This window comes from Tumebacillus lipolyticus, assembly GCF_042682745.1.
Classification (GTDB): Bacteria; Bacillota; Bacilli; order Tumebacillales; family Tumebacillaceae; genus Tumebacillus_A; species Tumebacillus_A lipolyticus.
The window spans coordinates 385,440-440,034 of the sequence record NZ_JBHUIO010000009.1; the positions used below are offsets into that span (position 1 = coordinate 385,440).

The 54,595-nt window shown below is 55.3% G+C and carries 51 protein-coding genes and 2 tRNA genes (1 of these 53 running past the window's edge); 11 read left to right on the plus strand and 42 right to left on the minus strand.

Features of this window, described 5'->3' with window-relative positions; genetic code table 11:
* The 10 genes from fmt to ACFSOY_RS15955 all read right to left on the minus strand — a co-directional run.
* Positions 1-526, minus strand: the 5' portion of a protein-coding gene (fmt, locus tag ACFSOY_RS15910; RefSeq protein WP_386048249.1) for a methionyl-tRNA formyltransferase. It extends 422 nt beyond the left edge of the window; the window shows 526 of its 948 coding nt (coding positions 1-526); it begins with the start codon at positions 524-526; the stop codon falls past the left edge of the window.
* Between the two features lie 14 nt (positions 527-540).
* Positions 541-1,023, minus strand: a complete 483-nt coding sequence (def, locus tag ACFSOY_RS15915; RefSeq protein ID WP_386048250.1) for a peptide deformylase — start codon at positions 1,021-1,023, stop codon at positions 541-543.
* 88 nt (positions 1,024-1,111) lie between these two features.
* Entirely contained in the window at positions 1,112-3,559 is a 2,448-nt protein-coding gene (gene priA, locus ACFSOY_RS15920; RefSeq protein WP_386048252.1) for a primosomal protein N', read from the minus strand.
* Positions 3,556-4,773 (minus strand): bifunctional phosphopantothenoylcysteine decarboxylase/phosphopantothenate--cysteine ligase CoaBC, encoded by a 1,218-nt coding sequence (gene coaBC / locus ACFSOY_RS15925; protein ID WP_386048254.1) that lies wholly within the window; start codon positions 4,771-4,773, stop codon positions 3,556-3,558. The genes priA and coaBC overlap by 4 nt, the downstream gene beginning before the upstream one ends.
* A 68-nt stretch (positions 4,774-4,841) precedes the next feature.
* A complete protein-coding gene (gene rpoZ, locus ACFSOY_RS15930; RefSeq protein ID WP_386048256.1) occupies positions 4,842-5,048 on the minus strand; it encodes a DNA-directed RNA polymerase subunit omega in 207 nt (68 codons plus the stop codon).
* A complete protein-coding gene (gene gmk / locus ACFSOY_RS15935; RefSeq protein ID WP_386048258.1) occupies positions 5,049-5,666 on the minus strand; it encodes a guanylate kinase in 618 nt (205 codons plus the stop codon).
* Between the two features lie 28 nt (positions 5,667-5,694).
* Positions 5,695-5,961: an extracellular matrix/biofilm regulator RemA gene (remA, locus tag ACFSOY_RS15940; protein ID WP_087457736.1), complete on the minus strand. Its 267-nt coding sequence runs from the start codon at positions 5,959-5,961 to the stop codon at positions 5,695-5,697.
* Between the two features lie 78 nt (positions 5,962-6,039).
* Positions 6,040-6,921: a YicC/YloC family endoribonuclease gene (locus ACFSOY_RS15945; RefSeq protein WP_386048261.1), complete on the minus strand. Its 882-nt coding sequence runs from the start codon at positions 6,919-6,921 to the stop codon at positions 6,040-6,042.
* A gap of 170 nt (positions 6,922-7,091) precedes the next feature.
* Positions 7,092-7,919, minus strand: coding sequence for a diaminopimelate epimerase (dapF, locus tag ACFSOY_RS15950; protein ID WP_386048263.1), 828 nt, complete (start codon positions 7,917-7,919; stop codon positions 7,092-7,094).
* Positions 7,920-7,923: 4 nt separating this feature from the next.
* On the minus strand, positions 7,924-10,653 hold the full coding sequence (locus tag ACFSOY_RS15955) for a calcium-transporting P-type ATPase, PMR1-type (RefSeq protein ID WP_386048265.1): 2,730 nt from the start codon (positions 10,651-10,653) through the stop codon (positions 7,924-7,926).
* Between the two features lie 218 nt (positions 10,654-10,871).
* Between ACFSOY_RS15955 and ACFSOY_RS15960 the strand changes: the two genes are divergently transcribed.
* The 5 genes from ACFSOY_RS15960 (at position 10,872) to ACFSOY_RS15980 (ending at position 16,630) form a co-directional block, all read left to right on the plus strand.
* The gene (locus tag ACFSOY_RS15960) at positions 10,872-12,602 is read left to right on the plus strand and encodes an Rqc2 family fibronectin-binding protein (RefSeq protein ID WP_386048267.1); all 1,731 of its coding nucleotides are present in this window, start codon (positions 10,872-10,874) and stop codon (positions 12,600-12,602) included.
* Between the two features lie 185 nt (positions 12,603-12,787).
* Positions 12,788-13,819, plus strand: coding sequence for an ABC transporter ATP-binding protein (locus ACFSOY_RS15965; RefSeq protein ID WP_386048269.1), 1,032 nt, complete (start codon positions 12,788-12,790; stop codon positions 13,817-13,819).
* Positions 13,797-14,594, plus strand: a complete 798-nt coding sequence (locus ACFSOY_RS15970) for an ABC transporter permease (RefSeq protein ID WP_386048271.1) — start codon at positions 13,797-13,799, stop codon at positions 14,592-14,594. The genes ACFSOY_RS15965 and ACFSOY_RS15970 overlap by 23 nt, the downstream gene beginning before the upstream one ends.
* 5 nt (positions 14,595-14,599) lie before the next feature.
* The gene (locus tag ACFSOY_RS15975) at positions 14,600-15,403 is read left to right on the plus strand and encodes an ABC transporter permease (protein ID WP_386048273.1); all 804 of its coding nucleotides are present in this window, start codon (positions 14,600-14,602) and stop codon (positions 15,401-15,403) included.
* Between the two features lie 63 nt (positions 15,404-15,466).
* The gene (locus ACFSOY_RS15980) at positions 15,467-16,630 is read left to right on the plus strand and encodes a glycosyltransferase family 4 protein (RefSeq protein WP_386048275.1); all 1,164 of its coding nucleotides are present in this window, start codon (positions 15,467-15,469) and stop codon (positions 16,628-16,630) included.
* Between the two features lie 15 nt (positions 16,631-16,645).
* On the opposite strand, the gene ACFSOY_RS15985 is transcribed toward ACFSOY_RS15980, so the two are convergent.
* Together ACFSOY_RS15985 and ACFSOY_RS15990 are read right to left on the minus strand one after the other, a co-directional pair.
* Entirely contained in the window at positions 16,646-17,437 is a 792-nt protein-coding gene (locus ACFSOY_RS15985) for a YheC/YheD family protein (protein WP_386048277.1), read from the minus strand.
* Between the two features lie 102 nt (positions 17,438-17,539).
* Complete coding sequence (locus ACFSOY_RS15990; RefSeq protein ID WP_386048278.1) at positions 17,540-19,162, minus strand: hypothetical protein; 1,623 nt, start codon at positions 19,160-19,162, stop codon at positions 17,540-17,542.
* Positions 19,163-19,304: 142 nt separating this feature from the next.
* On the opposite strand from ACFSOY_RS15990, the gene ACFSOY_RS15995 reads away from it, so the two are divergent.
* Positions 19,305-20,051, plus strand: a complete 747-nt coding sequence (locus ACFSOY_RS15995) for an alpha/beta hydrolase (protein WP_386048280.1) — start codon at positions 19,305-19,307, stop codon at positions 20,049-20,051.
* Positions 20,052-20,251: 200 nt separating this feature from the next.
* On the opposite strand, the gene ACFSOY_RS16000 is transcribed toward ACFSOY_RS15995, so the two are convergent.
* Positions 20,252-20,461, minus strand: coding sequence for a hypothetical protein (locus ACFSOY_RS16000; RefSeq protein ID WP_386048282.1), 210 nt, complete (start codon positions 20,459-20,461; stop codon positions 20,252-20,254).
* 97 nt (positions 20,462-20,558) lie between these two features.
* Positions 20,559-22,223, minus strand: a complete 1,665-nt coding sequence (locus tag ACFSOY_RS16005) for a DUF2254 family protein (RefSeq protein ID WP_386048284.1) — start codon at positions 22,221-22,223, stop codon at positions 20,559-20,561.
* A 124-nt stretch (positions 22,224-22,347) separates the two neighbouring features.
* On the opposite strand from ACFSOY_RS16005, the gene ACFSOY_RS16010 reads away from it, so the two are divergent.
* The 3 genes from ACFSOY_RS16010 (at position 22,348) to ACFSOY_RS16020 (ending at position 24,732) form a co-directional block, all read left to right on the plus strand.
* Positions 22,348-24,276, plus strand: a complete 1,929-nt coding sequence (locus ACFSOY_RS16010) for a S8 family peptidase (protein WP_386048286.1) — start codon at positions 22,348-22,350, stop codon at positions 24,274-24,276.
* Between the two features lie 91 nt (positions 24,277-24,367).
* Positions 24,368-24,544, plus strand: coding sequence for a hypothetical protein (locus ACFSOY_RS16015; protein WP_386048288.1), 177 nt, complete (start codon positions 24,368-24,370; stop codon positions 24,542-24,544).
* A 65-nt stretch (positions 24,545-24,609) separates the two neighbouring features.
* On the plus strand, positions 24,610-24,732 hold the full coding sequence (locus tag ACFSOY_RS16020; RefSeq protein ID WP_386048290.1) for a hypothetical protein: 123 nt from the start codon (positions 24,610-24,612) through the stop codon (positions 24,730-24,732).
* Between the two features lie 31 nt (positions 24,733-24,763).
* Here ACFSOY_RS16020 and ACFSOY_RS16025 read toward each other — a convergent pair whose 3' ends face one another.
* From ACFSOY_RS16025 to ACFSOY_RS16050, 6 genes are all read right to left on the minus strand, one after another.
* On the minus strand, positions 24,764-24,943 hold the full coding sequence (locus ACFSOY_RS16025; protein ID WP_386048292.1) for a hypothetical protein: 180 nt from the start codon (positions 24,941-24,943) through the stop codon (positions 24,764-24,766).
* Positions 24,944-24,955: 12 nt separating this feature from the next.
* A complete protein-coding gene (locus ACFSOY_RS16030; protein ID WP_386048294.1) occupies positions 24,956-26,239 on the minus strand; it encodes a Ger(x)C family spore germination protein in 1,284 nt (427 codons plus the stop codon).
* A complete protein-coding gene (locus ACFSOY_RS16035; RefSeq protein ID WP_386048296.1) occupies positions 26,214-27,332 on the minus strand; it encodes a GerAB/ArcD/ProY family transporter in 1,119 nt (372 codons plus the stop codon). The genes ACFSOY_RS16030 and ACFSOY_RS16035 overlap by 26 nt, the downstream gene beginning before the upstream one ends.
* The gene (locus tag ACFSOY_RS16040; RefSeq protein WP_386048298.1) at positions 27,325-29,790 is read right to left on the minus strand and encodes a spore germination protein; all 2,466 of its coding nucleotides are present in this window, start codon (positions 29,788-29,790) and stop codon (positions 27,325-27,327) included. The genes ACFSOY_RS16035 and ACFSOY_RS16040 overlap by 8 nt, the downstream gene beginning before the upstream one ends.
* Positions 29,791-29,946: 156 nt before the next feature.
* Complete coding sequence (gene abc-f, locus ACFSOY_RS16045) at positions 29,947-31,779, minus strand: ribosomal protection-like ABC-F family protein (protein ID WP_386048300.1); 1,833 nt, start codon at positions 31,777-31,779, stop codon at positions 29,947-29,949.
* Between the two features lie 373 nt (positions 31,780-32,152).
* The gene (locus ACFSOY_RS16050; protein WP_386048302.1) at positions 32,153-32,962 is read right to left on the minus strand and encodes an alpha/beta hydrolase; all 810 of its coding nucleotides are present in this window, start codon (positions 32,960-32,962) and stop codon (positions 32,153-32,155) included.
* A 98-nt stretch (positions 32,963-33,060) separates the two neighbouring features.
* Between ACFSOY_RS16050 and ACFSOY_RS16055 the strand changes: the two genes are divergently transcribed.
* Positions 33,061-33,258 (plus strand): hypothetical protein, encoded by a 198-nt coding sequence (locus tag ACFSOY_RS16055; RefSeq protein ID WP_386048304.1) that lies wholly within the window; start codon positions 33,061-33,063, stop codon positions 33,256-33,258.
* A gap of 31 nt (positions 33,259-33,289) precedes the next feature.
* Here the strand turns inward: ACFSOY_RS16055 and ACFSOY_RS16060 are convergent, their stop codons facing one another.
* The 20 genes from ACFSOY_RS16060 to ACFSOY_RS16155 all read right to left on the minus strand — a co-directional run bounded on the left by ACFSOY_RS16060 (position 33,290) and on the right by ACFSOY_RS16155 (position 53,803).
* Positions 33,290-33,973, minus strand: a complete 684-nt coding sequence (locus tag ACFSOY_RS16060; protein WP_386048305.1) for a Crp/Fnr family transcriptional regulator — start codon at positions 33,971-33,973, stop codon at positions 33,290-33,292.
* Between the two features lie 296 nt (positions 33,974-34,269).
* A complete protein-coding gene (locus ACFSOY_RS16065) occupies positions 34,270-34,536 on the minus strand; it encodes a late competence development ComFB family protein (RefSeq protein WP_386048307.1) in 267 nt (88 codons plus the stop codon).
* A 209-nt stretch (positions 34,537-34,745) separates the two neighbouring features.
* Positions 34,746-35,291 (minus strand): TlpA family protein disulfide reductase, encoded by a 546-nt coding sequence (locus ACFSOY_RS16070; protein WP_386048309.1) that lies wholly within the window; start codon positions 35,289-35,291, stop codon positions 34,746-34,748.
* Between the two features lie 12 nt (positions 35,292-35,303).
* Positions 35,304-35,876 carry a MauE/DoxX family redox-associated membrane protein gene (locus ACFSOY_RS16075; RefSeq protein WP_386048311.1) on the minus strand — a complete coding sequence of 191 codons (573 nt, stop codon included), beginning with the start codon at positions 35,874-35,876 and terminating at the stop codon, positions 35,304-35,306.
* Positions 35,864-37,693 (minus strand): ABC transporter ATP-binding protein, encoded by a 1,830-nt coding sequence (locus tag ACFSOY_RS16080; RefSeq protein WP_386048313.1) that lies wholly within the window; start codon positions 37,691-37,693, stop codon positions 35,864-35,866. Before ACFSOY_RS16080 ends, ACFSOY_RS16075 begins: the two co-directional genes overlap by 13 nt.
* 335 nt (positions 37,694-38,028) lie before the next feature.
* Complete coding sequence (locus ACFSOY_RS16085; protein ID WP_386048315.1) at positions 38,029-38,580, minus strand: hypothetical protein; 552 nt, start codon at positions 38,578-38,580, stop codon at positions 38,029-38,031.
* A 407-nt stretch (positions 38,581-38,987) separates the two neighbouring features.
* Positions 38,988-39,620, minus strand: coding sequence for an orotate phosphoribosyltransferase (gene pyrE / locus ACFSOY_RS16090; RefSeq protein ID WP_386048317.1), 633 nt, complete (start codon positions 39,618-39,620; stop codon positions 38,988-38,990).
* Between the two features lie 19 nt (positions 39,621-39,639).
* Positions 39,640-40,365: an orotidine-5'-phosphate decarboxylase gene (pyrF, locus tag ACFSOY_RS16095; RefSeq protein WP_386048319.1), complete on the minus strand. Its 726-nt coding sequence runs from the start codon at positions 40,363-40,365 to the stop codon at positions 39,640-39,642.
* Positions 40,362-41,294 carry a dihydroorotate dehydrogenase gene (locus tag ACFSOY_RS16100; RefSeq protein WP_386048321.1) on the minus strand — a complete coding sequence of 311 codons (933 nt, stop codon included), beginning with the start codon at positions 41,292-41,294 and terminating at the stop codon, positions 40,362-40,364. The genes pyrF and ACFSOY_RS16100 overlap by 4 nt, the downstream gene beginning before the upstream one ends.
* Positions 41,295-42,062: a dihydroorotate dehydrogenase electron transfer subunit gene (locus ACFSOY_RS16105; protein ID WP_386048323.1), complete on the minus strand. Its 768-nt coding sequence runs from the start codon at positions 42,060-42,062 to the stop codon at positions 41,295-41,297.
* Between the two features lie 23 nt (positions 42,063-42,085).
* Positions 42,086-45,280, minus strand: coding sequence for a carbamoyl-phosphate synthase large subunit (gene carB, locus ACFSOY_RS16110; RefSeq protein WP_386048325.1), 3,195 nt, complete (start codon positions 45,278-45,280; stop codon positions 42,086-42,088).
* Between the two features lies 1 nt (position 45,281).
* Complete coding sequence (locus tag ACFSOY_RS16115) at positions 45,282-46,364, minus strand: carbamoyl phosphate synthase small subunit (RefSeq protein ID WP_386048326.1); 1,083 nt, start codon at positions 46,362-46,364, stop codon at positions 45,282-45,284.
* A gap of 29 nt (positions 46,365-46,393) precedes the next feature.
* Positions 46,394-47,680 carry a dihydroorotase gene (locus ACFSOY_RS16120; protein WP_386048327.1) on the minus strand — a complete coding sequence of 429 codons (1,287 nt, stop codon included), beginning with the start codon at positions 47,678-47,680 and terminating at the stop codon, positions 46,394-46,396.
* A 26-nt stretch (positions 47,681-47,706) separates the two neighbouring features.
* Positions 47,707-48,666, minus strand: coding sequence for an aspartate carbamoyltransferase (gene pyrB, locus ACFSOY_RS16125; protein ID WP_386048329.1), 960 nt, complete (start codon positions 48,664-48,666; stop codon positions 47,707-47,709).
* A gap of 162 nt (positions 48,667-48,828) precedes the next feature.
* Positions 48,829-50,088, minus strand: coding sequence for a uracil permease (uraA, locus tag ACFSOY_RS16130; RefSeq protein WP_386048331.1), 1,260 nt, complete (start codon positions 50,086-50,088; stop codon positions 48,829-48,831).
* 140 nt (positions 50,089-50,228) lie between these two features.
* Positions 50,229-50,783, minus strand: a complete 555-nt coding sequence (pyrR, locus tag ACFSOY_RS16135; protein WP_386048333.1) for a bifunctional pyr operon transcriptional regulator/uracil phosphoribosyltransferase PyrR — start codon at positions 50,781-50,783, stop codon at positions 50,229-50,231.
* Between the two features lie 235 nt (positions 50,784-51,018).
* Positions 51,019-51,999, minus strand: a complete 981-nt coding sequence (locus ACFSOY_RS16140) for an RluA family pseudouridine synthase (protein ID WP_386048335.1) — start codon at positions 51,997-51,999, stop codon at positions 51,019-51,021.
* Complete coding sequence (lspA, locus tag ACFSOY_RS16145; protein WP_386048337.1) at positions 51,999-52,478, minus strand: signal peptidase II; 480 nt, start codon at positions 52,476-52,478, stop codon at positions 51,999-52,001. The genes ACFSOY_RS16140 and lspA overlap by 1 nt, the downstream gene beginning before the upstream one ends.
* 216 nt (positions 52,479-52,694) lie before the next feature.
* Positions 52,695-53,402 (minus strand): TraR/DksA C4-type zinc finger protein, encoded by a 708-nt coding sequence (locus ACFSOY_RS16150; RefSeq protein WP_386048339.1) that lies wholly within the window; start codon positions 53,400-53,402, stop codon positions 52,695-52,697.
* Between the two features lie 32 nt (positions 53,403-53,434).
* A complete protein-coding gene (locus ACFSOY_RS16155; RefSeq protein ID WP_386048341.1) occupies positions 53,435-53,803 on the minus strand; it encodes a DUF5665 domain-containing protein in 369 nt (122 codons plus the stop codon).
* Between the two features lie 205 nt (positions 53,804-54,008).
* Here ACFSOY_RS16155 and ACFSOY_RS16160 point away from each other — a divergent pair, with 205 nt between their 5' ends.
* Positions 54,009-54,194, plus strand: coding sequence for a hypothetical protein (locus ACFSOY_RS16160; protein ID WP_386048343.1), 186 nt, complete (start codon positions 54,009-54,011; stop codon positions 54,192-54,194).
* A gap of 155 nt (positions 54,195-54,349) precedes the next feature.
* On the opposite strand, the gene ACFSOY_RS16165 is transcribed toward ACFSOY_RS16160, so the two are convergent.
* Both ACFSOY_RS16165 and ACFSOY_RS16170 read right to left on the minus strand, forming a co-directional pair.
* Positions 54,350-54,436, minus strand: a tRNA-Leu gene (locus ACFSOY_RS16165).
* An 8-nt stretch (positions 54,437-54,444) separates the two neighbouring features.
* A tRNA-Thr gene (locus tag ACFSOY_RS16170) sits at positions 54,445-54,520 on the minus strand.
* Between the last annotated feature and the right edge of the window lie 75 nt (positions 54,521-54,595).

Sequence of the window (54,595 nt, forward strand, 5' to 3'; positions counted from 1 at the left end):
GCAGCTTCGAGCCTGCCGCCGCCAGCTTGTCGTGCAGAGAGGAGACGGTGTCCACCTCATCGATCGGCACGACCACCTGTGAAATCATGTCGCCCGCGTCGAGCGCTTGCACCATCCGCATGATCGTGACGCCAGAGTTGGCATCGCCTTCAAGGATCGCACGGTGGATCGGAGCGCCGCCGCGCCAGCGCGGCAACAGCGATGCATGCACGTTGATGCAGCCGAGTCGAGGCATGTCCAAGAGCGCTTTTGGCAAGATCTGCCCGTATGCTGCGGTGATCAGCAGATCGGCGTCATACGCTCTTAGCGCCTGCAGCGACTCTTCGGTGCGCACCTTTTCCGGTTGGAGCACCGGAAGGTTGTGACGAAGCGCCGCCACCTTGACCGGCGGAGGCGTCAGTTCTCCCTTGCGCCCTTTCGGTCGATCTGGCTGGGTGACGACCGCTGCGACCTGATATCCGCTTTCGATCAACGCTTCCAGACACGGTACCGCAAAATCTGGCGTTCCCATAAACAAGATTTTCATCCCGGTCACCTCCTTCAACGTTTTTTCCCGTTTCGATTGTTGTTCACAGCACCTGCCGGGAGCAGGCGGTCGGTGAACAAGATGCCGTCGAGATGGTCGATCTCATGGAGCAGACAGCGTGCGAGCAGCCCTTCGCCCACGACGGTAAACTCCTCACCGTCGCGGTTGAGCGCTTTGACCTCCACGCGGTTGGCGCGCATCACTTCGCCCGATTTCCCGGGCATCGACAGACAGCCTTCCGGGCCGACCTGCGATCCTGCTTCCGAGATGACCTCCGGGTTGACAAGCTCGATCAGACCTTCCCCCACATCGACGACGATGCAGCGCTTCAGGATGCCGATCTGCGGAGCGGCAAGCCCGACCCCATTCCCGGCATCATACATCGTATCCGCGAGGTCGGTCAGCAATTTTTGTATATGTGAATTCACTTCCGGCACTGGTTTGGCGACCTGGCGCAACACCGGGTCTCCTTCCAAACGGATGATTTTAATCGCCATTTAGACAGTCTCCCTCCTTGACCCAAAAGAAAAGAACCATCTTTCATCATACCAAACGATCACTCGTTTCGAAAGGGAAGATTTACCCCTAGAGGATCATTTGCGCATTGACATCGATCGACAGGTATCCTCCCGCCTTTTGCGCTTCTTGAGCCAGCTCTTGATAGACGGAGCGAATCTGCTCGGCGACCTGTTTGAACCGCCCATACTTGAGCACGACATTGAAGCGATACTTTCCTTGCAGTCGGGATAGCGGGGCGGGCGAAGTCCCGAGCAGCGTGACATCTTCTCGCCCGCCAAAGGCGTTGCGCAATCGCTCTTCTAGCTTGCGCGCGATCCGCAGCGACTCGTCCTCGTTCACATTGACCGAAGTAAAGGCGGTCAGCTCACAAAAAGGTGGATTGTGCACGCCGTAGCGCACGCGAATCTCATGTTGGAAAAAGCGATCATAATCTTGCTGTTTCGCAAATTGAACCGCGTAGTGTTGGGGGTTGTAGGATTGCACGATCACCTCGCCTGGCAGCTGGTGACGGCCTGCGCGACCTGCGACCTGGGTGAGCAGTTGGAACGTGCGCTCCGCCGCTCGAAAGTCGGGAACGAACAGGGAGGTATCGGCGGAGATCACGCCGACGAGCGTGACATTCGGAAAGTCGAGACCTTTGGCGATCATCTGCGTGCCGAGCAGAATCTGCGCCTCCCGGTTGCGAAAGCGCTGCAGAAGATCGGCGTGCGATCCTTTGCCCGACGTGGTGTCAACATCCATGCGGATCACGTTCACACCTGTGAAGACGCGGTTGAGCTCTTCCTCCACCCGCTGCGTCCCCGTGCCAAAATGGCGCACATGATCCCCTCCGCAGTCCGGGCAGACGTGAGGCATGCGCTCCGCATAGCCACAGTAGTGGCAGCGCAGCTGTTCCAACCCGCGAGCTTTGTGGTAGGTCAGCGGAATTTCACACTCCCGACAGCGAGCGACATAGCCACAAGAGCGACAGAGGACAAACGTGGCAAAGCCGCGCCTGTTCAAAAACAGGATGATCTGCTCGCCTTTTTCCAGCCGCTTTTCGATGCCCTGCTTCAGCGAGGAGGAAAACATCGAGCGGTTGCCTTCCTGCAACTCGTTTCTCATGTCGACCACTCTGACTTTGGGCAGGTTTTGTCCCAGCACGCGGTCAGACATCTCCAGCAGGCCGATCTGTCCTTGATGCGCCCACCAGCGCGTCTCCAGCGCCGGAGTTGCCGAGCCGAGAACGACAGTCGCACCATGCTGGCGCCCGCGATACATCGCGACTTCGCGTGCAAGGTATTTCGGATGATCATCCTGTTTATAGGACGCTTCGTGCTCTTCGTCGATGATCATCAGTCCGATCGATCGAAAAGGTGCAAAGATCGCCGAGCGAGCGCCGACGACGATCGTCACATCCCCTTGGCGAATTCGCCGCCACTCGTCAAACTTTTCACCGGCAGACAACCGCGAGTGCATCACCGCCACCGCATCTCCGAAGCGCTTTTTGAAGCGCTCGACCATCTGGGGAGTCAGCGAGATCTCCGGGACGAGCATGATCGCCTGCCTTCCCTGTTGCACACAGGAGGCGATCGCCTGCAGATACACTTCCGTCTTTCCAGATCCTGTAACTCCATGCAGCAAAAAGGTCTCCGGCTTTTCGCTCGCAACCGCCGCTGCGATCTGATCGTAAGCGGATCGCTGCAGCGGTGTGAGCGGCAACGGCTGCTCCAATCGGCCATGCTCGATGCCGTACGGGTCGCGCAACACCTCGCGCAGCTCTTTTTGCACATACCCCTTTTCGACGAGAGGTTTCAGCGTCGCAGTCGAGGCGTTCAACTCGCTCAAGACCGCTTTCATCAGCACCGGCTCTCCCTGATCGAACAGATAGGCGAGCACCTCTTTTTGCTTTTTGGCACGGCCGAGCTCTGCGAGCGCAGACTGAAATGACTCTCCCTGTACCGCACAGGTCAGGTAGACGACCGTCTTCATCTGCGCTCCTTGCTTGACCTGATACGATTCCTTCAAGATGCCCTTCGCCGTCCACTCGCGAAGGATCGACCTCCATCGCGGATGTTCGGCGATCAATTGCTCCTTCGTCCTGTTCGGAGATTCCTGCAAGGTGTGCAGCAGCTCCGCCTCCAGCGAACCTGGCGTCACGGCGGGCGGCTCGTCGACCAATTGCAGCTTGGTGCTCGCCTTGGCTCGCATCCCGCTCGGCAGCAGAGCTTGGACGGAAGCCGCTCTCGTGCACAGATACCGCTCCGAGAGCCAGCTTGCCAGCTCCACCAGATCGGGCGTGAGCGGTGGCTCGTCGTCCAGCACTTCCAAGATCGCCTTCGTCTTCGTCACATCGGCAGCTTCTGCCAGACCCACGATGTAGCCTTCCAATCGGCGCGGGCCAAACGGAACTAACACGCGAGTCCCGATGTGCACGCGGTCGCGCATCGCTTCTGGCACCTCATAGTGAAAAGGTCGGTCGACCCCCGAAGATTTTACCTCGACGATCACCTCAGCAAATCGCTTCGAGCTCATCGGGAAGATCGCCTCGTTCGCATGTTCAACACATGGTCGAGGATTCGATCTGCCACCTCAAGTTTGGAGAGCAGCGGAAGCGCGATCTCCGCCTCCCGATCGACGAGGGTGACGATGTTGGTATCTGTGCCAAAACCGGCGCCCGACTGCGAAACATCATTGGCGACGAACAGGTCCGCCCCTTTTCGCATCAGCTTCCCTCTGGCGTTCTCCAACACATTTTCTGTCTCGGCTGCAAATCCGACCAGCAATTGGTCGTCGCGCTTGCGCTGCCCCACTTCGAGCAGGATGTCCGGATTGCGCTCAAATTCGATCAGCAGATTGCCCTCTTTTTTCTTCAGCTTCTGCTCGTGGCGCAGCTTCGGTCGGTAATCGGCAACTGCCGCCGCCCCGATGATCACATCTTGCTCCTCAACTCGCGCCATCACCGCTTCGTACATCTCAAGCCCAGTCTGCACCTGAACGGTCGTAGCGCCCGAAGGCGGCGCAAGCTCGGACGGGCCGGTGACCAGCGTGACGAGAGCCCCGCGCCTAAGCGCCGCTTCGACGATCGCATATCCCATCTTGCCGGTGGAGCGGTTGGTCACATAGCGCACCGGATCGATCGGCTCGGCGTTCCGCCCTGCGGTGACCAACAGCCGGACTCCCGCCAGATCGCGCGGCTTGTCCCGCTCAGTGAAAAATGATTCGATCCATGCGGCGATCTCCTCCGGTTCCATCAAGCGGCCTTTTCCCGTCCACCCGCAGGCGAGATAGCCTTCGTTCGGCTCCGCAAACTGATACCCTTTTTCCCGGAGGTAGCTGACGTTGTCCTGAACGATCGGGTTGTTGTACATGTTCACATTCATCGCCAGCGCGAAGAGCACAGGTGCGGTCGTCGCCATGATCGTCGTCGTCAGCATGTCATCTGCGATGCCGTTTGCCACCTTGCCGATCACGTTGGCGGTGGTCGGAGCGACGACGATCAGGTCTGCTTTGTCTGCGAGGGCGATATGAGCCAATTCGGACGGGTCTGGCTCGGTGAACGTGTCGAGATGCACCGGCCGTTTGGTCAGGCTTTGAAAGGTGAGCGGGGTGATAAACTTTTGCGCCGATTCGGTCATGATGACATGCACGTTCGCACCCGCTTTTGTCAAAAGGCTGGCAAGCGATGCCGTTTTAAAAGCGGCGATTCCGCCTGCGACGCCAAGCACGATCGTTTTCCCTTTTAGCATGGTGACCGTCTCCTCTCCTGTCTTGTTACAAAAAGAAACAACCCGCAATGAGGTTGTTTCTCGTCTGTTTACTTGATGCCATCTTTTGTGCGCACGAATCGCACCTTTTCTTCGGAGATCTCGTTCAGCGCCACCGTAACGTTCTTGTTGCTCTGAACGGTGATCATCTTCTCTGCACCATCTTGAATGCGGCGCGCGCGCTTCGAAGCGGCGACCACCAGCGAATACTTGCTATCTGCAAGGTGCATCAACTTGTCAATGGAAGGATAAATCATCTACTTGCCACCCTCCTGAATCAAACAATTATAATATTCTAAGTTCCGAGAGACATTGCAACGCTCAGCGGTGATGATGCTGCGAACTTTGTTGCAGGCGTTCTCCACCACATCGTTGACCACAACATAATCGTATTCGGAGATGTACTTCATCTCATCGGACGCCGCACCGAAGCGACGGTTGAACGACTCTTCCGTCTCCGATCCACGACCGATGATCCTGCTGCGCAACTCATTGAGCGAAGGCGGCATCAGGAAGATGAACACGCCGTTCGGGAATTTTTCCTTCACTTGCAAGGCGCCTTGAATGTCGATCTCAAGCAGCACATTCTCTCCGGCAGCCAATGTTTCCTCGACGTATTTGCGCGGCGTCCCATAATAGTTGCCGTATACTTCGGCCCACTCCAAAAGCTCATCCTGCTTGACCATCTCTTGAAACTGATCGACCGATTTGAAAAAATAGTTGACCGCTTCCAGTTCCCCTTCGCGCGGTTGGCGCGTCGTGCACGAGACCGAGTAGTGAGTGGTATTCATCGTCGGCAACAACGCCTTGCAGATCGTGCCCTTACCTGCTCCAGACGGCCCTGACAAGACGATGAGCAACCCTTTTTGTATCATCTTTTTTCTCCTTCCGGACGTTGTGGTTTTACTCTTCGTCGTCTTGGCTGTTGTCTTTCGCTACCAGACGATGTGCCACAGTTTCCGGCTGAACAGCCGACAAGATGATATGATCGCTGTCGGTGATGATCACAGCGCGAGTTCTGCGTCCGTACGTCGCATCGATCAGCATGCCGCGATCGCGCGCTTCCTGAATGATGCGCTTGATCGGCGCAGACTCTGGAGAGACGATCGAAACGATGCGATTGGCGGAAACGATATTTCCAAACCCGATATTGATTAGCTTAATGCTCACGACCCATTCCTCCTAAATTCACTACCCTCTCTGCCTGCATTGTTGCCAGGAAGGATTCTTCTGATACCAGATCGGGATCTACTCGACATTTTGAATCTGCTCACGAATCTGTTCGAGCAACGCCTTCATCTCCACCACGTGTTGGGCGATCTGCAAGTCGTTCGCCTTCGAGCCGATCGTGTTCACTTCGCGGTTCATCTCCTGCACGAAGAAGTCCAGCTTGCGACCGATCGGCTCGCTTGCTCCGAGCATGTCTTCAAACTGTTCGAAGTGGCTGTCCAGCCGCACCAGCTCCTCGACGATGCTCGCGCGATCTGCGAGCAGAGCGACCTCGGTGAGCAAGCGCGCTTCCTCGATGAGCACCGCGCCTGCGAGCAGCTCTTTCAGCCGCTTCTCCAACCGCTCGCGAATCTCGCTGACGACAAGGGGGGCACGAGTTGAAACCGCTTCCTTGATCGCGCGAAGCTTGTCGATGCGACCTCTGACATCCTGAGCCAGTCTGCTTCCTTCGCTTTGCCGCATGATGACAAGATCGTCTGCCGCATCTGCTGCCAGCTGCACGAGCATGCTTCCCAAAAGCTCCGCATCCTCCTGTGCTTGAGTGACCTTTACAACATCCGGTTGCGAAATCAGGTCGGACAGACTCAGGCGTTCCGACATCCCCAAGCGTTCGGCCAGCGAATCGGCGGCCGACTTGATCTGCGCCGCCAGCTCTTCGTCCAGAATGACTGCGCTTCCGCTCCGCTCCACCCGATCGATGGTTATGTAACAATCAAGCCTGCCTCTCGACACGCGCTCCAAGATGACCTTCTTGATCTTGTCCTCTGCGAAGAGATAGTCGCGCGGCATCCGAACCACCACTTCCGCATAGCGATGATTGACCGCTTTGATCTCGATGAGAACGCGGTAGCCGCAATCGATCTTTTCAGCTCGACCATATCCCGTCATGCTTCTGAGCATCGAGATTCCCTTCTTTCGCCTCTATCATACTACGGAAATATGTAACAAGAAACAGTTTTCACTGTTTTTCGGGCTTTTCCTGCTCATATTACGCAATTTCTTGCCAAGATGCAAGCAAAAAGGATCGCGCGCCGCGAAAATGTGTGCGTGCGGCGAAGCGATCCCCGTTTTTAATACACGCCCTCGAAGACGATCCTCGAAGGACCTGTCATGTAGACGCGATTGTCAGACTCGCGCCATTCGATCTGCAGATCGCCGCCCTGCAAGTGCACCACCGCATTGCGGGACGTACGCCCATTCAGCACGCCCGCCACGACGACGGCGCACGCGCCCGACCCGCAGGCGAGCGTTTCACCGCATCCGCGCTCCCAAACGCGCATCGTCACCTCGTCCGGCCCATGCACTTGCACGAACTCGACGTTCGTCCGGCGCGGGAACAACAGATTGGTTTCGATCTGCGGGCCCGCTTGGTGCAGCCGCACGCTTTCCAGGCTCTCGACAAAGATCACCGCATGCGGGTTGCCCATCGAGACGGCGGTGAACCGAAACTCTCCGTCTGCGACCGAGATCGGGTGATCGATCACTCGCTCCGCTTCCACCTGCGTCGGAATCTCCCGACCTGCGAGCTTTGGCTCTCCCATGTCGACCGTCACCTGCGCGACTTCTCCTCGTTCGATCACAAGCTTCAGACGCTGGATGCCGACGCGAGTTTCCAGCAGGATCTCTTCCTTGTCGGTCAGCTGTTTGTCAAACACGTACTTGGCGACACAGCGCACCGCGTTGCCGCATTGCTCCGCCTCCGTGCCATCCGCATTGAAGATTCGCATCGCGAAGTCGGCCCGCTCGTGCGGCAAGATCAACACCAGTCCGTCCGCCCCGATGCCGAAGTGGCGGTCGCACACGCTTTGGGCCAGCGAGTCGATCCGGTCTGGAACGGAAGAAAACTCGGCAACGACCACAAAGTCATTGCCGAGACCATGCATTTTCGTAAAGTTCATCTCTCTATTTCCTCCTAGCGCCCGAAATCCCGAGCTGTGCCGTGCTCCTGCGGGTGACGCGGCGCGCCGCGAGGGCGAACGTCGGGATGGCGGCGGCGATCAGCACGATCATCCAATCGACGAGTCCGAGCGGAACGGTGCGGAACACCGGTTGGAACGGTTCGATATACATGACGCCGAGCAGCAGGCCGATCGAAGAGATCACGGAGAGGACCAACCATCTGTTCTCAAACAGATTGCGCGAGAAGATGCCCCCTTCGACGCTTCGGCAGTCGAACACGTGAATCAGCTGCGCCATGACGAGGGTGGTGAAAGCCATCGACTGCGCCTTGATCAGATCATCGGGCTCCATCTGCAGGGAGAACCAGAACACGGCCAGCGTCGCGACGCCGATCAAAATGCCCCGCGAGAGGATCTTGAAGCCGAGCCCGCGGGCAAAGATCGATTCGCGCACGTTGCGCGGCGGCTTTTGCATGATGTCCTTTTCCGCCTGGTCAACCCCGAGCGCGATCGCCGGCAATCCGTCTGTGACCAGGTTGACCCAGAGGATTTGGATCGGCACCAGCGGCAGCGGCATCCCCATCATCATCGCCAGGAACATCGTCACGATCTCCCCGACATTGGAAGCGAGCAGATAGCGGACGAACTTGCGGATGTTCTCATAGATGCCCCGACCTTCTTCGATCGCAGCGACGATCGTCGCAAAGTTGTCATCCGAAAGGATCAAGGAAGACGCTTCCTTGGCCACATCGGTCCCGCCTTGCCCCATCGAGATGCCGATGTCTGACGCCTTGATCGCCGGCGCGTCGTTCACGCCGTCGCCAGTCATCGCCACCACATGACCGTTCGCTTGCAGCGCTTTGACGATTCGCAATTTATGTTCAGGCGACACGCGAGCGAATACGTAAATATCCTCGACGCGCGCCTTCAGATCTTCATCAGACATATTATAGAGATCGTGTCCGTTGACTGTCAAACCGCCAGACGGCAGGATGCCGAGCTGTCTGGCGATCGCTTCTGCGGTCACCTGATGATCGCCTGTGATCATCACCGTCTTGATCCCAGCCCGTTTACAGCGACTGATCGCCTCCATCACTTCTGGTCGCGGCGGATCGATCATCCCGGTCAGCCCGACAAAGACGAGATCTCGCTCCGCGTCCTCACCGTGAAACTGCTTTTCACTGCGCAGCGGGCGATAGGCGACGGCGAGGCAGCGCAAAGCTTCCGCTCCCATCATATAGTTCGCCTGCATGATGCTCTTGCGCATCGCGCGGGTCAAGGGCGTGACTACGCCGTCCACCAGCATGTACCCGCATCGCTCAAGCAGCACATCCGGCCCACCTTTGGACAGCATGAACAGGTTGCCTTTCTGATCGCGGGTCAACACGGACATCATCTTGCGCGTCGAGTCGAACGGGATCTCGGCCAAGCGCGGCTGTTGAGCTTCCATGTCCGGGCCATGCAACCCAGCCTTGGCTGCCATCACCATCAGCGCGCCTTCTGTCGGATCGCCTTGCACCACCCAATCGACCTGCTTTTTCACCTGCTCCTGTCTGAGCACAGCGTTGTTGCACAGCACGGAGATTTCCAGCAGGCGCAACAGGTCGGGTCGGCGGGCGAGCTCCGCTTTTTTTCCGGCGCAATAAAATTCGCCAGTCGGATCATATCCGGTTCCTGTCACTTCATAATATTGCCCTCCTGTCCAGATCCGCTGCACGGTCATCTTGTTTTGGGTCAGGGTGCCCGTCTTGTCGGAGCAGATGACGGTCGCACATCCGAGCGTCTCCACCGAGGGCAGCTTGCGCACGATGGCGCGTCGTTTGATCATGCGCTGGACGCCTAAGGCGAGCGCCACGGTGACGATCGCCGGCAGCCCTTCTGGAATCGCCGCGACGGCGAGCGAGACGCCGGCGAGGAACATCGTATACATGTCATTGCCGTGCAGGATGCCGAAGAGCACGACGATCGCCGTGATGCCGAGCGCTACGTAGACCAAGATCTTGCCGAGCTGATCGAGCCTGCGCTGAAGCGGAGTCTCCGTCTCCTCCGCCGTTTGGATCAGGTCGGCGATCCGCCCCATCTCGGTGGTCATGCCGGTGGCGACGACGACCGCCTTCGCTTTCCCGCGGGTGATCATCGTGCCCATGTAGGCCATGTTTTTGCGATCGCCGAGCGCCGCATTGACTTCCTGTATGCATCCGCTCGACTTCTGCACCGGCAGCGACTCCCCCGTCAGCGCAGACTCTTCCGCCTCAAATCCGACGCACTCAAGCACCCGGACGTCTGCGGGGACGCGATCGCCGCTCTCCAAAAAGATCACATCGCCCAAAACGAGCTCAGCAGCAGGGATGGTCCGCTTCTCCCCCGCGCGGTTTACCAGCGCGCTCGGCGCGGTCAACTGCTTGAGCGAAGCGAGCGACTTTTCAGCTCGCAGCTCTTGGTAGAAGCCGAGTATTCCGTTGACGATGATGATCGCAATAATCGTGATCGCATCTGCGTGCTCCCCGAGCAATCCTGATACCAGGGTTGCGCCGAGCAGCACCAACACCATAAAATCTCGGAACTGGTTCAGGAACAAGGTCAGCCATGATTTCTGCTCTGCTTCGTTCAGCCTGTTCTCCCCGAATCGTTCACGCCGCTTGTCCGCCTCTGTGTTTGTCAGACCGTCCACCGGCACGGAGAGCATCTGGAGTACATCATGTACCTCCATCGTATGCCAATCATTCTTCTGCACCAGGTGCCACCCCTTTTTCCACATCGTTGTCCTGAGAACATGTCTATGCTCGATCGATCGGAGGTAGACCAAGCATGACAAGCGGGCAACATGTCCGCCCTGCGGGGTGCAGAAGCAAAGGATTCCATTGCCATTCCACCTAATCCCAAGTATAATGTCTAAAATGCTGGCACGTTCCCAAACGAGGAAGTGCCTTTTTTCATATCGAGGTGATTTTCATGGCATTTGACGGCATCGTTCTCCGCGCGGTGACGCGCGAGCTGACCGAATCGCTTCTGACCGGTCGTGTCGATAAAATCTATCAGCCGCTTGAGCGCGACCTGCTCTTGCACATCCGCCGTGGCGGCAACAATTACAAGCTGCTTCTCACCGCCAACCCCACCTTTCCCCGCGCGCATCTGGTCACCGAGTACCAGGGGCAAAACCCTGCAGAACCGCCGATGTTCTGCATGCTGCTGCGCAAACATTGCGAGGGTGGCCGCATCACGCGCATCGAGCAGATCGACAATGAGCGCATTCTCCACATCGCCATCGAGAACCGCGATGAGTTGGGCGATCTCACCGAGCGCATCCTCGTCGTGGAGATCATGGGGCGGCATTCGAACGTCATCCTGCTCGACCCTGCCGAAAATCGAATTCTCGACTCGCTGGTCCATGTCAACTTCGGCACGTCTCGCCACCGCGAAGTGCTGCCTGGGCGCACCTATGTAAACCCGCCGGAGCAGGGCAAGGACAACCCGTTTTCCGTCTCGCTCGGCAATTTTCAATCTCTGCGCGACGAGCGAGCCGACCTCGCTTTTGATAAGTTTCTCGTCGCCTCCTTCACCGGCATCTCCCCGCTGCTCGCCAAAGAGATCGCCTCTCGACTAGCGAGCGCAACCCCGACACGAAACGAAGAATGGCAAGCGTTTGCCGAAGTGATCACCTCCTGTCGGGAGCATCGCTACCTGCCGACGATCGTATACCTTGCGGAGCGGCCAAAGGCGTTCTCCTGCATCCCCCTCACGCATGTCGAAGGCGAATCACACAGCTTCGCCTCGATCAGCGAGGCGGTGGAGAGGTTCTATTCGGAGAAGGCGTGGCGTGATGCGCTTCGCCAGCGCTCACAAGACCTGGAGCGGCTCGTCAACAACGAACTGCAGAAGAACGTCAACAAGATCGCCAAGTTCGAAGCGATGATCGACGAGTCATCCGAAGCGGAGCAGTACCGGATCTACGGCGAGCTGATCACCGCCAACCTCTATCAGATTCAGCGAGGCAGCCAATCGGTCAGCGTGCAAAACTTTTATGACGAAGACCTGGGCATGCTCACCATCCCGCTCGACCCGGCGCTCTCTGCGAACGAGAACGCGCAGAGCTACTTCAAGAAGTACAACAAGGTGAAAAAGTCGATCCCGATCCTGCACCGACAGATCGAGGAGACGCGAGCGGAGATCGCCTATCTGGAAAACATCCTTCAGCAGCTCTCCACCGCCACCTGGAGCGACATCGAGGAGATTCGTGAAGAGCTGCAGGCGGAAGGCTATCTGAAGATCAAGCAAAAGCAGCTCCCCAAAGGAAGGAAGCCCGCCAAGAAAAAAGAGGCACCGATCAAGCCCGAGCGCTACCTCTCCACTGACGGCATCGAGTTGTTCGTCGGCAAAAACAACCGTCAGAACGAATATTTGACGATGAAGTTCGCCCACAACACCGACACATGGCTGCACACGAAAGACATCCCTGGCAGCCATGTTGTCATCCGCGCCAAAGAAGTCCCCGAGCGCACTTTGCTCGAAGCGGCGCAACTGGCAGCCTTTTTCAGCAAAGGCCGTGAATCGAGCCAAGTTCCGGTCGATTACACGCTGATCCGCCATGTCTGGAAGCCGAACGGGGCCAAGCCGGGATTTGTGCTGTACGACAACCAAAAAACGCTCTATGTGACGCCGCAAACGCCTGTCGCGCCGATGTGATCGGCCAAGACGCACCTGTTTCAAACGGCGCTCGCAGGAGCGACAAGCGTTTGACCTGGCTCCTGCGACCCGTTCCGCCTAAAGCGCCAGACCCGTTCTTCTCCGCTGAGGAACGGGTCTTTTTTCGCGACCGCGCTCACAGAATTGTTTTTTCCCGCTGTGCTATCATAACGAAATGGAGGCGAATGATATTGGCACTGATCGAAGTTCGCAATTTGCGAAAAGAATTTAAGCGATTGATTCCCAAGACGGGCTTTCTCTCCGGGGTCCGCAACCTGTGGAATACAAACTATCACACACATGTGGCGGTGGATGACATCACCTTTCAAGTCGAGGAGGGAGAGATGCTCGGCTACATCGGCCCAAACGGTGCCGGCAAGTCCACCTCGATCAAAATGATGACCGGAATTCTCGTTCCGACTGCCGGCGAGATTTCGATCGCCGGCCTTACCCCTTGGAAACAAAGGCAGGAGCACGCGCAGAACATCGGCGTCGTCTTCGGACAAAAAACGCAGCTCTGGTGGGACATCCCCGTCATCGAAAGCTACAAAGTGCTCAAGACGATCTACAAGATTCCAGACAATCTCTACCAAAAAAATCTAAACACGTTTCGCGAGCTGTTGGAGCTCCACGAGTTCGAAAACACGCCGGTGCGCCAACTTTCGCTCGGACAGCGCATGCGTGCCGACTTGGCGGCCGCCATGCTGCACAATCCGCGCATCCTGTTCTTGGATGAGCCGACGATCGGCGTCGACGTGCTCGCCAAAGAGCGCTTGCGCACCTTTATTCGCGAGATCAATCGCGACCGCGGCGTGACGGTGCTGCTGACCACCCACGACATGACAGACATCGAGAAGCTATGCAAGCGGATGTCGATCATCGATGACGGCAAAATTCTGTACGACGGCTCGATCGACCATCTGAAATCTCAGTTCGGCAGCGAGCGCACGCTGATCATCGAGTTGGATGACGCACCCTATTCGCTCAACATCCCCGACACCCGCGTGTTGCGAGAAGAAGGAGCGCGCATCTGGCTTTCCTACAATCGAGATCGACTCTCCGCATCCGATGTGATGATGAAAGTCGCTGCCGGGCACACGATCCGCGACTTGACCGTCGAGGAGCCGGAGATCGAATCGATCGTTCGAGAGATCTACGAAACGGGGATGACCACCCGCCAGAAGGAGGAGCCGCATGTCGCTGTTCTGGACGTTTAGCCGCCAACTCTTCTTTCAACAGTCAGCCTATCGTCTCAATTTCTGGATGGAGATGCTCGGCCTGTTTTTGCAATTATATGTTGTCGCCACGCTCTGGCGCGTGCTGTTCAATCAAACACCTGCCTCTTTCGAATCGATGACGCTCGACCAGATGATCACCTACGCGGTGCTCGGCATGCTGATCGGCTCGGTGCTGTCGATCGATGAGGGCGTCCATACGTACATACAGACACAAGTCCGCATGGGCATGATCACCTCCGATCTGATGAAGCCTGTCGATTTTATGTTGCACATGATGGCGCGCAACTTCGGGCTGATGGTGACGCGAATCTGCTTCTTCCTCTTGCCGCCGCTCGTCGTCGCCTACTTTCTCTTTGACTTGATGTTGCCCGGCCCGCTTCAGACGCTCGCGTTCGTGCTCGCCCTGTTGCAAGCTTGGGTCATCCTCTTTTTCTGCAATTTTTTGTTCGGCCTGATCTCGTTTAAAACGCTCGATCTGCTCGGCTTTATGTTCACCTATTTTGCCCTCGTGCGCTTCGCCTCCGGGCAGATCATCCCGCTGTGGATGTACCCGGATGTGTTGCAGCCGCTCCTGTACGCCTTACCCTTCCAAGCGATCTTCTACACACCGCTCGGCATCTTCACCGGCGTGTTTGCAGGTGAGCAGATCTGGCAGGGCCTGCTGATCCAGACGGCGTGGATTCTTGGGCTGTGGGTGCTCGCTCGGCTGATCTGGACGCGAATCCACCGCCATCTGGTCGTGCAAGGAGGTTGAGCCCGATGCGAGAACATTTTACCGTCTACCTGTCGATGCTTCGCGCAGCCGTCCTTGCCCGCTTAGAATACAGAGCCGACTTTCTGATGGGCATCGCCGGCGTTTTCATCTTAAACGCCGGAACGCTGGCCACCTCTTGGGTGCTGCTCAGCCGCTTCCACGATCTGAACGGCTGGATATTCTGGGAGATCGTCTTCCTGTACAATCTCTGGTTGCTCGGTCACGGCATTCGCGCTGTGTTTTTCCGCCACATCAACATGCTGGAACAGTTTATCGTCGAAGGGACATTCGACCAGCTGCTGACCCGACCTGCCAATCCGCTCGTCCAGTTTCTCGGCCGAGAAGTTCACTACTTGGGCGTCGGTGACATCCTGCTGTCCTTGTCGATGCTCACCCTCAGCTACCAAAACCTGCACCTTGACTGGAGCTGGTGGATGTTCCTCTGGTTTGGCGTCATCGCGCTGTCTTCGGCGCTCGTAGAGGCTGCGCTCACCTTGATTCTCGCCTGCACATCCTTTTTCACCACGCGCTCGCGGGCGATCGTCAACGCTGCCTCGCTGTTCTCTTGGGGCGTGGTTCAGCAATATCCGATCGACATGTTCAACAAAGCGTTGCGAGGCATCGTCACGATCCTCCTGCCCTTTGCGTTTATGAACTACTACCCCTCCCTGCTCTTTCTTGACAAGCAGGACCAGGTCCCGTTCGGTTTTCTGACCTGGTTCACCCCGCTCGTCGCCCTGTTGCTGACGCTTTTGGCGATTCGCATGTGGAATTTCGGGATCACCAAATACCAGAGCACCGGCTCTTGAGCGCACCGACTGCACCTCCCTCGTATACTGTTTACAAACAGTCCTGCGAGGGAGGTGTGCCAGTTGGTTCTCTGCTGCCTATCCCCTGGCGGCTTTCCCTTTCCCCCTGCTCGATGCACCTCTGTTGAGCTCTACCTCTGGCACCTTGCCCGCGAGTTGGCAAAACAAGAACAGGTTCTGCTCTACGGACATGCGACCGCAAACGAAGGGCGCACCGCGACAGGAAACCTCACCCTGCACACCTTTCCGCACACAGACAGCCTGACCTACCTGCGCGCTCTGCTCACCGACCTGCGACAGAATGTGGCCGATCACACCTGCTCGCCAAGCGTATTTCACGTCGAAAACAGACTTTCCTACACCCCTGCCCTGAAGCGGCTATTTCCCGACACACCGATCCTGCTCAACCTCCACTCGAACGTCCTGTTGCGATCATTGCCCCAAGAATTGGTTCAAAAAAGCTTCCGATGCGTTGACGCTTTGGTGCTCAACAGCAACTATCTACAAGCGGACTTGCTCTCGCGCTATTCCTTTTTGCCAAAAGAAAAAGTGACGGTGATCAATCCTGGCATCGACCTCGCCCAGTTCCCCGACCCCTGTTCGGAGCGAGGTGTTGCGCTTCGCTCCACGATGCGGGCGCAGCTTTGCGTTGGGCCCGATCGACCGGTCGTGCTCTCCGTCGCTCGGCTGGCCCCACGCAAAGGAATTGCCGAATTGATCGACGCATTTCAGATCGTGCAAACCGAACGGCCAAACTGTGAGCTGTGGATCGTCGGAGGACGACCTCGCGACCATAAGAACAGCTATGTCCGATCGTTGATCGCGAAGGCAGCATCGCTTCCTGTGCGATTTTTCAACCATGTCCCCCAAGCGCACTTGCCCGCCTTTTATGCGGCGGCCGACCTGTTCGTCTGCCCTTCGCAGCAGGCTGAATCGTTTGGTCTCGTCAACCTGGAGGCGGCCGCAGCCGGGCTGCCCGTCATCGCCAGCGGACGATGGGGGCTGATCGAGTCGGTCGGAGCGAACGCAGGCGGACGTCTCGTGGAAGCGTACAGAACGCCAGCCGCCTTTGCTGCCGAGCTGAAGACGCTGCTCGCTTCGCCAGAGCTTCGCCGCCAAGCGGGAACGGCAGGCCGCCGCTTTGTCGAGCAGAGATTTTCTTGGTGCAAGACCGCCCAGCAGTTCCAAGCTCTCTATCAGCACATGCGAACGAGGAAGGGGCTGTAAAAACCCCTTCCTCGCCTATCGCCACCGCCTTCTCCAACTGCCCCGATGCACTTCTGCCGCCCTGTTGATCGTGCGGTGCAGGATCCACAGCTTGAGCGACCTTCGCTGCGCTTTGCTCAGATCGGTTCGATGGAACACTTTCAACACCGGCGCGGTGTTCACTTCGATCAGCCACAGCCTGCCGCTTCGATCCAGCCCGATATCCAATCCGTAGATCGCATTCGAATAGAGACTGCCAAACTGACGGGCGATTCGCACTGCCATCGCTTTGATCCGAACGATCTGACTCTCGACCTGTTTCCCCGAATAGCCGATCCCCCTCAGGTACGTTTTCAGCGGAATCACTTTGCCCCCGATGATCACGTTCGTCACGGCGAGATTTCTCCCCGCCGCTTTGGCAAAAAGGCCTGTGACCTCCCAACGGCCCGATTCATTCTTCTGCACCGTCGCCCGCAGATCGACCGGTCGCCGATTCCACTGGGCAAGCGGGATTCCCCGCTGGACGAGAAACCTTGTCCCTCGGCGCACGCTCTCAATCCATCGGTAGACTTCTGCACGCGTTGCTATATTCCGGCTTCGATGCTCCATGTTGACTTGATAGTGCCCACTGTTCAACTTCTTCACTCGAAAAATGCGATACCCCCCACCACCATACTCCGGCTTGACAAACACCAATTGATACCGGTCGAGCATCTCCGAGAGCGCTTGTTTCGAGTATCGTCTCGTCTCGGGCAGGTATCTTCTCAGACTCGGATGGCGGGAGACGATCTGGTGTTTGCTCCACTTGCTGCCTGGGGCAAGTCTCATATCTCTCACCTCTCACTTCTCTAGTTATTCTATGATCGTCTCGGCTGAACCGAAACAAAAAAAACCCTTGATCCGCCAATGCGGACAAGGGTTTCGATTCTGCTAACCTGCCATATAGTAGGACAGCGTCAAGATCACGATCCAGAGGTTGATCCCGAGGAAATAAGAGAACTCGCCCAATGCGCTTCGCTCATAGCGAGTGCGGGCATACAGAGCGGTAAAGCCATAAGAGATCACCGCCATCACCACGAACAGCATCGATACCATGAAGCTCGAATGCATCCACTCCGGCGAGTAGGAATAGAGCGCGTCGAGATTCCCATACTCCAAAAACACGACGATCTGTGTCGCCAGATAGAGGAGAACCGAGATGAACAGATGTCTGTTCGGCTGCTCGTAAAGCGCATCCTCCTTGCGAAACAGATAGAAGAACAGATAGCCAAACGGCAACATCGGCCAAGCAAATCCAATGACGAGGATCATGATCGACATGCCGAGGTATCGCGGCACTTCCATCGCTGCCCGCGTATAGTCAGACTTGCCGATCTTGTTCGTCTCCGCCATATATGCCGGATCATTCGAGTTGTACAGCACATCATAAGTGTTCAGTTTCGCAAATACGGCATAGACGAACGTGGTCACATCTCCTTGCTTATCGAACACCGGGTTGCTGCCCAGACCGTTCGAGTTGGAGACGCGTTGCAACTCCTTCGTCCATTGACCCCCTTGCAAGGTCGAAAGAAATACCTCTTTACCCGAGATGCGTGGGTTTTTCGCATAATCGGCAACAAAGGCGAACTGCAAGCTATTCTCTTGCACAGGCCGTACATAAGCCGCGCTTGAGTTCGGGGCTGCTTCCCCCATCGCAGTATCTGGAATCAACTTCATATCCTGAGCCGTTTCGGGCGACGGCTGGTTGAGCGGGAAGGAGACCGCGCGCAGTTCGGTGGTCGATTTGCGCGACGATTTATAGGTCATCAGATAGTAACCATGAGTTTCATCAATCCCAAACGTCGAGTCATCGATCAGGTTGGACGTGCCGACAGAAAGCTGCTTGACCTGTTGAAGATCGGTCGCTTTATTCTGCCCAGCATCGAGCGTCAGATAGTTGAGCATGTAGCTCTCCATCCCCAGCTGTTCGATCAATCCGATGTGGACGATCCCGCGCGCATCGAGCGTAGCTTTCACATAGGCGGCGCGTTGCGTCTGGTAGGAACGAACTTCTGTGAGCTGCGATCCTACCGCTTGATAGATCTTCAGCCCTTTTTCGGTTCCGACCAGCAGGTACTGCTGACCGCCAACCTGTACCAGATCGAGCGCAGTCAGCCCGGTGTCGAACGTTTTCGCGGGGCTCCACGCACCATTTTGCCAACTGGCATGCTTCAGGACTCGCTTTTCGCCCACCCAGTACAAGTCTGAGCCGGACAGTTTGAACGTGGTCGTCGTGTAGATATCCTGAGCGGGCAACGGTCGCCGTTCCAACTCGGTCGTTTGCTTCGCCGGATTCAAGCTTCCGATCACCAGCTCTGTGCCAGACAGCCATGCATAGCGATTGTCTCCCAACACTTGAACTGGGCGGTTCGGCGTCGTCGTGCTGAACACCGTTTCACGGCCATACGGTTCCAGATAAGGCAACACGCGGTTGTCCGCATCCAACTTCACCTGCAGCAACAAGACGACGATAAAAACTAAGATATACGGAAAAATTCTGAGAAATGACTTCATCCCACTTTACCCCCTAGAGACCCGTTTGCAAACGATTGTACAAGCATACTATAATCTCCAAACTTTGAGAATAGTCAAGGTTGGAGCGCTCCAACCTGTCTTTTGGTATACTGGATGAGGAATCGAACGAGGAGGAATGTTCATGTCGATCGAGAAACAACCGACCGGCAGCGTAGAACGCGTGGAGATTCAAAGCCGTTTTTTACAGCAGTCTCGCGAAGTTCACATCTATCTGCCACACAACTACTCACCGCTCTACAAATATCCGGTGCTCTATTTTAACGATGGGTCCGATTACGAATCGATGGGACGCATGATCTCGTTGCTCAACCATCGCTTTGCCGATCGCCACGCCCGACGCTTTCTCGTCGTCTTCGTGCCGGTCGACAAGAGCGTCCGCCGTGACGAGTATCACCCAGAGGGCAGCAAGCACAGCGCGTATGTGCGCTTTTTTGCCGATGAGCTGATCCCGCTGATCGAAGAGCGGTATGCGGCGTTCCCGATGGGACCTGCGCGCGGCATCGTCGGCTCTTCCCTCGGAGCGGTTGCCGCTCTACACACCTTGCTCACCTACCCGCGCAAGTTTCACTACTTGGCGCTGCAATCTGGAGCGTTTCACGAAAGCTCGTTTCAGCAGGTCGAGGCAAAGGGGCGCGAGCTTGCCACCGTGCCGATCTATCAGGTGGTCGGTCTGCAGGAAGATCGCTTTCAATCCGCTTCTGGCAAAGTGATCGACCTGCTGGCTCTCAACCGCAAGATGCGCGATCTGTTGCAGAGCGGCGGCGTCGATGTCGAGTATGGCGAATACGATCATGACCACACGTGGGGTTTCTGGCAAGAAGATCTGCCGCGCCTCCTCGACCACTTCGCCCGCCACACCTCATTTTAGTGACCTACATAGATCATCGTGGACGACCGGCCGCCGCTCGATCTGGCCGGTCTTCGCTATGCCGTTGGCTCGAAATCCGCCATGGCGAACATCCCGATGTCCGCAAATCCCAGCCGAGCGTATGCTCTGCCTGCCACTTTTCCGCTATACTTCCAACAAAAATGACATACCTCCCGCGATGGGGTATGCCACCTTGTGAACTATACCGCTTCGTATACTTCAGGCACCCAGAAGACCACGCACTGCCCTTTCGGCAGGTTGATCTCCCGCGCTCCAGCCGGGTTCCCGTTGATGTTGATAATCTCGGTCACCACGACGCGATCCGCGTTGATCTCCACTTCGCCCTCATACTCGCGGATGCTGCCATCCGCTAAGAAAAACTCCACTTTCCCTGTGCCAATGTTGCGCATGTCCGGTCTCTCCTTTATGCGAGCAATCCCATTTCGGATGCTCAATCTCCCCTCCTACGATTCGATCTTTTTTGTCAAAATCCTGCAACAACTTCCATTAATGTGCAATCTCACCGCCCAAATACAGCTCTGGATCAAGGCCGTCGAACAGGTCGCGCCACACTTGATGATCCTCGATGGCAGACGTCAGCTCGATCTCGCGCTTCGGCCCTGCCGGATATTGCTCCGTATACGCATGATACCCTCGCCAAAGCACAAACGATCTGATCAGATATCGCTCCGGCTCGTGATAGTCGAAGAAGCGCCTGATCTCCAACCTGCTTTTGCAGAGCGCCTGCAGCAGATGCTGGTCGGGGACGGAGTATTTCCCTACCGCGCGGATCAACAGCATCACGATGTCGGTGCGCCGCAGATACAGCGCCTCTGCGGTCATCAGCAAAAACAGGTAGCGATAAGGAAAGATGCGCTCTTGCTGATCGCGATAGGGGATCATCTCTTTGCGCAACCAGGTGGTGATCTGCACGATGTCGATGATCTCGCCTTTCAAAATCAATTTTTTGGCGAGCTTCATGTATTCGAACAGCAGCCCGCGGACGACGCCGAACGTCTTCTGCCCCTGTGGGCCGATGATCGTGCTGAGCAACTTCCCGAACGCATGCGACACGATACAAGTCGCGACGAAGCTATGTCCGTACGCTTCGTTCTTGATCACCAGCTTGCCGATCTCGCCGAGGCTTTGAAACGATGCCAGCACAAATTTTGCCGTCTCCGTGGTCATCTCCCGATTTTTTACCACCTGACAGGTGATCGAAAAGATCTGCTCGACCGCCTGCTGGATCATGTTCATCAACTGCTGTCCGATCAGGTTGTTCCGCACGATCAGGGCGTACGCGTCGATGACGGTGCTCGCCGCCTGCAGCGACCCACTCTCCGCGTAGCGCATCCCCATCTCGTGCAGCTCATTCAAGATGATGCCGGAGACGGCCGTCTCTCGCTCCTTAAAGGAGATCGAGGCGATGCTGAGCAGCTGACCGACAATCTTCTCGTGATACCAGAGCACATCATCCGCATCTTCGCTCGGCAGCTTGGCACCATGCATCATCTCCGCAATATTCTCCACGCAAAACACCGCGGTGACCGCGTCCATCTCCGAGACCGCCTTTTTGGCGATGTCACAAATCTGCTCCACCTTATCGAGCGCATCCTGATAGTCGCCGCTCCGATAGGCGGCCACATATTCGCGGGTGATCGCCTGCACGATCGTCTCCGGCTTGAGCATTTGGATCACAAAATAGAGATAGGTGATCAGAGCGAGAAAGCAGAGGATCAGCAGAATCAGATCGGCGCTCATCCCCTGCGCAAGCCAGTCTGCCGGTCGATCTCCCGGATGATCGGCGATCAGCGAGAGCAGGTAGATCGCATGAAAGATCGTGCCGAAGTAAAAGGAGAGCAACGTCGTATTGAACGGAAAGCGAACAAAAAAGTCGAGCACGCGGTGCGTGTATTTGCTGGCTGTCAATTGAATCGCCACCATGATCATCGAAAACGACAGCGCCAAGATCGTCGCCAGCGTAGAGGCGACCGTCGACAGATAGTTCCTCGCCGTCTCCAGATCACCGCGAAAAAACGGCGGGGTCAAGCGAAAGACTACTGCCATCACACAGAGCGAGACGAGCAATTGAAAGAGCGAATTTGCAAGCGATGCGTGCAACAGATGCCGATTCCAAAGCTTTTTGCCAAGTACAGAAAATGTAGTTTTCATCGCTCCCTCTCCACCTTTTTCAAGTCCTGCACATCTGCCAATAGTATCCGCATCCTCGCGTATCATACTCTCGCAAAAGAGCGCAGATACTAATCGCGTAGCGAAAAACTAGGGAGGTATGCAGATGAACCAGCGCGCGAGATGGGGTGTGATTGCTGCGCTTACAGCCTTGCTGATGGTTCCTTTATACTGGCATGGCGCGCAACCGTCTCCCCCTCGACAGTCGGAAGCAGGCCCAATCGGACCGCTGGGAGTTGATAGCGCCCGAACCGCACATGTGCAACGCCTCCTCGCCAAAAAAAAATCTGGCAATGAAAGCGTCGTCGCCAATGACATCGCACGGACGGCTGCACTTTGCGTTCGCGACTGTCGCATCATGCTGACAGAGATCACCAACGAGCTCGCCCATATGAGCACACCGGAAAAGAAGCGGGAGATGATGCTCCACCATCTCGCCCAGCACCCGCAGTTCGTCTCGCTGACCCTGAAAGAGCAGAGCGGTGAGGCGATCACCGTCGGGCGCGTGTTGCGAAAGGATCTGCAGGAGCAAGCGCATCGGACGACGAAACATGACGATTTTTATGTCTCCGATCTTTACACCAAAAAACACCAAGCGGATGCAAAAGAGAAAGTTTCGATGACCGTCGGCGTTCCGGTGGTCGGCGACTCACATGTGACCGGGTCGCTTTCGGCAGATGTCGAGATGGGCCACCTCGGCGGCGTGATCTCCCTGCAGGACAGCCAGATGGGCACCCGCACGAAACTGTTGGGCATGGACGGCAAAAATGAGATGTTAAAAAAGACCGAATCGGGCCCGCAAGGCGGCACTCAGATTCAACAGGTCAACCAAAAGAAGGCGCAATCGAATGTGGAAGGCACCGCGTGGAAAGTGAACGTCAGCTCACAGCAAGAGCGTGGAGCCAAGCGGGCGCAAGTGATGCACAACGAGTTGCTCGTCCGCTTTGCCCACGACCTGACCGATGCTCAGATCGCGCGGTACTCGCAGGAGATCGGGGGAAGCCTGCTGCGCAAAAACTCCCGCCATACGTACCTCTTCAGCTTCTCGATCGCACCTGCGGAGGCGATCGCTTACTTTAAGAGCAAAGGGGCGATCCTCGCCGAACAGCATATCAAGTTGCGCCCCAACACGGCACCTGCCACCATCAACCGCGCGACCGAGCAACCGAACGACATGTTCTACAGCAGCAATCAATGGAACCTGCCGATGATCTCCGCCGACAAAGCGTGGGAGATCACCACGGGCGACCCGCATGTGACGATCGCCGTCGTCGACACAGGCGTCGATCTCAACCATCCCGAGTTCAAAGGGCAGCTCGTCCAGGGGAGAAACATGTTGAACAACAGCGCCCCGCCGCAGGATGACAACGGTCATGGCACGCATGTCGCCGGCGTGATCGCCGCCAGAACCAACAACCTGGAAGGAATTGCTGGCATCGACTGGGCGGGCAAGATCATGCCGATCAAAGCGATGGACGCAGATGGGTCAGGCTCTGTTCTCGACATCGCAGACGGAATCGTCTGGGCGGCCGATCATGGCGCGATGGTGATCAACCTGTCGCTCGGCGAATATGCAGACTCCGATTACCTGCACGAAGCGATCCGTCACGCCTATCAGAAAGGTGCGGTGCTCGTCGCTGCGATGGGCAATGATGGCATCTCCGATCCCAGCTATCCGGCAGCTTATCAGGAAGTGATCGGCGTGGCGGCCAACGATGAGCAAAACGAGACGGCCACCTTTTCCAATTACGGCGCCCACACTTCCGTCTCCGCACCGGGTGTCGCCATCGCCAGCACCTATCCGGACAATCGCTATGCCGCTCTGTCAGGAACTTCGATGGCATCGCCGCACGTCGCAGGCGTCGCCGCTCTGATCCGCTCGATCAATCCGGATCTCACGCCCGATCAGGTACGCAGCCTGCTCGAACAGACGGCTGACGACCTTGGGCCGGAAGGGCATGACGAATATTACGGGTATGGCATGATCAACGTCGGACGCGCCATCAAAGCGGCTGTAGAAAGCCGGACAGAATGATCTTCCGAAAGGCTTCCCTCCGTTTTGCGGCGGGAAGTTTTTTTGCGAACGTTCTCTTGAAACTTTTTCCACAGTCGGAGCGTCTTATGAAATGAGCGATGGTAGAGAAGGGATGGTCGAGCTGATGCATCGTCGAATGAAAGAGTATGGCCCCATGCTTGCTGGCGTGTCGCTCATTGCGCTCGGACTCTGTTTGCCGCTGGGAATGACGTTCGATTCGCTGCGCTTGATCGATTTTTTTGTCATGTTGATCTCAAAAGTTTCATAAGGATAGATCGAGAGTGAGAAACCGGTCATCCTGCGGTCGCCTATCCTCTGTGGAGGTGACACCGTATGCGCTTCATGAACATGGAGTTGGAGGAGATCACCATCTGGTTGATCCCCGGCATCCTCAGTCTGAAGTGGAAGCGGCGTGAGCGCAGAACCGGACAGCTACGCAGTGAAGGCGTGCCATGAGGCACGCCTTCACTGCTAACCCACAGATCGTTCAGACGCTGTTGCGCACGACCGACCATACGGCGAGCAACATCGAGACGGCAGCCACCGCATAAGCGCCGATCGCTCCCATAAGATGCTTGCGCCTGCTCATCCACCGCCCAAAGTTCACCGTATAGATCGTCACCATCACCGGCACGACAAGCTGTAACAAGATGATCAGCCAGCGCATCGCATCCTCCCCTTATCTTTCTTGCGCCGGCCCTAACTGCACGCCGAGGCGTCTCATTTTAAGATCAACTTTTAATGAAACTTTGGCATCTTTTAAGAGCTCGCGAAAATCGACCTCTTTCATCTGCTGCATCGTGAGGAAATGCGATCTCGTTTTCTTAAAGATGCCAAATGGCTCAGCCTGATGTTCATGAAACATCTCCAGAATCAAATCGAGCTGCTTCTCCTTCAGTTTGCTGGAGATCACCCGTTCCAAAATGTGTAAATTCTTCGTGACGGTGTAATCGCTCGCCCCCTGCACCCCGATCAGATCGCCCTCCAACTTCTGCACCAGATTGACCTCCACCGGTCGTTTCGAATAGTCCACTTTGACGATCGGTTCTCGCGCATGCTTTATCTCCAGCGCGACATACTTTCCCTTTTCCAGCGGATCTGAAAAATCCATCTGCGTGCGAGTCAACTCTCCGCGGATCATCAACATCATCCTCGTTTGAATGCCGTCGATGTAGGTGACAAGCTTTCCTTCTTTAAAGACAGCACCTCCTAAAAATTCGAGCGTGTTTCCACCGATTCTCGCCGTCTTCCCCGGAATGAACGAAGGTTCCGCTTGCTTGATCGTCAGTTCGGCCTGTTTGGCTGAGCCAGAGCTCTTCTGTTCACTCTGCTTTTGCACCGCCTTGTTGACAGCGATCACCGGTGCGAACGCATCTTCCATCGGGGATTGGATCGACACAAAAAAGTCGTGTAGATTGCGAGGTGCACCGAGCCCAGTGTAGCGGCCAACTTCGTGAACCGCCTCATACCAACGCGATGCAGACTTTTCCATCACCGGCTCATTGAACAAAAACACATCTCGTGCGCTCCCAGGCGTAAACGCGACCGTGACCGTCCTGCGAAGCTCTCGGTTGCGCAGCAGGGGACGCAGCTGTGCGAACAGCCCATCCTTCGACAACGAGTCCCCGATCAGGATCGAGGTGAGGTGCAACAAGGAAACTCGCCGTTCAACCGTCGTGTTGAGCAACGTGACCGCCTCCGAAAACGTATGGGCTCGAACGGTGATCGGCTTGCTGCTCTGACTCCCTTTCCCCGAATCCCCGCCCGCTGTCCCCCCGCTCATCTCGCTCGGTATGGCGATTCGTGCGGTGAGATCGAGCGTCTCGTTTGGGCCTTTATCGATCCCGATCGCCACGACGAACGCGATACCCTCCAGTTCGATTCGATCATAACAGCCGATCAACAAGGGGCTGATCAGCGCGATCAACAGGAGGAAGCTAAGCGGTTTTTTCAACTTCTGCATCCGCGCGCGCCTCCTTTTTTAGTCGAATGCGGAAAAAGATCATCGTCAACAGCGGCAGCACGATGATAAACAGAAATCCCCATTGGACGATGTACAAGTTGTTCAGCTCAAGCATTTCGACAAAGCTCGCCGGGAGGAACATCAGCGAATAGACGATCACGCCGAGCGGAAACACCAACGGGCGGTTCACAGGCATGCGGAAGGCCGAAGCGATCAGATAGGAGATAGCCCAGAGCAAGACGGATGCTTTCATCAGGGCAAGCGTTACCCAGACGAACACGAACAGCGCTTCCAGCCTTTGAATAAATCGGCCGATGTAAATCAACCGTCCCAGCTGATACATCGGATAGGGGGAACGCAATGCGCCATCTGGCGAAAACGCCATGATAAAGACCAAGGTGATCACCGTATAGACCAGTGCGACCAGCAGGATGCTCCAATATCCGATTCTAATCGCATCTTTTCGATCGCGCAGCCGGGAGAGCAGCACCATCAACAAAAATAGATTGGTAAACACGCAGGTGAACATCCCCCCGCCCTTGAGCAACATCCAGATTCCATTGCCAAAGAACGGGAACAGGTACTCGACCGTCCACCAGTTGGTGTTCAAGACCAACAAGGCGAGAAACGAGATCATCGTGAGCGGAGTCATCAGCCACGCAACGCGCGAAAGTCCCTCCACTCCCGTATAGGCAAACTGAAGGACCATCAGCATGAAGGGAATGGTGACGAACGATATCGGCGAGCGAGGCAAGACGGTCGAGATCACCGCCTCGACAAAACCGCGCACCAACGCGGTCATATCGAGCAGCAGATAGATCGAGATGATCAGGAGGATCGGTAGACAAAACGGCCCGAGAAACCGCCTGGCCAGCGAGACAAAATCTGCTTTCGGCCCTGCTTTTACCAGGACCGGACCGACCCAAGCCCAGATCCCGAAACTGATCAGCATGGAGATCAACGGGATCATCCAGCCAGCCGAAGAACCGTAGTGCACCAGCTGCTGCGGATAGATCAGCGCTGCATCGGCGATCGAGGCGATAAAAATGAGGGAGAGGAGCTCGATCCGACCTAGATGACCCGTTTTAATCATGATCGCTTTGCTCCTCTTCTTCGTTCATTTCGGGCGGGACTTTTACATCATGATCTGGAAAAAGAGTTGGCCTGTTCATATCGGCGATCATCCTTTGCTTCGCTTCTTTCGAACGGGGCACGTTTGCCGCCCAGGTGCGAATCAAGCGCTTTTGTCGCACAGGGTCTTGCGGTCGCAGCGACAGCGGGCGCACCTCATTGTAGTAAACACGCCCACGCAGGATGACATCGGAGGACGACTGTTGGTGAGGCGCGAGCGGTGACATGATCGGAACGCCGAACGACTTTAACGTCGCCCAATGCGAGAGCGTAAACATCACCATCAGCGTGATCCCGTAAAACCCCCACCCAGCTGCCGCAAAGATGAACACAAAGCGCAGCGTTCGCACCGCGAATGACATGTTGTAATTGGGCATCGTGAACGCCGCGAGCGCTGTCACCGCCACGACGATGACCAGCAGCGGCGAGACCACCCCAGCTTGTACGGCCGCCTGGCCTAAGATCAGAGCGCCGACGATGCCGATCGTCGGGCCGATCACGTTGGGAATGCGGATCCCCGCCTCGCGGATCAGCTCAAGCGCAGATTCCATCAGCAGCACTTCGATCACTACGGGAAACGGAACTTTTTCTCTTGCGGAAGCGATCGTCAACATCAGGTCGGTTGGGATCATCTCTGGATGATAGTTGGTCGCCGCAATGTATGCGGCAGGTAACAGCATGGCGATGACAAAAGCGATCAGGCGGATGACGCGGATGAACGAGCCGAACGGATAGAGGATGTACGCATCTTCTGCCGTGTGAATCATCGACATCAGCAGCGAGGGCACGATCATCACATAGGGGCTGTGTCCGACAAAGATCGCAACAAACCCTTCGGACAAAAATGCTGCGACGCGGTCAGGCCGTTCGGTGGCCATCAGCTTTGGCACGAGCGAAGGTTGCGGATCTTCGATCATCTGCTCCATCGTCCCGCTGTCCTGTAGAAAATCCACATCGACCGACCTGATTCGCCGTTTGACCTCGCGGACCAGCTTTTGATTGGTCAAGCCCTCCACATACATGATCGCCACATCGGTAGGTGCCAGCTTCCCCACCTGCAACATCTCGGTGATCAGGCGCTCCGAGCGAAAGCGAGAGCGCACGAGACCGGTGTTGGTGCGCAGGTTTTCGTTAAACGCATCATGTGGCCCACGCACGACCGTCTCCGTCTTGGTGTCGCTCACACTGCGATGTTCCCACCCTTTCGTCTCCACCACCAGCGCCTTCTCCGCCCCATCGATCAGGAGTGCAGATGAACCGCTGAGCACCCCTTTTTTCACATCTTCCCAGTTTTGAAACTCCATCACTTGGTTGCCAGGCACCAATCGCTCTTTGACCAGCTGAAGTCGAGTTTTTGTCGTGTCATGTTGGGGGAGTCCGGCAAACAGCATCAAGGGCTCCAAGATGTTCGAGTTGATGATCGTCTTGTCTGACATCCCTTCCAAGAAGACGACTGCCGCCTTGATCGGAGGTGTCGAAGCGATCGTAAAGTCGCGGATGATCACATCTGCATTTTTCGGCAGGAAGAAGATCTTTTCGACCACCTGACGATTGATAAACAGTTCGGAAGAGAGCTTTTCTGGTATCTCCTCTGTCCGCTTCCCGCGATTTTTTTCGCTGTCTCGCGGAAGGCCTGCAGCTTTCCCGTCTTCCTGCTTCTGCTCACTTTCTTGCTCATCTGCTTGCAGGTTCGATTGCGCGTTTTTTCCGCTTTGGCTGTCGCGCCGTCTCAAAATAGGCTGGCGATCTCTGCCACCGCTCGCAGTTCTTTGACCTGTCGTCCCCTCTTCCGACTGCACCGCGCTTTGGCTGTCGCGATCGTTCAAATCTTTATGGCGATCTGTACCTTTACTCGTTTGTCCCTGCTCTTTGATCTGCTCGTCCGACTCCGCTTCGCTTTGGCCGTCTTGCCGTCCCAAACCATCAGGTCGCTCAGCCCCTTCGCTGATCGCGCTCCGCTCTGTTTCCTGCCCGTTCGTCCGATCTTCGCTCGGGCTGCTCTTTGGCAAAACTTCATCTGCACCTTTGCTCTGCTCATCCTTTTGCTCACCGATCGTCGCTTCCATTGAGCGCTTCCCATCTTGTGCAGGATCGTTTGGGGTATCGTACCGCCTGCCGACCTGTCGCGGTTTGACAAACCCGTGCTTGCTGCGGGCAGGTCGGCTTGGTTTTGCTGGCTTTGCTTCATTCAATTGAGATTGCGAGTCTTCTTTCTGCGAACCATTCGTTTTGGCAACCTCTTTCGGTCGCTTCTCTTTTACCTGTTTTGCGTCCTGTCGCTCCTCTTTCCGGCTGTTGGGTCGATCCGGTTTGTCATCGTCCTCGATATGATCATCCTCATCCTCGATCAGAGAAAAACCTTCGTCTAAAATCGTATCGTCAACTGTCAACAGACGGCCGACCCTCGACCAGAACGTCATGACAGATCACCCCTTTTACCAGCGTATCGTGCTAATAGCCTTCCACGATTCCATCAACCCATGCATTTTTTGGTTGCTCTACAGAAAAATGCCGTTTCGGAAAGGTCCGAAACGGCATTTTTAGTGACGGGTATGTCACCCACCCTTTTTCCTTGATCAAGGCATTGCCCGGAGTTCCTGCTGGACGGCTGTCAACAACACCGTTGCCCGCGCTCGCTCCTCCGGTCGTGTCGATCGGTCGTCAAGAATCGCAGCGAGACGAGACAGCTCCATCTGCAGGATCATCCGCTGCTCATGCTGTTGCAAGTCCTGGGAGGAGAGGCGCTTGCGCTGCTGATGTTCCCGCCATTCCTCCCATCCTCCGGCAAAGTGACAGACTTCGCCCGATGTAAAATGCAGCAGACTTGTCGCCAGCCGCCGCACCAGATAGCGGTCATGCGAGACGAGCAACAACGCACCCGGGAAGTGTTGCAGCGCTTGTTCCATCTGCCGGCGTGACTCGATATCAAGATAGTTGGTCGGCTCATCGAGCACCAGCACATTGGCGCCAGAGAAGTACAGTTTGACAAACGCCACTCTGCATTTCTCCCCTTGGCTTAGCTCACCGACTTTTTTAAATACATCTTCTCCTCGAAACAGGAACCCCGCCAGCACAGTCCGCGCTTCTGTCTGCGTCAACGTCTCTCCCGCCAACACTTCCTCCAAAATGCTCCTCGACAGATCGAGCGACTCCAGCTCCTGACCAAAATAGCCGATTCGCACCTGTGAGCTCATCTGCACCGAGCCTGCGGTTGGCCGCTGCACACCTGCGATCACTTTGAGCAGCGTGCTCTTTCCAACCCCGTTCGGTCCGATCAATGCCAACCGTTCCTGCCGTCTGACCGCAAAATTCACCCGATCGTACAGCAGCCGTTCACCAAATTTGACCGCAACGTCCTCCAGCAAAAACAGGCGGTTCGCCAATTTATCTGTCGTATCGAACGAAACGCGAATCGACCGCACCTCTTTGACCCGCTCGACCCGGTTCGCCTGCAGACGCTCCAGCTGTTTCTCCTTGTTGCGCATCCTGCGAATGTGCCCTTTTGTCCGTTCCCGGTTCGCACCGCCAGCATCATGCGCGCGGAGATACCATGTTTTGTACATGCTGATCAGCTCTGCTAAGTGTTGCATCTCCGCCTGTTGCTTCTGATACATCACCTGCTGTGTACGACGTTCCAATTCCTTTTGTCCCTCATAGGCGGTGTAGTTCCCCGGATAGGAAGCGAGCTGTACGGCGCTCAACTCCAAGATGCGCGTTGCGACGCGATCCAGAAAGTAACGATCGTGTGAAACGGTCACCACCGTACCGGGAAATTTGCGGATCATCGCCTCCAACCAATCCATCGTCGCTTCGTCAAGGTGGTTGGTCGGCTCGTCGAGCAACCAGATCTGTGCCTCTTGCAGCAGCAATTTTGCTAACTGAGCTCTCGTCTTCTGACCACCGCTCAGCATGCTCAGCTCCAACTCCCAAACATCTGGAGGCAGCCCCACCTCTCGCAACACGCGCTCCACTTCGCTGTCATACGAGTAGCCGCCGATCGTCTCAAAACGCTCTTGCAAGGCACCATAGCGAATGAGCAGCTCCTGCTCATTTATTTCCCGAGAAATAGAATTCGACAACTCCGCTTCGATCGAGCGCAACTGCATTTCGACCGAAAGCAACTCCCGCTTCGCCTGTCTGACAAACTCCCTTGTGGTCAAATCGTCGGCACAGACGAGCTGCTGTGTCAACAACCCGATCTGCTCGCGGGACACTCGCTCATCCCAGATCACTGAACCAGCATCAGGTGTCAGCTCTCCGGTGATCACTCGAAACAAGGTGGTCTTGCCAACTCCATTAGCCCCGACGATCGCTACTTTTTCGCCCCACGCGATCTTCGCTGTCACATTTTCAAACACGGTCTTCGTGACAAACATCTTTTTTAAACCGCTCAATTTTACAGCATGCATTGTGAATCCCTCCATCTGTTCGAAGGGCACCCACACAAAAAAGCTGTGGTCGATATCGGACCACAGCTTCGAACAATCTGCACTCTTCCATTCCCACAAAACATCAAACGGAAAAAGCAACGCTCTTCCCTGTTTGATCGTCTGTACTCATAGATTGGTGAGCGTGCGATCATTTCTACATGGGTCCACTTCGAGAGTTTAAGAATAGGACAGACCTATCCCGCTCTCGCAACTATCAGATAGTTGCGTTTGAATTCTGTTCACCGATTCGATTGGTGAAGGTCGAATTGCAAACTTAGTTGATCATGTAGAATCTCGATGCCACCTTTCGTGAAGTTGGGAATGTATTACAGAGTTAGTATATGGGAACACGCTAGGGTTTGGCAACCCACTCGATCATTTCTCGCATGATTTCTTCCCGCTCAGGTTCATTGAACAGCTCATGGTAGCACTGCGGATAGTGGATAAATCTGCTGTTCTCTCTGTCTGGCACCTTTTGAAAAAATGGCTCCGCTTCTTCCGGTGCGACCAGCCGATCTTGCCCCGCTTGCATCAGGAGGATCGGCACACCGACCTTTCCGGCGCGGTTGCGGGCAGATTCTGAAGCGCGCACGATCTCCTGATACCAGCGTGCGCTGACCACTCCGCCGCAGAGCGGATCTTGCGCATAGGCGGCTACCACATCTGGTGTGCGGGAGAGGAACTCAGTATCGATCCCGCTTGGCATGCGCAATTTGGGCAGCAATCGATCGAGCATTTTGGCGATCGTTCGCTTCCAAGGCGGGATCTCCACAGCAACTCGCAAGAGCGGGGAGGAAAGCACCGCTTTGACAAGTTGCGGATGATCATGCCCTCGCTCTTGTAAAAAGCGCAAGACGACCAATCCCCCCATGCTGTGGCCGATCAGGATCACATGTCCCGTGGTGCCGCCTTGCGCTTTCGCCTGCTGCACCCACTGCTCGACCGCATCCAGATATTGATCGAAGCGATCGATATGTCCATGCAAACCTGCTGAACGGCCAAAACCGGGCAGGTCTCCGGTGATGACCGAGATGCCGCTCGCATTCAACTTTTCAATCACATGCGCATAGCGACCGCTGTGATCGGATGCGCCGTGGACGAGCACTGCCGTAAGCGTTGCGGGTTGCTCCGCCGCAAAAATTTGAGTATGAACACCGCTCATTCCATTCCCTCCCCTTTGATCAGATCGGCACTGGTTGTTCTGCATGATGTCCAACTTCCATATACTCGCACCAAAACGGTCGAACAGGGGGAGCTGACATGGAAGACAGAATGTTTTACCTCATCCGGGATGCTGTCGGAATCGCCGGAAGTCTTGCGGAGGTCGTCGGGATCATTTTCCTCGTCACCCAATTCGCTCGACCGAAGAAGACGGTCTCCAAAGCTGTGATCAAGCCCCGCCGCATTCGCCCACAGGGTCAACGCGCTGCCAACGTCCATACGTATGATGCACAATAGTCCAAAAAGGGAGCGGTATCCCCCCGCTCCCTTATTTCATCTCGGCCAATACTTTCTGGTCGAGAAGTATAATATGCCGTTTTTTCACATCGATCCAGCCGTTCGCTTTAAACTCGTTTAAAATTTTGCTCGTCGTCTCTCTTGTCGATCCGATCAAAGAGGCGATATCCTCGTGGGTCAGCTTGATCCCGACCTGTACACCGCCATCGACGCGCTCACCATGAACATCGGCCAACTTCAGAAGCAGGCGTGCCAGGCGCGTTTGCACATCGTAAAACACGAGATGTTCGATCTGCTCTTGCGCTTCGCTCAAGCGATGTTCGACGATCTGTGCCAACTTCAGCGATACGCTCGGATTGCGCAACGCGATTTTTTCAAAATCTTTCTTATCGATCACGCAGATCTGCGCATCATCCAGCACCTCGGCAAAGTTCCGGCGCGGCTCGTCAGCAAAAAGAGCGTTCTCTCCGAACACATCACCCGGCTCCAAGATCACCAATGTAAAATGCTTTCCGGTTTCTGAAAGACGAGAGATGCGCACTCGACCCGACTTTAACATATATACCTGATTGCTCGGCTCATCCGGCGTGAAAATGTACTCCCGCTTCGGAATGATCGTCGACTGACTGCCGCGTCCCAGCATGTCAAGCTCATCTTCGTTCAGGTCCTTGAACAGCTCATATTGACCGAGGTAGCAGATTTCACAATTGCTCATGGCAACTGCCCTCCTCATCTCAGGATCTTCAGTCTCATATTAGTTACTTTTATAAAGTATCACAGAAAGGTGCTCCTCGCAACGTGAAAATCACGCAACAAACGAAAAGGTTGTGACCGCGATCCGCTCGGTTATCAATAGGTTCCCCACATCAGAAACTGCTACTACTCGAAGCTGACAGAAGATAAAAAGCGCGAGCCGCCAATGGGCGATCTGTTGGTCGCCCTTCGTTCGACCGATCAGGATGCGATGAAAAAAAGCTTCTCATCAGTCGATGAGAAGCCTGCTGTGATTGCTCACTCATGAGACGGCTTGGCCGAGACGATGTTTGCAGCCCGCGCGATCTCTCGCAAAACATCCGCCTGCATCTGCTCGTCCATCATCCGCGCCTTCACGATGACTCTGCCTTTGTCGTGTGCTACATAACGAGGTGACAAAGCGTTTAGTGTGACAGCCAAGATGTCATTTTTACAGAGTTGACAGGTACATTCGATCTTCAGATTCTTCCAATGCTCTTCCATGACATCTTCCACGATCTGCTCCATCAGGTTGGTGACCTTCATCGCTCCTACCTCATCCCGTCTTCTTAAGAAATGTTATTGATTAGTTTAATATCTTCTACATGATTCACCAATTTCCCTGCAAAGGAGTGAGAGTAGCATTATCTTCAGTCAACGTTGAACGAATCTGGCCCTCCAGAACAGCCAATCTGCCAGCTTGCTCATGCATCAGCTCTTCACCTGCGAGCGCTTCGAGCGAGAACTTGAAAGTTTTAGACCGCTTGTTGATACGAGCGCTCTAACAAGCTGACCATGTGCAAATAATTATCGATATAATCAAAGTGAACAATGACACCATTCGGATCGATGATGAATAACATCGGCACTTTGTCCACAAAGTAGCTCTGGAACACATCTGACGAGTAGCTCAGAGAGATCCCTTCTGGCAGGACTGCTTTCGCCTCCGGTTCCTCGCCCTCATCGATCAGCACCAGCCGCATGCTAAAATAATGGTCTGACAGCTGGGCTAGCTTTGTCGTGATGTCAAGACAGGTGCCGCAGCTTGAATTTTTAAACAGGATCGCCGTGTATCGATTCTCTGGCGCGGGAAGCCTCACCATCTCTCCACGCTGATCGATCAAGCGAAAGAACGGTGACTGTTGCCCAACCTTTAGCGTTGTCCGATCGAGCTTCCCATCCTTGATACGGAAGCGGTTTAAGAAGTCCCCGACCATGCGCGCGAGATAAAAAAAACAGGCGATCAGCGCGATCATACAGATCCACAAAACGATGTTAGAGATCACCAGAAATGTTTCCATTCGATATCCTCCTCATCTCGATGGCAGCAGCGATTCGATGCGCTTGCCAATGCCGAACAGTGTGGTCATGCTCATGTAGAACAGCAGGCTAAATAATCCGATCAGCAATGTGATCCAATATTGCCCACCGATCACCTCGCTGAGTGAGACACCTGAGAACAAAAGATCGAAATGTCCCAAAGTGCCCGTGTACTCTGTCAACCAACCGCCGATCAGAAACAGCACTGTATTGCGTATTGCTAACCACCATGACAAATGATGATTGCCCGCAACTCCCCCACAGCCACATGAGATCTCTCGCCGCCCCCGAAGCAGATTGATCGCAATCGCCAAGGTGTACACGACGAGCAAGCTCATCGTCGTCCAGGCGGCAATCGATTGGTAGAAACCGCTCAACAGTAGCAATCCTACCGCAACCTCTGCGATGACTTCACACCACCCGAACGGTTTGATCAGCGATGCTGGCAAAATGCGATAATCTTTCAAGATCGAAAAATGCTCCGGCATCTTTTTTAGTTTGGAGATGCCACTGCTGAAAAACATCACCCCCAAGATTACCCGAAAGATCAGTGTCAACTCCTCCATGCTACCGCCTCCTGCAATCCTTCTATCTCCTCCGAATACCATTGCGCCTGCATGCGGTACATCCGCGCATACTCTCCGTTTTGCGTCTGCAACTCCTCATGCGTCCCCGATTCGATCAACCGCCCTTCTTTCAACACAAAGATTCGATCTGCCATTCGAGCAGCCGCCATCCGATGGGAGATAAATAGGGTTGTCTTCCCTGCTGTCAGCATTTTGAACTGGCGGAACACTTCCATCTCCGCTTGCGGATCGAGCGCAGCTGTCGGCTCGTCCAAGATCATGATCTGACCTCCGCTGAACAGCGCGCGGGCGATCGCAATTTTCTGCCATTGTCCGCCCGACACGTCTTCACCATCGAACAGCGTGCGACCGAGATTGGTTGCATAACCATCCTCCAAATGTTGCACCAATCGATCGACACCGCTTCGTCGGGCCACCTCTTCTAACTTTTCCAGATTATCTAGTTGGTCGATGTCACCGAACGCGATGTTTTCGCGAACCGTCAAGGAATATTTCATAAAGTCTTGGAAGATGACCGTGATGTTTCGGAACAGGTCTCGTTCTTCAATCGACCGAAGTTCAAGATCGTCAAACATGATCTGGCCTTTGTCCACATGGTATAGCCCCATCAGACATTTCACCAACGTCGTCTTCCCCGAGCCGTTTTCTCCGACGATTGCAATCTTTTCGCCAGGCTGTATCTGGAAGCTGACATCTTCGATCACACGTCGCTCCGTATCAGGATATCGAAATGTCACATTTTCAAATCGAATCCCTTCTTGCAGTTGCTTCGGGAAGGGGAGATCACCGCGCACAGAGGATAGGCCACCTGCCGGTTCCTCAAGGTCGATAAACTGGAAGAAGTCGCGGATATACAGCGTTTCTTCAAAAATTCCGGCGAGACGAAACGAAATTTGATTGATGCTGCTTTGCGTGCCATGCACAGCCTGCCCCATCGAAACAAAATCACCGATCTGCATCGACTTGACGCGCATCAACCAGATCATCACGCCTGCCGCTCCAAGATAAAGGACAGCTGTCACCGCTTCCAGCGCGATTTCGATCCCCTGCTGTTTGCGCATCAGGTGCAGCGCTTCCCTCGCATTCTTCAAATACCTCTTTGACCACCGATTGATCAGATAGCTACCCAAGCCAAACAATCGGATCTCCTTAGCTCCTTGTCGATCCATGATCAACTGCGACATATAGGATGCTTCTCGTGCCACAGGAGTTTGATGAAGCATCAGCCAAAACTTTTGCTGTCCAAACTTTGCGTGGACGATCAGCATCGGAACCGCACCGAGCAAACTGAGCAACAAAAAGCTCCAGTGTAGCGTCAACAGGTAGCCGAGCAGTGAAAAGAGGCTAATACATGCTTGAAAAATCTCAAATGTATTTCTCACAGGAGCGAGAAAACGACCCCCGGCTCCAGAATTAATGCGAGTAAGATGATGATAATATTGCGGGTTCTCAAAGTACGCCAGCGGAACAGAAACAAGTTTTTCCGAAATTTTCTTTTGTAGGTCATGGTTTAACAACACTTCCATCCTTTGATCGAGCCAGCTTTGCAGGTTGCGGAGTGCGACTGCGACCACCGCAATCCCAAACTCTAACAGCAGCAGCCAGATCGTCGGTCCGTATTCATGTACCTCACCTTGGATGATCGCTGAAACGGAGTTGACCAACTCCTTCGTCACCCAGATCGTCGCAAGGGGTAGCGACCCGATCAGGATGTGCAGAAAGATCGATGAGATCACCCACCACTTGCCACTCTTCCAAACCAAGCTCATCGCACAAAATAAATATCGAATTCCCATGAGTACCTCCCTTGACAAGGGATCAAAATTGGGCATGAGAAATGGAAAAGGAGGCCGACTCCAGTCGAGCCTCCATCTCATCCTAAGTTGGGCATCCGCAAACTCCCATATCACGATAGCCGCAGGATTGACCAGTAGAGCTGTCATAGTAGTAGACGCGCGCTCTGTTGTACCCGCCTATACCTGTGCAGATCAAGATACATTGTGCATCCTGATAAGTACTGGAGCAAGGCTGTGCTGAAGCTTCTACATTTGCCATTTTGCCCACAAGGCGCTTTAACATATTTTTCACCTCCTTTCAACGAGGTTAATCCTCTGGGAAGTTAGCACTCTGATCAAGTCAAGATCAGATCATCTGCGATTTGCTCATGTGCCCTCAAGAACTTCGCCGTTTCACTTTCTAAATCCCCGATCCTTGACACTGCGACGACGATCGTACCTTTCTCATCGACAAGCAAAAAGCCTGGGATGAGATTGAGCTCTAGCTCTTGGAACATCATTCCTGATACAGGTATCAAAGGCAATCTCTCATAGACCGTTCGAAACTTTTGAAGTTGTCCTTCCTCTTCAACTTGAACTAAGCAAACATGAGGCAACGAGTACTGGGGAAGATACAATTTGTGAAACTCTTCCATACGATTCAGACAATAAGGACAAGTCGCAGACATCAACATCACGATTGCCCACCCCGCCTTCACATTCTCAGGTAGAGGGATGCGTGTATCGATATGCGAAATGTGTTTACCGACTAATGGATGAACATCCACCGCTCCCGTTCCGTATCGAGGTAGCAGCGCGATTTCCCCTAGCGTTTTTTTACATCGACTCAGGAAGATCAGAATGGCTGCCACCACCATTGAGAAGAAAAATGAAAAAAGTATGTACACAGCCCTTCGACTCCTTTATATTATTTTATTTTACACACATAATAATAGATAATCATTAACAAGTCAATATAAAATATGAATTTTATAATTATTCAGTTAAATTTGAACGCGTGATAATTACTCGAAATTCTATCCGACCTTTCTATTCATTCTTCAACTCTCTGGAGAGCCGCTCCCCATGCTTCTCTGAGAGACATCACTCTTTTCGTTTTCATAAAAAGGAGGGGCGCTTATCCAGTATCCTTTGCCCAACTTGTTCATTCACGCATCAGCTCTTCACCTGCAAGAGCTTCGGTCGAGAGTTTGAAAGTTTTAGACAGCTTGTCCACTTGCACACAACAAAAAAAGGATCAACCGAACGCTCATCGGTTGATCCCTTTTCTCATCTCATCGATTTCTTCATGCTGTTAGAATTTTTCAGGCGCTTCTTTCCATTGTTGCAAGAGGGTCAGATCCTCCGCAGAAACGTATCCCAGTTCCACCGCGATCGGCAGGAGCGCCGAATAGTTGCTCAACGTGTCAAACTGGCAGTTGGCCGCTGCGAAGTTGTCGGACGCTTTTTGGAACTGGTAGGAGAAGATCGCCGCAACGCCCAAAACCTCTCCCCCCGCTTCGCGCACCGCTTGCACGCCGTCGAGCACAGAGCCGCCTGTGGAGATCAAGTCTTCGATGATCACCACTTTTTGGCCCGGTTTCAAGGCGCCTTCCACCTGGTTGCCTTTGCCATGCTTCTTCGCGGAGGAGCGGATGTAGATCATCGGCTTGTTCAGCTTCTGCGCAGCAAATGCCGCATGTGCAATCCCGCCTGTCGCCATGCCTGCGATGATGTCCACCTCGCCATACTTCTCTTGAATCAACTCGGCAAACCCCTCTGCGATCAGATCGCGCACTTCTGGGTAGGAGAGGGTCAAGCGGTTGTCACAGTAGATCGGCGAGCGCATACCGGAAGCCCAGATGAACGGCTCGTTCGGGCGCAGGGATACCGCTTGGATGTCGAGCAATGCTTTTGCAATTTTGTTGCCGATGGTCGTGATCGTCATGGAACGTACGCCTCCTCGATTATCTTACTTCTTCCAAAATCCGCAATGCTGCCGCCTTCGGGTCGTCCGCATGCGTGATCGCCCGGCCGATGACCAGATAATGCGCGCCTGCCGCAAGCGCTGCGGCTGGTGTCATGATCCGCTTCTGGTCATCGCTCGCCGCCCAGGCGGGTCGAATGCCCGGAATCACAGTCAGAAACTGGTCTCCGCACGCCTCCCGAATCGCTGCGATCTCATGGCCGGATGCGACAACGCCGTCCAATCCAGCCTGCTGGGCAAGTTTGGCATAGTGCAGCACGGAGCGCTGTACATCGCCTGCAATTCCGATCTCCTCGTTGAGCATCGCCTGCGAGGTGGAAGTCAGCTGGGTAACTCCGATCAGCTTGGGAACTTGAATCCCAGACGCTTCTGCACGCTTGATCGCCGCCTCTTTCGCGCGCTTCATCATCTCCAGACCGCCGGCGCAATGGACGTTAAACATGTAGACACCATGCGCGGTCACCGAGTCGGACGCACCTGCCACCGTGTTCGGAATGTCATGAAACTTGCAGTCCATAAACACTTGAAAGCCCATCTCGTGCAAGCGATGTAAGATTTCCGGTCCGCTTTTGAAAAACAGCTGCAGGCCGACTTTCATCGTCTTGATCGTATCGCCAAGCCGCTCTGCCATGCGCAGCGCATCGTCCATGTTGTCATAGTCGAGCGCCACAAAAATTTTCTCCTCCGGTCGCAAGTTGGCTCTCATCGCGCCATCTCCTTCCACGCTGCTCCTTGCAGGTCGCGCACGCGCTCCACACCATTTTGTTCACAGAACTCACGAATACCTTCGATGATCTCCGGACAGGCAAGCGGGTTGACGAAGTTGGCCGTGCCGACCGCGACAGCAGCCGCTCCTGCCATCATAAACTCGATCGCATCTTCGCCGGTCATGATTCCCCCCATCCCGATCAGCGGGATGTTGACCGCCTGTGCCACCTGATAGGTCATGCGCACGGCGACCGGTTTTACCGCAGGCCCTGACAACCCGCCGACGCCGTTGGCGATCAGCGGTTTTTTCTTGTTCAGGTCGATCGACATGCCGACCAGCGTGTTGATCAGCGAGATCGCATCCGCACCTGCCGCCTCGACCGCTCTTGCCATCTCGACGATGTCGGTGACGTTCGGGGACAGTTTGACGATCACCGGCACTTTCGAAACGCGCTTGACCTCGCGCGTCACGTGTGCCGCCTGTTCTGGATCGGTCCCGAACTGAATGCCGCCGCACTTCACATTCGGGCAGGAGATGTTCACTTCGATCGCATCCACATCTTCGCTGTCCATCAATCGTTCGGTGACCGCCACATAATCTTCGACCGTCGTGCCGGCAATGTTGACGATGACCGGAATGTCATATTTCCGCAGGTGCGGCAGCTCTTCGGCGATCACCTTTTCCACACCAGGGTTCTGCAGCCCGATCGCATTGAGCATCCCGCCCGGCGTTTCTGCCACGCGCGGCGTCGGGTTGCCCAGCCGTGGTTCGAGCGTTGTCGCTTTGACGGTGATCGCACCGAGCGTGCTCAGATCATAATAGTCGGCAAACTCCTTGCCGAACGCAAAGCAACCGGATGCGGTCATGACCGGATTTTTCAGCTTGAGGGAGCCGATTTCCACCGCGAGATCTACGTTTGCCTTCATTTAGAAAACCACCTCCGCCGCCGAAAAGACTGGCCCTTCTTTGCACACTTTCTTATAGCCGATCGTGCCGTCCGCCATCACGCAGGAAGTGACGCAGGCCATGCAGGCGCCGATTCCGCATCCCATCCGCTCTTCGAGCGACAGATAGCCGTCCACTTTGCCTTCCATCTTCTGCTGCACCGCTCGCAACATCGGCGTCGGGCCACAGGCGTAAAAACGGTCTGCGCTGGCCAGCAGCTCATCTGTCATGTAGTCGGTGACAAATCCTTGCTTGCCGAGCGACCCATCGTTGGTCGCCACCAAAACTTCACCATACGCGCTCAGCTCATCGACCAGAATCGCCACATTCTGGCTTTGAAACCCGATGATCGAAGTGACCTTCACCCCGTTTTGGGTCAGTTGATCTGCCAGTTCAACCATCGGAGGCACGCCGATCCCGCCGCCGATCAGCAGCGCGTGCCGATCGGTTTCGTGCAGTTTGAAGCCTTTGCCAAGCGGGCCGAGCACATCGAGAACATCCCCCACCTTTTTCGCTTGCAGCAGTTTGGTGCCCTTGCCGCCAACGCGGTAGGCGATGCCGATGCCCGTCTTCTCCCCGAGCACTTTGCACAGGGAGATCGGCCGTCGGAGCAGGTGATCCACTCCGTCGGTCACGCGGATGTGCAAAAACTGACCGGGAGTGTAGATGAGGTCTTCCGGCGCTTCAAACGCCAACCACATCATGTTGCGGGCGATTTCTTTATGTTCGAGGATCGTAAGCCGTGCCATTCATCAAAGCCTCCTTTGGTCGTCTAGTAGTTGACCGCTCCGAGCGGAATCGTCGAGAAGCGGATCGATTGCAAGACTTCGAGCATCGCTTCGGCAGTATCGAGCGAAGTCAAGCACGGGATGCCATGCTCTACCGCTTCCCGTCTGATGCGGAAGCCGTCGCGAGTCGTCTCTTTGCCGCGGGTCAGCGTGTTGATCACCATGTCCGCTTTGCCTTGGCGAAGCAGGTCGACCAGGTTGGGCGATCCTTCAGCCAACTTCTTCACTTCGGTGACAGCGATGCCATGCTCGCGAAGCAGTGCGGCCGTTCCTTGCGTAGCGAGGAAGCGGAAGCCGAGGTTTGCGTAGCCCTTGAGAATCGGCAGCGCTTCTTCCTTGTCCTTATCCGATACGGTGGCGATGATCGTCCCATACTCCGGAATGTCGATCCCGCCTGCGAGCAGACCTTTATACAGCGCTTTGGCAAAAGTTCGCTCCTGCCCCATCACCTCTCCGGTCGATTTCATCTCCGGGCCGAGCGTGACATCGACACGTCGCAGCTTAGCGAAGGAGAAGACCGGAACTTTCACCGCGACCATCTCTTTCGGCTCCGGCCAGAGCCCGTTTTGGTACCCTTGCTCTGCGAGCGATGTCCCGAAGATGATGCGCGTCGCCACGTCCACCATCGGCACGCCGGTCACTTTGGAGAGGAACGGCACGGTGCGCGAGGAGCGCGGGTTGACCTCGATCACGTAGACTTGATCTTTTGACACCACATACTGGATGTTCAGCAGCCCTTTGATCTTCAGGGCGCGCGCAATCTTGGTCGTGTATTCGATGATCGTCTCTTTCAGGTGCGGGTAAAGCTTTTGTGTCGGGTATACGGCGATCGAGTCGCCAGAGTGAACGCCTGCGCGCTCCACATGCTCCATGATGCCTGGGATCAGCACCGTCTCGCCGTCGGAGATCGCATCCACTTCGATCTCAAGCCCGGTCAGATAGCGGTCGACCAGCACCGGATGCTCGGTGTTCACTTTTACCGCGTGGTGCATGTAGTGCAACAGATCCTGCTCGTTGTAGACGATCTCCATCGCCCGGCCGCCCAGAACGTAGGAGGGGCGCACGACGACCGGATAGTCTGTCTCGTTGGCCGCCTCGACAGCCGCCTCGACCGTAAAGACCGTCTTGCCCTGTGGGCGCGGGATATCAAGGTCGGTGAGCAGCTGATCGAATTTTTCTCGATCCTCCGCTCGGTCGATATCCTCAAGCTGCGTGCCGAGGATCTTCACACCGCGCTTCGCCAGCGGGGCTGCCAGGTTGATCGCCGTCTGACCGCCAAACTGCACGATGACACCTTCTGGCTGCTCGCGGTCGATCACATGCATGACATCCTCGATGTGCAGCGGCTCGAAGTAGAGGCGATCGGAGGTGGAGAAGTCGGTGGAAACCGTCTCCGGGTTGTTGTTGATGATGATCGATTCGTACCCCGCGTCTTTCAGCCCCCACACGGCGTGAACCGAACAGTAGTCAAACTCGATGCCCTGTCCGATGCGGATCGGACCTGAGCCGAGCACCACCACTTTTTTGTTGGTGCTCTCCGCCACCTCATCCTCTTGCTCGTAGGCGGAGTAGTAGTACGGTGTCGCCGCGTCAAATTCGGCTGCGCAGGTGTCCACCATCTTGTAGACCGGGCGCAGGCCGAGCGCGAGCCGAGACGCATAGACTTCCTCTTCGCTGATGTTCGCATAGCGCGCGATCGTGCTGTCGGTGATGCTCCACTTTTTTGCCCGCTTGAAGTTCTCTTCGTTCAGCCCCTGCTCAGCGATCGATTGCAAGAGTCGGACGATGCTTTCCACTTTGACGAGGAACCATTCGTCGATCTTGGTCAGATCGTGCAATTGCTCCACCGTGTAGTTGCGCTTGAACGCTTCGGCGAGCAGGAAGAGGCGCTCATCGTCCGCCATGATCAGGCGCTTTTCCAACGCTTCCTGATCGAGTTCCTCAGCTCCCGGCAGATCGAGCGAGTCGAGACCGATCTCCAGCGACCGCACCGCTTTCATCAGCGACGCTTCAAACGATCGCTCGATCGCCATCACTTCGCCTGTCGCTTTCATCTGCGTGCCGAGCACCCGTTTGGCCGAGACGAATTTGTCGAACGGCCAGCGCGGAATCTTTGTCACCACATAGTCGAGCGCCGGTTCGAAGCAAGCGTACGTCTGTTTGGTGACCGGGTTGATGATCTCATCCAGCGTGTAGCCGATGGCGATCTTCGCCGCGATCTTGGCGATCGGATAGCCGGTCGCCTTCGATGCCAAGGCGGAGGAGCGGGAGACCCGCGGGTTGACTTCGATCAGGTAATATTGGAACGAATCTGGGTCGAGAGCGAACTGAACGTTGCATCCGCCTTCGATGCCGAGCGCCCGAATGATGGTCAGCGCCGAGGTGCGCAGCATCTGATATTCGTGGTCAGACAGCGTTTGTGAAGGTGCGACGACGATCGAGTCGCCTGTGTGAATGCCGACCGGGTCGAAGTTTTCCATGTTGCAAACCACGATGCAGTTGTCGTTTTTGTCACGCATCACTTCGTATTCGACCTCTTTAAACCCTGCGATCGAGCGCTCGACGAGCACCTGCGAGATCGGCGAGAGCTGCAGGCCGAGGTTGACGATCTCCTCATATTCGGCCCAATCTTTCGCGATGCCGCCACCAGTCCCGCCCAGCGTGTAGGCAGGGCGGATGATGATCGGGAAGCCGAGCTCTTCAGCAAACGCCTTTGCCTCTTCATACGTGTTGACGATCTCCGATTCGGGTACCGGTTCTCCGAGCACGTTCATCAGCGAGCGGAACTCCTCACGGTCTTCCGCCTGCTTGATCGAGGAGAGTGCCGTCCCGAGCAGTTCGACGCCCTCTTGCTCCAGCACGCCCATCTCGTGCAGCTTTACCGCCAAGTTCAGCCCGGTCTGGCCGCCGAGCGTCGCGAGCAGCCCGTCCGGCTTTTCCTGCCTGATGATCTGAGCGACAAACTCAGGGGTGAGCGGCTCCACATACACTTTGTCTGCTGTATCGATATCGGTCATGATCGTCGCCGGGTTGGAGTTGACGAGCACCACTTCGATTCCTTCTTCGCGCAGAGCATGGCACGCTTGAGTGCCCGCATAGTCGAACTCTGCCGCTTGTCCGATGACGATCGGACCAGAACCGATGACGAGGATTTTCTTGAGGTCTGTACGCAATGGCATTTTATTTCCCCTCCCAGTGATCTTCAATCATCTCCATGAAACGGTCGAACAGGTAGTCAGAATCATCTGGACCTGGACGCGCTTCCGGATGGTACTGCACGGAGAAGACCGGATGTTCGGTGTGACGGACACCTTCGACCGATCCGTCGTTCTGATTGATGTGCGTCAGTTCGAGCCCCGTGCCTTCCAACGTTTCGGGAAGCACGACATAGCCGTGGTTTTGCGATGTGATGTAGCATCTCCCGTTGAGCAGGTCTTTGACCGGATGGTTTGCTCCGCGATGGCCAAACTTGAGACTGCCCGTCTTCGCTCCACAGGCGAGCGAGATCAGTTGGTGACCGAGGCAGATACCGAAGATCGGAACCTGTCCGATCAGTTGGCGCACCGTCTCGATGATCTCGTTCAGGTCGGCCGGGTCGCCAGGGCCGTTGGAGAGCATCACGCCGTGCGGCTTCCAGTTCAGAATCTCCTCTGCCGACGTGTGTGCAGGCACGACGGTCACATCGCAGCCGCGCGCGACGAGGGAACGCAACACGCCCGCCTTCATCCCGAAATCCATCGCGACGATGCGGCGATTTTTGCCTGGGCTTCTGTAGGTCGACTTGGTGGTCACCTGCGCCACTTGATCGCGAGGCAGCAGTCCGGACGCATTCAGCTTCGCCACATACTCTTCCACCGGCAAGTCCTGCGTGGTGATCACGCCCGCCATCGTGCCGTGAACGCGGATTTTTTTGGTCAACATCCGCGTGTCGATGCCTTCGATGCCGATGATGTTGTTCGTCTTCAAGTATTGATCGAGACTGCCCATGTTCCGCCAGTTGCTCGGATGAGTTGACCACTCGCGCACGACAAACCCGCGCACATGCGGATGGTTCGACTCGATATCGTCCACGTTCACCCCATAGTTGCCGATCAAGGGGAAGGTCATCGTGACGATCTGCCCATAGTAGGACGGATCGGTCAGCACTTCTTGGTAACCGGTCATCCCCGTGTTGAACACAACCTCTCCGAACGATTCCCCTTCTGCGCCAAACGCGTTGCCTTCAAACACCGTTCCGTCTTCTAAGATCAGCCTTGCTCGCATTTGCTCCTCCACCTTTCTCATGTCCGTACTCAGTTGCCGCGGTATGTGATGCGACCTTGGTTGATCGTCAGCACGCTCCAGCCTTTGATCTTTTTGCCCAAAAATGGGGTGTTGCGGCCTTTCGTCTTGAACTCTTCTACCGTGACGGTGCGCTCCGCCTCAAGATCGACGATCGTCAGGTCGGCCACATTGCCTACGGCGATCACACCGCGATCGATCTTAAACACGTTCGCCGGGTTGATCGTAAACTTTTTCACCAGCTCATGCAGTGCAATCTGTCCCGTTTCAACCAGCTCGGTGTACAGGAGCGGGAAGGCGATTTCCAGTCCGACAAAACCGAACGGCGCCGTTTGAAAGGGGCGTTTCTTCTCTTCCTCCGTATGCGGCGCATGGTCGGTCGCCACCATGTCGATCGTCCCGTCGAGCAGACCGCGCAGGCAGGCTTGACGGTCTTTTTCGGTGCGGATCGGCGGGTTGACCTTCATGTTCGCATCTTGAGCGTCCGTCCTGTCGATGATCTCTTCCGTCAGCAGCAGATGATGTGGGGTCACTTCTGCTGTCACTTTTAGTCCGCGGCTTTTCGCATAGCGCACCAGATCGACCGACCAAGCGTCGGAGATATGGCAGACGTGCAGATGCGCGCCGGTCTCTTCGGCGAGCAGGATGTCGCGAGCGATCATCACGCTTTCGGCCAATCCCGGAATGCCCGGCAGGCCGAGGCGCTTGGAGACGACACCTTCGTTCATGCAGCCGTCTTTGGCGAGGTCTTCATCCTCAGAGTGGATCACCACCGGCAGATCGAGGCTGGCGGCGATGCGCATCGCCTCTCTCATCATCGAGGAGGACTGCACGCCGACACCATCGTCGGTGATGCCGATCGCGCCCGCCGCTTTGAGCGCCGCGATGTCGGTGAGCTCTTCGCCAAGCTCCCCTTTGGTGATCGCACCGTACGGAAGCACTGTGCAGGAGCCCTCTTTGGCTGTCGTCTCATAGATATAGCCGATCAGCTCCGGCGAATCGATCACCGGACGGGTGTTCGGCATGCAGGCGACTGTGGTAAACCCGCCGCGAGCAGCCGCAGCCGTCCCCGTCTCGATCGTCTCTTTCGCTTCGAAACCTGGCTGGCGCAAATGCACGTGCATATCGAGAAAGCCCGGCAGGATCGCCTTGCCTTGCAGGTCGATCGCCTCATGCCCGCTCGCTTCGATCTGCTCGGCCACCGCTTCGATCCGATCTCCTGCGATCAGAATGTCAGTTGCCTGCAACTCACCCGTCTCCAGATTCAGCAGTCGTCCATTTTTCAGTACGAGTCCCATCGTCATCCTCCTCTAGTGAACCTTTCTCAGACCATCACTTTTGCCAACGCTTCCAGTTCTGCACCCGCCTGTTTGCCCTCAAGGCAGTAGGCGAGCAAGGCCATGCGAATGTAGACACCGTTTTTCGCCTGTCTGAAATATGCGGCTCGCGGGTCAGCATCCACCTCTGGCAAGATCTCGCCCGCTCGTGGCAGCGGGTGCAGGATGATCGCTTTCTCATCCATCAGCTTGAGCACTTTCTCATCGATCACATAGCGCCCCGCCGCGTTCAGATACTCTTCTCCGCTCGGGAAGCGCTCCTTTTGGATGCGCGTCATGTACAGCACATCCACCTTGGCGGCAACTTCATGCAGATCGTTTTCTTCAAAGTAGGTCACGCCCTGCTCATCGAGGTAGTCTTTTACCTTTTTCGGAATCGGGCAATTTTCTGGCGAGACGAAGTAGATCGTCACATTTTTGTACTTCGCCAGCATATAGGAGAGCGAGTGGACGGTGCGACCGTAGGTCAGATCGCCAACCATCGCGATGCGGATGTTGTCGATGCTCCCACGCTCTTTTTGAATGGTGAACAGATCGAGCAGAGATTGTGTCGGATGTTCACCCGCGCCATCCCCTGCGTTGATCACCGGGATGCTCGATACTTTCGCGGCCCGCGTGGCAGCGCCGACTTCATTGTGTCTGAGCACGATCACATCTGCGTAAGACGAGATCACTCGGATCGAGTCTTCGAGCGTCTCCCCTTTGATCGCTGAGGAGAACTGCGACGCGTTTTCGGTCGAGATCACCTTCCCGCCGAGGCGCATCATCGCCGATTCGAACGAAAAGCGCGTCCGCGTGCTCGGTTCGAAGAACAGGGCTGCCATGATCTTGCCGTTTAACAGGTTCGAACCACCGTTTGCTGCTGTGTATTCCATGATCTCCGCCATGCGGAACAATTGATCCAATTGATTCCGGTCAAATTGATGAGCACTCAGCACATGATACATCAGAGCTACCTCCCGTTTCTTTTCCTAAAAAAGACTCCCATTGCGATGGCAAGGGAGTCCAGCAGACAGCGTAAACTACACGTCCGATAGAGCAGACCTTACCAATCTCTCGTATTGGTTTAAAGGTGCTGTGAGGAACAGAACGTTTCTATTTTCACCTATTCACTTTTTTTGATGCTCAGCCGCTTCCAAGCTCTCCTTGGCCGCACCCTCTTCATTGATCCCTTTGGGCAGAACCAAGTTGAGCAAGATCCCGGCGAACGTCGCCAGCGCCATACCTTCGATCGGCAGCTCACCGATATGAATCTTCGCACCGCCAACGCCGAGCACCAGAATCACCGAAGAGATGATCAGGTTGCGCTTGTTGCCGTAGTTGATCCCGCTTTCGACCAGCATGCGCAAGCCGGCAGAGGCGATGATCCCGAACAGCAGGATCGAAATGCCGCCCATGACCGGAACGGGAATCGTGGAGATCAGCGCCGATATTTTGCCGATGAAGGCGAAGAGGATCGCAAACACTGCCGCTCCGCCGATCACCCAGACCGAGTAGACCCGAGTGATCGCCATCACGCCGATGTTTTCCCCGTAGGTGGTGGAAGGAGGACCGCCGACCGCCCCTGCGATCGCAGTCGCGACGCCATCGCCGAGCATCGAGCGGTGCAAACCTGGCTTTTTCATCAGCGGTCGACCGACGATGTTTTCTGTCACCAGCAGGTGCCCGACATGTTCGGCGATCGTGACCAGCGCGACCGGCGCGATCAAGAGCGCCGCAGTCCAGGACACTTTCGGAGTTTGGAAGTCAGGCAGTGCGATCCAGTCCGCCTTTGCCACCGTTGTGAAGTCGACCATGCCTTGCGTCACCGCGAAGATGTAGCCGCCGATGATGCCGAGCAAGATCGGAATGACCCCGAGAAACCCGCGGAAGAAGGCAGAAGCGACGATTGCGACGATCAGCGCGACCATCGCCACCGTCCAGTCTTCAGCCGCCATGTTGACCGCAACGCCCGCAAGGCCGAGCCCGATGACGATGACGATCGAACCTACGACGACCGGGGGCAACAGCTTGTTCAGCCACCCGATCCCTGCACCGCGAATGATGAAGGCGACGATGATGTAGACGAGACCTGACACCAAGCATCCGAACAGGGCAGCCTCCGGGCTTTCCGCTTTCGAGACGGCGATGATCGGTGCGATGAAGGCGAAGGAAGACCCGAGATACCCTGGGATCATCCCTTTGGTCAACAGAATGTAGATCAAGGTGCCAATCCCGCTGGTCAGCAGGGCGATCGCCGGGTTCAACCCGGTCAAAAATGGGACGAGCACCGTGGAACCGAACATGGCGAACAGATGTTGCAGACTAAGTGGTACCGATTGCAAAAGCGGCAAGCGTTCGTTCACATCGACAATTCGTTGTTGGCTCATGCTGTTTTTCCCCCTTGATGCAAACTTCCGGGAATAAAAAACCTCTCCGCAGGCGCCGTCGGAGAGGAGGTGTTGGCAACGCGGGGCAGAACATGCCCTGTCACCAAGCAGCTCACTCTTTCGCGCCTCACAGGACCCGATTAAAGAGCGTTTGCTTTTTCTAAGATGATCACTTTGTCTTGTTGTTCGATCTCGTCGAGGTTGACCGCGACGACTTCCTCCCGGGAAGTCGGAACGTTTTTCCCCACATAGTCTGGTCGAATCGGCAGCTCGCGATGCCCGCGATCCACCAGGACGGCCAGTTGAATCTGCCTCGGTCTGCCGAGATCGATCAGCGCATCGAGCGCCGCGCGAACGGTGCGACCGGTAAACAGCACATCATCGACCAGCACGACCGTTTTGTCGGTGATGGCAAAATCGATCTCCGAGCCGTTCACCACCGCCTGTTCGCCGCGTTGTTTCAGGTCGTCACGATACAGCGTGATGTCGAGGGTCCCGACTGGAACCTGAACCTGTTCAAACGAGGCGATGCGGTCTGCCAACCGTTTGGCGAGATGGATGCCTCTCGTCTTGATCCCGATGATCACGAGCCCTTCCGTTCCTTTGTTCTTCTCGACAATTTCGTGGGCGATGCGCGTCAGGGCACGTCGAATGGCTTCCGCATCGAGCAGCTGCGTTTTCTCTGTCAGTTCCATCGTGGTTCCTCCCATCCTCACAAAATCTGCTGATAGTGTCCCCTGTTGCCGACAAAAAAGACTTCCTCCCAGGCGGGAAGAAGTCTACCGTTTGTACGCATACAGCAGAGTATAGAGTGCCGACGATGCTCGCAAGCACCTCAGCCTCCAAATACCGACTCCTTTCCGATCTCACAGGATCAGTTTAAAGGACCTATTCAGTTCTATTGAAGAATAACAAGATTCGCGAGGCTCGTCAAGCCTGTTGTCGCAAAAAGTCGATCAACCGCACCAGCTCTTCCGGAAGATCTGAGGAAAATTCAAGGTACTCTTCTGTGCGCGGATGCACAAAGCCGAGCACCTGTGCGTGCAGCGCTTGTCCTTCTAAAATCTCGTCATAGCGGTTTCGCTTCTGGTTGCCATACTTCGGATCGCCGACGAGCGGATGTCCGATAAAGTCCATATGAACGCGAATCTGGTGGGTGCGGCCCGTCTCCAGCATCAGTTCGACCACCGTATGCTTCTCCAAGCGCTCCAGCACTTGAAAATGGGTGATCGCCTCACGACCGCCTTCACGGATGACAGCCATCTGCTGACGATGTACCGGGTGGCGTCCGATCGGAGCTTCAACGGTGCCGAGATCATGTTGCAACACGCCGTGCACGACCGCGATGTATTTGCGAGTGACCGTATGCGCTTTTAATTGGGACGCCAGATGGCGATGTGCAAGATCATTTTTCGCCGCCATCAGCAGACCGGACGTATCCTTGTCGATGCGGTGAACGATCCCTGGGCGCACTTCCCCATTGATCCCCGACAGGTCTTTACAATGAAAGAGCAACGCGTTGACCAGCGTGCCGCTCGCATGTCCAGCAGCCGGATGAACGACCATGCCGCGCGGCTTGTTGACCACCACCACATCTTGATCCTCATAGCGAACGTCGAGCGGGATGTCTTCCGCCACGAGCGTCACTTCGACCGGATCTGGCAGATCGAGCGTGATCACATCCCCCTGACGGACTTTATAGTTCGATTTGATCTTCTTTCCATTGACGAGGATCGACTCCCCGTCGATCAGATCTTGAACCTGCGTTCTCGACAGATCGCTGACCCATGCTGGCAGGAGCTTGTCGACTCTCTCGCCCGCCTCTTCCTCGATCGTCCACGACATCGTCTCGCGCTCTTCAAGATCGCCTTCTTGCCCGAGATCAAGATCGGGCTTGCGCATTTCCCCCATCACGCTTCCTCCTTACGAGTGACCCTCTTTCTCTCTTGAATCCATTCGGCCAGCATCGAGAGCACCAACAGCCCCACCCCGATGTTGATCGCAACATCCGCAATGTTAAAAATTGCAAAATCAACAAACTGCAAATCAAAAAAATCGGTTACTTCGCCAAACAACACGCGATCGATCGCATTGCCGATCGCACCACCCAAGAGCAATGCTAAGCTGATCTCTCTGACCGGGCGACCTTTTAGCTCGCCTTTGGCGCGAAAATAGATTGCGCCAACGATCACAACCAGCGTGCTCAAGATGAAGAACCATTGCTGTCCCTCCAAGATGCCAAATGCGGCACCTTGGTTGCGGTGTGAGGTCAGATTGATCAATCCATCCAACAGCGGAATCGACTGTGCGACTTCCATGTTCAGACGTATGTAGTATTTCATCACTTGGTCGAGCGCGACCACCAGAGCGATCAATAGATAGAACAACATCTTGTCACCTCGAAGGGCAAAAAGCCCGTTTTTTGCTTGCCCATTGTAGCATATCCCCCAGTGAGTGACAAGTTCGCCAGCCGCTGGAGAACACCTGCTGCGCGCGCGACTCGCATCCATTTGTCGACCAGCGGGAAAATCTGATCACTATGATTCGGTGGGCTTCCGCGAGTCAAAAAGCTCTGTGCCATCTGGCAGCACAGAGCTTTTTGACCATCAATACGTTTCGTTCGCTTCATTCCACGCTCTGCGATACGCATCGTTGCGGACGAACTGCGGATCGTCTACAGGATTTCCCTCAATATCGGTGATGATAAACCCTTCGATATCTTCCACATAACCGATTCGCTCATTCGCTTCATAATAGTTGTCAACCGGATGAGCAGACTGCGGATTTTCATCATTGGTTGCTGCCGTCCCGTACCGCGCTACCGCTTGCCAGGCGTCTTCCCCGTCAAAGCCGTTGTAGTCATCTTCATTATCGAGGAACGATCGCCCAAAGCCTGGATGAAGGTATTCCTCCTCCACAGGCCGATCTCTGATGTAATCCTCCTCATCCAACTCTTTTTGACATTCGATACAGTGTCGCGCAGCCGGATTCGCTTCCAGTCGAAGATAGGGAATGCCTGTGCCACACTGCGCACAAGTTCCAAACTCCCCGTCCTCCATTCGCTCCAACGCATCATCGATCTCTTGCAGGCGCAAACTATCCGCATCGCGAAGCGACAGATCTTTGGAGCGCTCAAACACTTCGCTGCCGATATCAGCAGGATGGTTGTCATAATGGGAGAGTTCACTGATCGACTCTTCCAGTGACTGCTGTAGACCGTACGAATCATTCTCATCCAGTCGATGGCGAATGTCGGTGATCTCTCCTTCGAGCTGATGTCTCAACCGTTTGATCTGGCCTCCAGTTAAACTCATCGTATATGCACCCTCCTGTTTTGCTTTTGTATTTATCGCACATATGGATTGCCCAGATTGGATTGGACGATGCGCACGAGCTCAGCTATATAGTCTCCGATCAGCGGCAAGCCTAGCAACTGCAATTTTTGCAACAGGTAGACGAGAGTGGCACCGATCACAGAAAACCCGATACCAAGCCCTACACCGCGGGCAACGCCGCCTAGCAAGCTGTAAAAGATCATGCGCCGCGGTCTGTTGAGCATCACGATATAGTCGGCAAAGTTCGCCTTTTCCATGTGGATCGCCAGCCGCTCGACCTGTTCGCTCAAGAGTTTCACTCTGTCTTCCAGCAGCGGCTGGTTGTTCTCGGGTGACACTCGTTCCGTTCGACGCGTTTGGCCAAGCGGATGCTTCCCCATGATCAATCCCCTCCTGCATATCGCTACTATTCCCCATCGCAAGGCTCCCCATGTTGAGCGATCTTTGGAAGTTGTGCACAGGAAGGCACAAAATTGTCACAGTTTTGAACAAGGATGCCTTGAGGTAGCGCTTTTATCAGGTGTATGATGAAAAATAGAATTGATGTCCGTACGTCTATTTGTCGGTTAGAGAGGAGTCTGTCAGGTGCGCCGTCACACTGTACGCTCCCTGGCCTCCATTATGATTTGGGTCGGGGGAGTCGAACTGTTTGCAAGCTTCTTGTCGAAAATGCTCTTCGATTATGTCATTCCCTACTCGCAGGTCTTTATCGCCCTGCTCTTGGTCGGCTTCGTGACATGGATCGTTTCTACAGCATTCTATTGGAAATAAGAAAAGCGGCCCTGCGATGGCCGTTTTTTAGTGTGAAGCGATCCTTGAGCCAAGTCATTCAGACTTCGAAAATGTTTGCAACCGCTCGATCGATACGCACACACATTTCTACATCAAAAAACCCATTTCTTCAAGAGAAATGGGTTTTTATCGTTTGGTGCGGTCAAGAGGACTTGAACCTCCACAGGGTTGCCCCCACAAGAACCTGAATCTTGCGCGTCTGCCAATTCCGCCATGACCGCATGATAAATGGTGCCGATGACAGGACTCAAACCTGCGACCTATCGATTACGAATCGATTGCTCTATCAACTGAGCTACATCGGCAAAATGATGTTCCCTGAAAACCGGATGCGAATGTGAGTCGAAGAAAAAGAACTTAGGATAAGCCCTCGACCGATT

Bases quoted from the DNA above. Each gene is read 5' to 3' on its own strand.
- def (WP_386048250.1), bottom strand. From the start codon at position 1,023: ATGGCGATTAAAATCATCCGTTTGGAAGGAGACCCGGTGTTGCGCCAG.
- priA (WP_386048252.1), bottom strand. From the start codon at position 3,559: ATGAGCTCGAAGCGATTTGCTGAGGTGATCGTCGAGGTAAAATCTTCG.
- coaBC (WP_386048254.1), bottom strand. From the start codon at position 4,773: ATGCTAAAAGGGAAAACGATCGTGCTTGGCGTCGCAGGCGGAATCGCC.
- rpoZ (WP_386048256.1), bottom strand. From the start codon at position 5,048: ATGATTTATCCTTCCATTGACAAGTTGATGCACCTTGCAGATAGCAAG.
- gmk (WP_386048258.1), bottom strand. From the start codon at position 5,666: ATGATACAAAAAGGGTTGCTCATCGTCTTGTCAGGGCCGTCTGGAGCA.
- ACFSOY_RS15945 (WP_386048261.1), bottom strand. From the start codon at position 6,921: ATGCTCAGAAGCATGACGGGATATGGTCGAGCTGAAAAGATCGATTGC.
- dapF (WP_386048263.1), bottom strand. From the start codon at position 7,919: ATGAACTTTACGAAAATGCATGGTCTCGGCAATGACTTTGTGGTCGTT.
- ACFSOY_RS15960 (WP_386048267.1), top strand. From the start codon at position 10,872: ATGGCATTTGACGGCATCGTTCTCCGCGCGGTGACGCGCGAGCTGACC.
- ACFSOY_RS15965 (WP_386048269.1), top strand. From the start codon at position 12,788: ATGATATTGGCACTGATCGAAGTTCGCAATTTGCGAAAAGAATTTAAG.
- ACFSOY_RS15970 (WP_386048271.1), top strand. From the start codon at position 13,797: ATGTCGCTGTTCTGGACGTTTAGCCGCCAACTCTTCTTTCAACAGTCA.
- ACFSOY_RS15975 (WP_386048273.1), top strand. From the start codon at position 14,600: ATGCGAGAACATTTTACCGTCTACCTGTCGATGCTTCGCGCAGCCGTC.
- ACFSOY_RS15985 (WP_386048277.1), bottom strand. From the start codon at position 17,437: ATGAGACTTGCCCCAGGCAGCAAGTGGAGCAAACACCAGATCGTCTCC.
- ACFSOY_RS15990 (WP_386048278.1), bottom strand. From the start codon at position 19,162: ATGAAGTCATTTCTCAGAATTTTTCCGTATATCTTAGTTTTTATCGTC.
- ACFSOY_RS15995 (WP_386048280.1), top strand. From the start codon at position 19,305: ATGTCGATCGAGAAACAACCGACCGGCAGCGTAGAACGCGTGGAGATT.
- ACFSOY_RS16000 (WP_386048282.1), bottom strand. From the start codon at position 20,461: ATGCGCAACATTGGCACAGGGAAAGTGGAGTTTTTCTTAGCGGATGGC.
- ACFSOY_RS16005 (WP_386048284.1), bottom strand. From the start codon at position 22,223: ATGAAAACTACATTTTCTGTACTTGGCAAAAAGCTTTGGAATCGGCAT.
- ACFSOY_RS16010 (WP_386048286.1), top strand. From the start codon at position 22,348: ATGAACCAGCGCGCGAGATGGGGTGTGATTGCTGCGCTTACAGCCTTG.
- ACFSOY_RS16015 (WP_386048288.1), top strand. From the start codon at position 24,368: ATGAGCGATGGTAGAGAAGGGATGGTCGAGCTGATGCATCGTCGAATG.
- ACFSOY_RS16020 (WP_386048290.1), top strand. From the start codon at position 24,610: ATGCGCTTCATGAACATGGAGTTGGAGGAGATCACCATCTGGTTGATC.
- ACFSOY_RS16025 (WP_386048292.1), bottom strand. From the start codon at position 24,943: ATGCGCTGGCTGATCATCTTGTTACAGCTTGTCGTGCCGGTGATGGTG.
- ACFSOY_RS16030 (WP_386048294.1), bottom strand. From the start codon at position 26,239: ATGCAGAAGTTGAAAAAACCGCTTAGCTTCCTCCTGTTGATCGCGCTG.
- ACFSOY_RS16035 (WP_386048296.1), bottom strand. From the start codon at position 27,332: ATGATTAAAACGGGTCATCTAGGTCGGATCGAGCTCCTCTCCCTCATT.
- ACFSOY_RS16040 (WP_386048298.1), bottom strand. From the start codon at position 29,790: ATGACGTTCTGGTCGAGGGTCGGCCGTCTGTTGACAGTTGACGATACG.
- abc-f (WP_386048300.1), bottom strand. From the start codon at position 31,779: ATGCATGCTGTAAAATTGAGCGGTTTAAAAAAGATGTTTGTCACGAAG.
- ACFSOY_RS16050 (WP_386048302.1), bottom strand. From the start codon at position 32,962: ATGAGCGGTGTTCATACTCAAATTTTTGCGGCGGAGCAACCCGCAACG.
- ACFSOY_RS16055 (WP_386048304.1), top strand. From the start codon at position 33,061: ATGGAAGACAGAATGTTTTACCTCATCCGGGATGCTGTCGGAATCGCC.
- ACFSOY_RS16060 (WP_386048305.1), bottom strand. From the start codon at position 33,973: ATGAGCAATTGTGAAATCTGCTACCTCGGTCAATATGAGCTGTTCAAG.
- ACFSOY_RS16065 (WP_386048307.1), bottom strand. From the start codon at position 34,536: ATGAAGGTCACCAACCTGATGGAGCAGATCGTGGAAGATGTCATGGAA.
- ACFSOY_RS16070 (WP_386048309.1), bottom strand. From the start codon at position 35,291: ATGGAAACATTTCTGGTGATCTCTAACATCGTTTTGTGGATCTGTATG.
- ACFSOY_RS16075 (WP_386048311.1), bottom strand. From the start codon at position 35,876: ATGGAGGAGTTGACACTGATCTTTCGGGTAATCTTGGGGGTGATGTTT.
- ACFSOY_RS16080 (WP_386048313.1), bottom strand. From the start codon at position 37,693: ATGGGAATTCGATATTTATTTTGTGCGATGAGCTTGGTTTGGAAGAGT.
- pyrE (WP_386048317.1), bottom strand. From the start codon at position 39,620: ATGACGATCACGACCATCGGCAACAAAATTGCAAAAGCATTGCTCGAC.
- pyrF (WP_386048319.1), bottom strand. From the start codon at position 40,365: ATGAGAGCCAACTTGCGACCGGAGGAGAAAATTTTTGTGGCGCTCGAC.
- ACFSOY_RS16100 (WP_386048321.1), bottom strand. From the start codon at position 41,294: ATGAAGGCAAACGTAGATCTCGCGGTGGAAATCGGCTCCCTCAAGCTG.
- ACFSOY_RS16105 (WP_386048323.1), bottom strand. From the start codon at position 42,062: ATGGCACGGCTTACGATCCTCGAACATAAAGAAATCGCCCGCAACATG.
- carB (WP_386048325.1), bottom strand. From the start codon at position 45,280: ATGCCATTGCGTACAGACCTCAAGAAAATCCTCGTCATCGGTTCTGGT.
- ACFSOY_RS16115 (WP_386048326.1), bottom strand. From the start codon at position 46,364: ATGCGAGCAAGGCTGATCTTAGAAGACGGAACGGTGTTTGAAGGCAAC.
- ACFSOY_RS16120 (WP_386048327.1), bottom strand. From the start codon at position 47,680: ATGGGACTCGTACTGAAAAATGGACGACTGCTGAATCTGGAGACGGGT.
- pyrB (WP_386048329.1), bottom strand. From the start codon at position 48,666: ATGTATCATGTGCTGAGTGCTCATCAATTTGACCGGAATCAATTGGAT.
- uraA (WP_386048331.1), bottom strand. From the start codon at position 50,088: ATGAGCCAACAACGAATTGTCGATGTGAACGAACGCTTGCCGCTTTTG.
- pyrR (WP_386048333.1), bottom strand. From the start codon at position 50,783: ATGGAACTGACAGAGAAAACGCAGCTGCTCGATGCGGAAGCCATTCGA.
- ACFSOY_RS16140 (WP_386048335.1), bottom strand. From the start codon at position 51,999: ATGGGGGAAATGCGCAAGCCCGATCTTGATCTCGGGCAAGAAGGCGAT.
- lspA (WP_386048337.1), bottom strand. From the start codon at position 52,478: ATGTTGTTCTATCTATTGATCGCTCTGGTGGTCGCGCTCGACCAAGTG.
- ACFSOY_RS16150 (WP_386048339.1), bottom strand. From the start codon at position 53,402: ATGAGTTTAACTGGAGGCCAGATCAAACGGTTGAGACATCAGCTCGAA.
- ACFSOY_RS16155 (WP_386048341.1), bottom strand. From the start codon at position 53,803: ATGGGGAAGCATCCGCTTGGCCAAACGCGTCGAACGGAACGAGTGTCA.